Source organism: Pseudalkalibacillus sp. JSM 102089 (assembly GCF_041366475.1).
GTDB classification, from domain to species: Bacteria; Bacillota; Bacilli; order Bacillales; family Guptibacillaceae; genus Guptibacillus; species Guptibacillus hwajinpoensis_B.
This window is the reverse complement of sequence record NZ_JBEWYW010000004.1, coordinates 115,343-173,013: the sequence shown is the minus strand read 5'-3', so window position 1 is coordinate 173,013 and position 57,671 is coordinate 115,343. Positions and strand designations below refer to the sequence as shown.

Below are 57,671 nucleotides of genomic sequence, written 5' to 3'. Positions count from 1 at the left end.
TGTCTTGAAGGTAATTTAGATTATCGCTCATGTCCCCAAACCCTTTCACCTTGATAGCGCCATCTCCTGTTTTATTTATTCATACGCAAAAAAAAGAGACCTTATTCAGGTCTCTTTCTCATCTTACTTCCACCAGCTATCGAATATTGTTGCGGCCATGTTTCGCTTATGCTTTGTTTTAATGAAATGATTCTCAATTGTCTTAGAAGCCTCTTCAGGAACTTCTTTTCCTTCAAGGTAATCATCGATATGCTTATAACTTACTCCTAGCGCTTCTTCATCAGGAAGTGCTGGGCGATCATCTTCTAAATCAGCTGTCGGCACTTTCTCCACAAGATGGTCTGGCATACCGATTTCTTCAAGAATCGCTCTACCTTGACGTTTATTCAAACCAAAAAGAGGCGTGATATCGCATGCCCCATCGCCATGCTTCGTATAGAAGCCCGTCACAGCTTCTGCTGCGTGATCTGTTCCAATAACAAGCTTCTTCTCATCGCCTGCAATGTTATACTGAGCAATCATTCGCTCTCTAGCTTTGTTATTGCCTTTTGTAAAATCAGTAAGGCTATTTCCTGTGGCTTCAAGATATGTTGAGACTGAAGCATCAACGGCAGGTTTAATATTAATCGTAACCGTTTGATCAGGCTTAATGAACTTGAGTGCGGCCTGAGCGTCATCTTCATCACTTTGCTCTCCGTATGGTAATCGCACAGCAATAAAACTTGCATCAGTTCCTTCTTCACGAAGTTCCTCAACTGCAATTTGTGCAAGACGCCCTGCAAGTGAAGAATCCTGTCCACCTGATATTCCAAGAACAAATCCAGTTGTTCCACTTTTCTTGAGATAATCTTGTAAAAATCCAACGCGCTTTTTGACTTCTTCTTTTACATCAATTGAAGGTTGTACACCAAGCTCTTCAATAATTTCTTTTTGCATTTCTCTCATTATTGTCACTCCTTTTAAATACCACATCTCTTATTTTTATATAATTTTCTCTACTAATCAATACCCCTTTGCCTACTTTTAAAAACAGATTCAGCTATATGTACACTACTATTTTGACTCGCATCTTACCTTTTCATACAAAATAGCGATGCATTCAAGAAAATAGTCATAAGGCAGGGAGCGCCTGCCTTATGACTTATTGATGGATATAGAAACTTTGTTTGTATTGGTTTGAATCAATCAGTTCTTGCCTTCTCTTATGGTCTAATTCCTGATCAAGCGTATGCCGATTACGTTTGATCGAAAAAGTGATTGTAACAAACAATAAATGTAAAGTCATTCCACTTCACTCCTTTCCAGATAGATTACTTCAGGTTAACCCTTTCTCTACTGCGATCCATTTTTGAATGGCTAATTTCTTCTGATCGATAATCATCATTCTCTTCCTTTCCGTTTTGGTATTAATGCATCCAGATTGGTTTTTCACTTCTTACATTCATTTGTCTTTTCACTCGCAAATAATGTTGTTCCTCAGCTAAAGTTCGTTCATGAACGCGAAGACGAATTGTGACAAAAACTAAATGTATCGTTAACATGATCATTTCTCCTTACTGTCTTTTAAATTAGGATAACCACATCGAAGCTCGGTTTCGTTTCATTTCGGCTTCTGACATGCGTTGATGAATGGAGCGCTGATGTAGTTCCGTAGATAAACTACGATGAAAAGCACCCTTCACTTTTGTTATGATCATTAAATGGAATGGCAACATGTTAACGACCTCCTTTCTATTCAATTACTTCTGGGGACCCATTTTTTCCTTTTTAGTTGCTTTACGTTCAACACTTTTCCATTTACCATTTACATTCCTCCTCTCCATTTTTGGACACAAAAAACCGCAGGATATTAGCCTGCGGCAAAAAAAGCATAGAAAAGCCACAGGCATCGACCTGCGGCTTTTCAATCCGATATTAAAAAGGATTCCTCTTATCGAGGCACTGGTCGAACAGATTGTGCATATTCAGTTACAGTCGTTGCATCTGCTTTCATCATTTTCATCATTCTGTTCGACCTCCTTTTTTCATATTTGTTTACAAAGGTAAGTATATCCAAATCCACCATTTAAGTAAACCTTTTTTACTAAATTTCCTAAATATTTTATTTATATGAATATTTTCGACAATCTTCAACATTGACCTAAATCCCCTTATATTATAAGAAACCAAGAAAGTTCTGCTAAAGAGGACATACATATATACAAAGTGGAGGTGAACATATGCTGAACGTGACAACAATCGTCCTCTTTATCATTGGATTTCTTGCTGTGTTCGGGGTAACAGCTACGATTCAGATTAGTTTACAAATGAAAAAATGGCTCCGAGATATTGAGAATGCTGAGATACAAAATGATTCAACGACTCATACTGCACCATGGATTCAAAATGTTATGAAAGAATACAAGTCATACCATTTAGCAGGCGTATCTCAAGTCAATACACAAGCTCTTATTGAGAAACATTTCTATAAAGAATCCGTTCCTCTATTTGGCTTTGCTCGTGTTCCAGCAGGTGGAATGATGCGATTCATGCAGCAGCTACCCCCTACCTCCATTATCATAGGAATACTAGGAACTTTTATCGGACTTACACTCGCCATTTCATCGATGCAAGAAACGCTTATGTTTCTTTCACAGAAACCAGAAGATGCAAACCTCAATCTTGCTTCCGTGATTGAAGCGATCTCAAGTCCTTTTCAAGGAATGAGCGTTGCATTCATCACAAGCATAGCCGGGATTGGTAATGCTCTATTTTTAACACTTATCCAAAATGGTGTATTAACAAATGGGCGAACAACTGCTTATTATTTGGAGAAAATCATTTCGGATTGTGAGTCCCTTCTTGATCATAATCTAAATGCAAGCTTAACGCAGGAAAAACCTCACGATGAAATGGAACGCATTTTAGATCGCCTTGCAGGTAGGATTCAAGATAGTTTTCATGAAACACTTGGAGACTTTTCGACCAATATGGTCCACTTTACAGCTGGTCTTGAACAGGCGATGAAAGACGTTCAAGCTACATTAACAGCTCAACGTGAATATACCGAACAATTCTCAAGTAGTACCGAGACGTTGGAATCATTCGGCATAAAACTTAAAGACTCATTTACCCAACTTGACGGTGTTCAAGAAAAAGCAACGAACGGAATTATCGATCTTGGGAATCGATTAAAATCACTCGAAAGTCAACTTCAATCTTTATCTAAACACCATGAATCTGGTCAGCGTAAATTCGAGCAGCTTGTTCAACGATCGGATCAATTAATCAAGGAAACTCAAAAGAAAGCAGAAGAAACAGGTCAACATTACTTAAGAGGCTTAGATGAACAAATGCAGCGGTTCCAAGGCTCGCAGGAGGAGCTTGAGAGGCGCGTTCACCAAATGCAGGATGAATGGTATTACCGCTATCAAGATAAGCAAAATCAATATGGAAGAGCTTCTCAAGAATTCGCTGAATCAGTTTTACAGCTTGAAAAAGCCTGGTATAGCTCTCTCGATAAAATTAAGCGTGAAGCACTTGAGCCAATTATTCATCGAATGGAACGGGACCAGCGTGATCAACCTCTTCAGCATGAAATGAGAGCTCTATCAAACAGTCTTGATTCTCTTTACCAAGGTCTAGCTCGAGAGCTAAAAGATATTCAACACCAGCTCTCAGAATCACATCAACTACAGCTACGCTTGTACGAGGAGCAAATGCGTCGTCAATCTATGGCACAGCAGCATGTCCAATCAAGGATGATTGGTGACAATCGATGAAAAATCGAAAAAGGCGATTTCAAATACAGAGTGATGAAGAACATTATTGGCCTAGTTTTGCTGATATGATGGCGATGATCGTTCTTGTCATGCTCTTTATCGCGATCATCGCGTTCGTTCAAATGATCTATGATGCATATGACCAAACGGTTATGAAACAAGAGCTTGCCAAAGTAGCAGATGTCAAAAAGCATATTAGTGATTTAATTGAGGAACAGCTTGAAGAAAACGTTGGCAAAGATAAGATCGTTCGCGGACCAAATAATACGATTTCAGTCGAAGGAGATATTTTATTTGATACAGGAAGCGCCGAAATTAGCCCTCAGGGGAAAAAAGTTTTAAACGACCTGGCGGATGTTTTTGCTAATTTAATCGATGAAGAAGATATTAGTCAGTACCTCTATATCATCTTAATCGAAGGACATACTGATAAAGTTCCCTATGATAACTGGAAACTTTCAGCTGATCGCTCTGTCGCAGTTGTAAAGGAATTGATGAAAGCAAACCCTAAACTAGATACTCCAGAATATGCAAAATATTTAGCGGCAACGGGATATTCAGAATATAAACCAGTTATTGAAGAAGATACAAGTGATGCGTACGAGAAAAACAGAAGAATCTCTTTTCAAATTATTCTTGATGACGAGAAATGGCAGGGACGCCTTAAAGAAATCATGACTTATTAGGAAATACAAAAGCCGCTTCCAAAAAAGAAGCGGCTTTCATTAAAACATATGGATCATTCATCATATATCGTTTAATAGTTTATATCTTGCTCGTTTATTTTTTTTTGAATAGCGATAGCGCGAGAATAGAAGAAAATCGCAATCCCAACGAGTACAAACCCACCACCCGTTAAAATAAGGGCTGCACCATCCGTCTTCCCTTCAACTGGAAGAAAAGAACCAATATATAAGAAAACACTAAGACTAAGCAATACAAACGCAAAACGTTTATAATCTGTCATTTTGTCTTGAAGTTGCTTCATAGCGCTCACCTCTCCCGTCTCTTATTCTACCATAAGAAACGGGTCTACTAGAGATGTAACTCTTTCCAATCATTAAAGAGCCCTTATCCAAATATATCAGATAAGGGTTCTACTATTATCCTAATGCGTTTGAAAGGTCTTCAATTAAATCATCTGCATCCTCAAGTCCAACAGAAATACGTACAAGACCCTCTGTGATGCCGAGCTCATCTCGTCGATCTTTCGGAATAGAAGCGTGAGTCATGCGAGCAGGAACTGAAATTAAACTTTCCACCGCTCCTAAACTTTCAGCAAGAGTAAAATATTTCACTTTGCTTAACAGCTCATCTGCTTTATCAGCACTTCCGATATCAAAAGAGATCATACCACCAAAGCCACGAGACTGATTAACAGCGATATCATTACCTGGATGTGTACTTAGCCCAGGATAATATATTTTCTCGACTGATGGGTGATTACTAAGGAATTGGACAATTTTCGCTGTGTTTTTCTCATGCTCTTCCATCCGAACCCCAAGTGTTTTCAATCCTCTAATAAGCAGCCATGAATCCTGCGGTCCAAGAATGGCACCTGCCGAATTTTGAACAAAATGCACTTCTTCCGCCAGCTCTTTTGAATTAACAACAACAAGTCCAGCAACGACATCACTATGCCCGCCTAAATACTTTGTTGCTGAGTGAAGAACGATATCAGCACCATGGTCAATTGGATTTTGCCAATAAGGCGTATTAAACGTATTATCAACGATTGTTAGAAGATTGTGGTCTTTTGCCAATTTGGAGATGGCATTAATATCGGTCACCTTCAACAACGGATTCGTTGGTGTTTCAACGTAAATCGCTTTCGTATTATCCTGAATCGCAGCTTTAACAACAGCTAAATCAGTCGTATCGACAAAAGTTGATTCAATACCAAGACGGTTTAAAACCTTTGTCATTACACGGTAAGTTCCACCGTAAACGTCATCCGTCATAACAACATGATCTCCAGAATTAAACATCATCATAACAGAGGAAATGGCTGCCATTCCGGATCCAAATGCAAATCCTGCGACGCCATTTTCAAGGTCTTTAATCAGCTCTTCTAGTGCATGACGTGTTGGATTCCCTGTTCTGGAATATTCATAGCCGTTGAACTTTCCTACAGCTTCTTGTTTGTAAGTACTTACTTGATAGATCGGTACCGATACAGCTCCAGTTTGTGGATCACCGGTAATCCCACCATGAATAAGTTTTGTTTTTGGCTTCATTGGTTAAATGCCTCCTTGATAAATCTTCTTACTTAAGTATCGTTCACTACTATCTGGAAAAATCGTAGCGATATTTGTTCCGGGACGAGCGTGCTGTGCTTCGATAAGAGCCGCCTCGAGCGCTGCTCCAGAGGAACTTCCAACTAAAAGGCCCTCTTTTTCAGCGAGCTCTTTTACACGTTTGAAGGCTACTTCATCTGTTACGGTATGAATACTATCAAAGTAGGCTTCGTCCATATAATCAGGTAGAAACTCCATACCAATCCCCTCTGTTTTATGAGGACCAGATTCTCCACCATTTAAAATGGATCCCTCGGGTTCTACAATAACGGTTTTCACATTCGCCTTCTGCTCCCTCAAATAGCGAGCTGTACCCATAAATGTTCCACCAGTTCCAGCCCCAGCTACAAAAACATCAAGCTCACCGTCAAGCTGCTTCCACAACTCTGGACCAAGTGTTTTGTAGTAGGTTAGTGGGTTAGCAGGATTACCAAACTGACGAGGCATGTATGAATTAGGGATTTCCTCAATTAACTCTTCAGCTCGAGCTATTGCCCCTTTCATTCCAAGCTCAGTAGGGGTATTGACAATTTTCGCACCAAGCGCCCTCATTAAATCCTGTTTTTCCATACTGAATTTTTCTGGAACCACAAACATCACGGTGTACCCTCGATTAACCGCTGCAAGAGCAAGACCAATGCCTGTATTTCCAGCTGTAGGCTCAATAAATGTTCCGCCCGGGGCTATTCGATTATGATCAATCGCTTCCTGAAGTAGTTCCTGACCAAGACGATCTTTAATACTTCCCCCAGGATTATAAAACTCTAACTTTGCAAAAAGGCGAACGCCTCCTGGTAGATCAAAATGATGGAGCTCGATGACCGGAGTTCGGCCTACGAGCTCATGAATATTATGAAAGATTTCCATAGCGTGAAATCCTTTCTATTTGGCGAAGATAATGTGCCACTCATCACGATGTGTCAGCATTTCGTCTGCGATTTCTTTTGCTCCTTCTAAACTATGGTTAGCAGCCCAGCCGCATTGTACTTCGTTGCACGCTGGTACTTCTTGTGCATTTAGAACATCCTGCAATGTTTTCTCGAGTACTTCTAGAATCTCGTCGTAGTTTGAATGATTTAGAACCGCAAGATAAAACCCAGTCTGGCATCCCATCGGACCAATATCAACAACGTTCTCCATATGATTACGAATATTTTCTGCCATCAAGTGTTCGATTGAGTGTAGACCAGCCATTTCCATGTGCTCTTTATTTGGTTGTTTGAAACGAATATCATACTTATAAATCTCATCACCATTTGGTCCTTTTGTTACGCCTACTAGACGAACATATGGTGCTGCTACCTTTGTATGATCAAGATTAAAACTTTCTACATTCATTTTTTTAGCCATTCTTACTCAACTCCTCCACTAGATTTAAAATTAAGTTTGCTGAATTAATTGAAGCTGTCTCAAGAAATTGATCGAAAGAAATATTTGATTCTTTTCCTGCAATATCAGAAAGTGAGCGGATAATCACAAAAGGTGTACCGAACTGATAACAAACTTGTGCAATCGCTCCTGCTTCCATTTCTGCAGCGTCTAGGTTCGCAAGTTTTGACCTGACATAGTCAACTCTCTCCGCATCATCCATAAAGGAATCGCCAGTCGCGATCATTCCTTTTACTACCTGATGTTCCGTTACTTTCTCAGCACTTCGCTCAGCAGCTTCAACAAGCATGCTGTTCGGTTCATAAAGAGCCGGCATTTGAGGAACCTGGCCGTATTCGTAACCAAAAATGGTTGCATCTACATCATGGTAACGAACTTCTGAAGAAATCACGATGTCGCCTACTTTTAATTCAGGATTAAATCCACCCGCAGAGCCTGTATTGAGAATGTAGTCTGGTTTAAATAGTTGATTCATTAATGTTGTTCCGATGGCCGCATTCACTTTACCAATGCCTGATTTTAAGAGAACTACCTCCTGGCCATCTATGCTTCCTGTAGTGAACTCAGATCCTGCAATCACCTGTTCTTCTCTGTGATCGAGACGGTCACGTAAAATTCTAACTTCTTCTTCCATTGCTCCAATAATACCGATCTTCATGACGAACTCCTTTACTTGTTCAATTTTTGATGGCTTCCATCAACCAAACAAAATCGTTTAGTTGAGTAAAAGTTACGTCGAATCCATGCTTTCGAAATAATGTCTCCAACACTGAAATCGTCGTATAATATTCCGACTGTAAATCTTGTAGCAAATTGTAATATCCCTTTGCTTTCACTTTCTCATGCATCTTTACTCTAGCATTGTCATCCTTAAATGCTGTATCCGCAAATACAATTTTATCATTTTGAGCCAGTAGTTGGCTATATTTGTGAATGGCGATACTTTTTTCTTCGTCAGTGAGATGGTGAAATGCATAGGTACTCACGATTGTTTGTACAGGGTTAGTCGGAGTTGGAAAATCCATAAAATCACCATCATGAAGCGTGACATGAGGTAATCTTTCACTCGCCTTTTCTCTCATCGCTTTTGATGGCTCTATACCGGTTACCGACAAGCCTTTCTTAAGTAGAATAGAAGTTAAGTTCCCTGTTCCAACGCCAAATTCTAACACGTGGCCTGAGGAAGCTTGAGCAACTGCAGATAGAATGCCGTCGTATCCCTTAAAGACATCACGATACTCTTCATCTTGACCAGACACCGTTGTGTCATACGAGTCAGCCCAGCGCTCAAATAAATCAATAAACTCTCTTCCCATTGCTGTCACATCGCTTTCCTGTTTTTAATTCATAGTATTAAGGTATGAATAATATGCATTATGGTTCTAACTTATCATATTCTTTTTTGAATATCAATTTGTATGATTTAACAAAAATGTGTACACTGTTATGTGGATAGTATTTTAAGGAGGAGCAATAAATGAGTTTTTCCCTTGAACGGATAGATGATAAAGTAGAATTTTTCGAAGGATTTTCGCTTGAAGAAATCGAGAATAAAATTCAGACTCAGATCGATAACAACCGTGCACTGCTGCTTCAAGTTCATTCTGTTCAGCATCACGCTCTTACACATGAAAAAACAGGCAGACCTTATTACTCTGCTGTTGTTCATTTTAAAGCTAAATAAAAAAAGCAGGAGCATTTGCTCCTGCTTTTTGTTATTCTGGCTTAACACTAACCGGCTTCCAACCTTCTCCATCAACCCACTCAAGTTCGATGTAATAGACTTGATTTCCAGATCCTGCTTTACTAACACGTGCAAAGGACTTTTGTGGCCCACCATTACCACCTATTCTCCAGATCGTCATTTGATCTTCTGATAGACCCATAACAGATTCTGCAGCTTTTATTTTTTCATTCCAGTCATCAGTACCTTTGGTATAACTGGATTTATGTGGACCTGATTGCACTGTACCCACCGGCTCCCACGGCCCTTCTAGATTTGGTTCACCTGGCTCTTGATCAGCTTCTTCTTTGTCCTGATCTTCTTTATCTTCTTTCTCTTTATCGTTCTCTTCTTTTTCTTTCTCTTCGTCAGTACTTTCATCTTTTGAACTATCTTGATCAGCGTTACTGCCAGAATCTGAATCATTGGACTCTGAATCCTTCGAGTTGGCTTCATCAGAAGTAACGGCATCATCACTGCTCTCATTCGATTTTTCATCTGTACTGGTTTGTGCTGTTGGTTGTTCTTCACTTGCTGTTTGTTGAGAGTCGTTACCCGTAAACACAATGTTGGCAACAAGTACAAGTATCACTGCGAGAACAATTCCAATTAAACTATTTAATACGATATTTTGTTTTCTCTTTGAATGTCGGTCCCCATATCGTGATCTCAAACCCATCCACTCCTCTATTTAGCTGTTGCTCTTATTTTATCATCTCTAAATGATTCGTAGAAGGCTTGACTTTTGTTTCGTTATTCTCTCTCAAATTGTTGCAACAGCTTAACGATTGCAGCAAAAGCTTCATAAGTTTTATATTCTTTCTCCTTTCGTTCGAAATCAACAACAACCAAAGCATACTTTGGAGAATCATAAGGAAAGTAACCAGCGAACCACTGATGATCAAATGACAAATCTTCACCAAGTTCAGCAGTACCTGACTTACCAGCTACTTTTACTGGTAAATCAGCTAAATATGTGCGACCGGTTCCGCTTACGACTACTTCTCGAAGCGATTCTTGTAGTGACTTTACTACCTTATTCGAAAGTTTTCCGTTCAAGTTTCTTTCACTAAAACTAAGGAAAGTTGTGCCATTTTTATAAAGTATGTCACTAACGGCCCTCACCTGTTTTGCTTCTCCCTCTCTTCCAATTGTCGCCATCATATTGGCGATAGCCAGTGGACTTAACTTAACATTTAATTGCCCAATCGCTGTTTGGTCAATCGCCTTAATCACAACTTTATCTTTATCATCTTTAAAAAAGACCGGTTCCGACTCGTCGGGAAACTGTTTAAAATCTTCGTAATGATAGAGCATACCTTCCCAACCAACAGTTTTGCCAATCCCTAGTTTTTTTGCAGTATTTTCAATCACATCCGGATCAATTTTGATGAGCTCTTCAGCAAGTTCTGTGAAAGCGGCATTGCAGCTAGCTGCAAAGCTACTCTTTAGGTTCATGATTCCTAGGTCACGATTCCCAGGTCCATCTCGATATAAATTTAGATCACAGTTGAATGTGCGGGTATCTTTTATACCGTGCTCATAGGCAGCTGCTAGAATAATCGTTTTAAATACCGAACCTGGAAAATACCCTTTTACCATTTGATTAACTGCGCCTTCTCCAAGTGGATCATCCGATTCAAAGAGAGGACGACTCACCATTCCAATAAGATTGTTCGATTCGATATCAAGTAAAACGGCTCCACCATTTATAATACCTGCTTCATCTACCGCTTCCTCAAGACTGTGCTGAATCTCCATATCCAACGTTGTCTTCACTTGAAGGGGATAGAAAGAGTCTGTTGTTGAAAAAAGCTTCACATCAAGTCCGAGAAGAGGGTTTCCCTGACGATCTGCATGATAAAGGAGTGTGGTGTCTCCTTCAGATATTAAAAAGGGATCAAAAGCAGCCTGGAGTCCTGAAATACCTAATTTAGTGTGTTCATTAATTGTTCCTTCTGTCCATTTCTCAGGATATTTCGATTTGATTAGATCTGGATTTGGTCTTACGCTTCCAATAACATGAGCAGCTAACGGATTTTCGTTCAATGGTTTATTTACAGCGTAAACACCCGGAATACTTAATTCGTTTATTTGCCTCATCTGTTCAGATGTTAGTTTTTTTTCATAATTAAATGGTTGCTTTCGCTTATCAAAAGAGCGGTCGAGTTCATCAGGAGACGTCTTTATAATCTTTGCTACCTCTTCTTTCGGCCAGTCCCGATCTTTTAAAAACGGAAATAGAACCAAAGCTGGAGTGGTCTCACTCATCGGTAAACCATTTCGATCTAGCATCGTTCCCCTTCCTTCATCTAGTACATAAGATTGGGTACGCTGATCGATGCTAGCTTCAATTAAATTCACTCCATCCTTTGAATAAGATTCCGTTTCAACTAATTGTAGCTGAATCAAACGCCCAACTAGCAAGAACATTAAGCACATAAAGAGGAAACCAACTCCGGTCACCCTTCTCCTACTCATACCACTCACCTCTATATGAGTGTCGACCGATGTCCCCTATTTCAAACATAAGTAACCTGGGACTTGCTGTTGACTTATAACTTTAATTCAATTGATATTCCATAGAAAAAGACAGCCGGATTGGCTGTCTTTTTAAACATTGCATTTATTAGCTAACTTCTAGAATTTCAACGCGAATTTCCCCGCCTGGAGTTTGCACGTTAACCTTTTCTCCAATTTGACGGCCGAGAAGACTTCTTGCCATAGGTGAATCATTTGAAATTTTCCCTTCAAACGGATCAGCTTCAGCACTACCAACGATAATATATTCTTCTTCATCTCCATCTGGAATCTCAACAAATTTAACCCGCTTACCTATTGATACAACATTCGATGAGCTATTGTCTTCTTCAATAATTTCAGCATTACGAATCATATTTTCAACTGTTTGAATACGCGCCTCGACAAATGCCTGCTCATCTTTTGCAGCGTCATACTCAGAGTTCTCAGATAGATCTCCAAAACTACGAGCAATTTTAATTCGTTCTACTACTTCTTTTCTTTTCTCTGTTTTAAGGGAATCAAGTTCCTTTTCAAGCTTTTCTTTACCTTCTTGTGTCATGTAATACTTTTTATCCTCTGCCATTTCTTTCACTCCTTCATCAATTAAGGGCATCAATCGTAATAAACTGTATGAAAAAAAGAGGTAAATATACCTCGTTTAATCGTTATAACATGGCTTTATCTTCGAGTATCGTATGAATCTTCGTTACCATTAGGTCGATGGCTACTCTATTCTGCCCGCCTTCTGGAACAATAATATCTGCATAACGCTTTGTAGGTTCTATAAACTGAAGGTGCATGGGGCGAACAACTGAAGTATATTGCTCTACAACAGAATCAAGCGTTCTCCCTCTGTCGCGGATATCCCGAACCATTCTTCTTAAAATACGAAGATCAGCATCTGTGTCTACAAATAGCTTAATATCCATTAAATCACGGAGACGTTCATCTTCAAGAATTAGGATACCTTCCAAAATAATGACATCTTTTGGTTCGACAGGGATAATTTTATCAGATCTTGTGTGAACTGTATAGTCATAGACAGGTTTTTGAATAGGGTTATATAACATTAGTTCTTTCACATGGTCAATTAACAGGTCATTATCGAACGCTAGTGGATGGTCATAGTTTGTACCTAGTCTTTCAGGCATTGACTTTTCACTCTGATCTTTATAATAAGAATCCTGTTCAATGACTAACACTGATTGATCAGCAAACTGTTTAAATATCTCTCTTGTTACAGTGGTTTTACCTGAGCCTGAACCTCCGGCAACACCAATTACTACGGGTCTATTAACCATAATTCTTCCCCTTCTATTATAGAAAAACCGCTCGTACATATGTACGCCGGCTTTTCTTCATCATGAGTTTTTACGCTGACTAACAGCTAATCCATCCCCAATAGGATATATCGTAGTATCTAGTTCGGGATGGGATATTAAAAATTCATTATAAAGACGGAGCTTTTTTACCATTGATCTAAAGCGCTTCTCTTCGATCCTCTCTTCTGCTACCATACCTCTAAAGAGAATATTATCCGAAAACACTACTCCGCCCTTTTCTAATTGATCATAAAATTCATCAAAAAAACGCTGGTACTGACCTTTGGCCGCGTCAATGAAGAGCGCTTGATATGAACCATAGCTCTTAAGCTCATCAGCCAGCTCAAATGCATCCCCAAATAAAACGGTTATTCTATCAGAGTATCCTGCTTTTTCAATATTAGCGATCGCTTCATTATAACGAGTTTCATCTCGTTCAACAGTAAGTATAGCAGTATCTGGCAAACGCTCAGCCATACGGATTGCTGAGTAGCCAATGGCTGCACCAATTTCCAATATTCGGCCCGGTTTCAAAAAGGTCAGGAGTTGAAGCATCACATCAAGACTCGTTTGTTCCATAATTGGAACATGTTTTTCCCGTGCATATTCTTCTATCTCTTTAATTAAGTCTTCTCGATTCGGGCGTAAAGATTCCAGATATTGTTCCACATGATCGGATATCATGATCGGTCCTCCTTCATGTAACCCGAATAATTTTATCATAATCGAAAGGGGAATGGTAGTCTTACTCGCCATTCCCCATAAATTTCTTATTCTTCTTTTTCTTTCTCTTCTTTCTCTTTCTTCTTATAATACTCTGTCCACTCTTCCTTATACTTAGCAACTTTCTTATTGTGCTCTTCATTAGTCTCTGAGAACAGCGTTTCGCCACTCGGTCGAGCATAGAAATAAAGTGCTTCTGTATCGGCTGGTTCTATTGCCGCTATGATTGACGACTCACCAGGGTTGGCAATAGGGCCAATTGGCAGACCTTTTTGCTTATAAGTATTATAAGGCGACTTTGCATCAAGATCATCCTGGGTGATTTCTCCTGATTGCTCTCCTCTCGCATAAACAACCGTAGGATCTGTTTGTAAGATCATATCCTTATCAAGACGATTATAAAACACCTTCGAAATTTTTGTTCGATCAGCTTTTGCTGACGCTTCTTCTTCAATGATCGAAGCAAGTGTCATCATTTCATGGATGGAATAATCACGATCTTCAAGTTCAGAGCGATATTTTTTTAAGACGCTATCGGTTTTGTCTAACATATCTTTCACAACGACTTCCACTGAAGGTTCTTCTTCAAAATCATAAGTAGCAGGGAAGAGATAACCTTCTAACGGATGACGAATGTCTTCGTTTAAAATATCTTCTGTTAAAAACCAATATTCATTCACTAAAGCTTTCATGTATTTCTCATCATCTAATTTCTTAATAACATCTTCTTGCTTTAAGTCAAGTTCCTTCGCAATACGAGCAGCTATGTCTTCTAACCAGATTCCTTCTGGTACAGATATAGTGGCAACAGCTTCTTTCATTACTTTCCCACTCTTCATAATGGCAATAATTTCATCCATCGTCATAGAAGGTGAAAGTTCATAGTCACCTGCTTGAAAGCCGCTTTCATTCTTATATTTCACGTAATAACGGAAAGCTGTGCCATCTTTAATGATGCCTTCTTCTTCCAGTTTAGCTCCAATCGAAGATGTTGAAGATCCAATTGGAATAGTCACAGCTGCTTTTTCTTTGCTATCAGAATCAACTGGTTCGAGTATGTTTTTTATGTAGAAGTAACCACCTGTTATAACGGCAGCCACCGTTATGGTTAAAAGCAGTAAAATGATAAACACTATTTTTCTTACCGTTTGATTCTCGGTCTGGCGCTTCATAAGCTTCTCTTTATACAAGTCCTTAAAATCAGACAACGCCGTGGCCCCCTTTCATTCTTCATCTATTATACTATATGTCGACATATTGTCGGCAAGGATGCCAACGTTCGCCAAAAATTATCCATTATGTATTATACAAGGTTATTTGAAAGGTTTGTAGTCATTTCCAAAAAACAGTAAGAAGATTCTTTGCCCTAAGGTATCCAAACACATAAGAAATCTTACTCAAACCGATCGTGACACAGTAATTCTAAACGTATAATCAAGAAAAAAAGCTGCCGATTTTCACCGGCAGCTTTTGATTGAAATTTACTCGCTATCTTCTTCTTCTTCAGAGAAAGTGTTGAGCATTTCCTCGACCATTTCCCATTCCTTATCTGATTCAATAGGGAAAAGCTTATAGTCTCGCTCTTCATTGTCCTCTTCTTCATAGCGGAAAGCATAAACTTCCACTTCCTCTTCACTATCAGCTTGATCAGCAGGAACTACAGTCATATAAGATTGACCGTTCTCAGCTACATCAAATGTAAAGAGAACTTCAAATAGATGCTCGTCTCCATTTTCATCTGGAATGATAATACGTTCTTTTTCCTCCATGTTTTCACCTCATTAATTTTGCTTGCTGTCTAAGTATCCTTGCAGAATCATAACAGCAGCCATTTTGTCGATCACTTTCTTACGCTTCTTACGACTCACATCAGCACTAATCAGCATGCGTTCTGCAGCGACGGTTGTTAGTCTTTCATCCCACATGTCAACTGGAATATTAGTCGTTGTCTGAATAAGTTCTCCAAATGCCTGGCAGGCTTCGCCACTCGGACCAATTGAGCCATTCATGTTTTTAGGAAGTCCAACGACAATCTTGCTGACATCATTCCCATTAATGATTTCCATTAAACGATCAGGAATCACATCCTGCGCTTCTGGGTTACGTTTCACGGTTTCTAATCCCTGTGCCGTCCATCCCATCGCATCGCTTAGCGCTACGCCGATTGTTTTTGTACCGACATCCAATCCAAGTGTTTTCATGCTGTCTCCTTATCCCTGATGATGAGTAAGATACGATTTCACAAGCTCTTCAATTAATTCGTCTCTTTCAAGCTTACGAATTAAGCTTCTCGCATCATTGTGTCTCGGAATGTAAGCCGGATCCCCAGAAAGGAGGTAACCCACGATCTGGTTAATCGGATTATAGCCCTTTTCTTGAAGAGCACTATAGACGGTGAGTAACACTTCCTGGACATCATGATTATATGCGTCGTCTGGAAAATTAAATTTCATTGTTTTGTCCATCGAACTCATTCCTTACACCTCTTTCTCCGATCCCCATCTAGAATCGTAACTAGTCAACTAATTCTTATTGTACACTACTAAAACCAAATTAGGAAATGGATTTCACCCAATCTGTTGTGTAAGCAAGAGCATCATCCAGTTTCTCTGGATTTTTGCCACCTGCCTGCGCCATATCCGGTCGGCCACCGCCACCGCCACCACAGCGAGTAGCAAGCTCTTTAATCAATTTCCCTGCATGATACCCCTCTTTTACGAGGTCATCTGTAATTCCAGCAGCTAACTGAACCTTCCCGTCTGCCCCGCTACCAAGTACAACAATGACACTGCCAATCTGCGCCTTCAGATCATCGACAATACTACGAAGGTTATTCATATCTGTATCGATGCGTTTAGCAACTACTTTCACACCGTCTACTTCTTGAACATCTCCTGCCATCTGTTTTGCCTCAACATTTGCAAGTTTTGACGTCAATGAGTCATTTTGGCGTTGTAATTCACGAATCTGACCAAGTAGTGCTTCTGTTCTTGATGGAACATCCTTCACATTTGATTTTAACAAGTCAGCCGTATTTTTCAAAATTGATACTTGTTGATTTAGAACCTGGTAAGCTCCTTCGCTTGTCACAGCTTCAATACGACGCGTTCCTGCACCAATGCCTGATTCAGAAAGAATTTTAAACAATCCAATTTCTGCTGTATTTTGAACGTGTGTACCTCCACATAGTTCAAGACTATAATCACCAACACGTACAACGCGAACAGAATCTCCATACTTTTCACCAAACAATGCCATAGCTCCCATTGCTTTAGCTTCGTCAATAGGCTTTACCATCGTATTCACTGGAATATTAGCCCAAATTTGATCATTCACTTGTTTTTCAATCTCTTCAAGCTCTTCAGATGTAATCTGTCCAAAGTGAGAGAAGTCAAAGCGAAGTCGCTCTGAACCAACGAGTGAACCAGCCTGGTTTACATGCTCACCAAGAACATCTTTTAAAGCCTGATGAAGCAAGTGAGTTGCCGTATGATTCTTTACAATTGCAGAACGGTTCGAACGATTGATTTCAGCTGTTATTTTTGCTCCAGTTTTTATCGTTCCAGATTCTACAACCGCCGTATGGACGTGTTGGCCATTTGGCGCTTTTTGTACATCTGTTACGCGAAGTTGAACATCTTCACCACGAATGATACCAGGATCTGCAACTTGCCCGCCGCTTTCAGCATAGAAAGGCGTGCTTTGGAGAATAACCTGGATTTCGTCGCCTTCTGACGCTACCTCAGTTAGCTCTTTATCTTTTATGATTGCGACTACTTCTGTATCAACAGACCGCTCTTCATAACCGACAAAATCGCTTTCGACTGAAATGTCGCCAAGCGCGCCACCTTGAACCTGCATGGAACCTACATCCTGACGAGCATCTCTAGCACGTTTACGCTGCATTCCCATTTCCTGTTCGAAACCTGTACGATCAATTTCCATGCCTTCTTCTTCAGCATATTCCTCCGTTAATTCCACAGGGAAACCGTACGTATCGTAAAGTCGAAACACATCGCTACCAGAGATGACATGATTACCAGCTTCTTTTTCTTTCTTCATAATGTCTGAAAGAATTGAGAGTCCTTCATTTAATGTTTCATAGAAGCGGTCTTCTTCATTCTTAATTACTTTTTGGATGAATTCCTTCTTCGCATTAACTTCAGGATAGAATTCAACCATGATGTCCCCAACGACTGGTACAAGTTCATACATGAATGGACGGTTAATACCAATTTGCTTAGCGAACCGAACTGCTCTTCTAAGTAATCTTCTTAGTACATATCCGCGACCTTCGTTCGATGGAAGGGCACCGTCACCAATGGCAAATGTAACTGTTCGAATATGATCAGCGACTACCTTAAATGCTGTATCTCCCTCTCTGGAATCTCCATAGTTCACTTCTGCCATTCGCTCTGTTTCACGAATGGTTGGCATAAAGAGGTCTGTATCATAGTTTGTTTTTGCATCCTGAATAACCGATACCATTCGTTCAAGTCCCATGCCCGTATCAATATTCTTCTTAGGTAATGGTGTATAAGTACCATCAGGGTTATGATTAAATTGGGAGAAAACAAGGTTCCAGATTTCAAGATAACGCTCATTCTCTCCACCAGGATAAAGTTCTTCTTTAGGGTCTTCGAAACCATACTCTTCTCCACGATCATAGAAAACTTCCGTATTAGGTCCACTTGGCCCTTCTCCGATATCCCAGAAGTTACCCTCTAGACGGATGATACGCTCTTCTGGAAGTCCAATTTTCTCTTTCCAAATGGTAAATGCTTCATCATCTTCCGGATGAATTGTGACAGATAATTTATCAGCATCAAAGCCAATCCAATTCTGACTAGTTAGGAATTCCCATCCCCACTCAATAGCTTCTTCTTTAAAATAATCTCCGATAGAGAAGTTCCCAAGCATTTCAAAGAACGTATGATGGCGTGCTGTTTTGCCTACATTCTCAATATCGTTTGTACGAATTGATTTTTGAGCATTTACAATTCTTGGGTTATCAGGTGTTACGCGACCGTCAAAATATTTTTTAAGCGTAGCTACACCACTATTGATCCATAGTAAAGTTGGATCTTCATGTGGAACGAGAGATGCACTTGGTTCCACCGAATGACTTTTTTCTTTAAAGAAATCGATAAACATTTGTCTTACATCTGCTGATGATAAGTTCTTCATACTAATTATCCTCCTTTAGTTACTCAGTAATGGATTTTGGTGGTGGTGTTTTTTGAACGCAAAAAAACTCTCACCCCTGAATAAATCAGGGACGAGAGTTTTGTTTAAATGCTCACGCGGTACCACCCTGGTTATAGACAAAACTGTCTATCACCTCAAGCGACCGTAACGAGGTCGAGACGGCGGGGATTAACCCGCACTCAGGATTAGCTTTCTGCTGATCTTATTCTTAAAGCTCTTACAGCCAGGGAGCTTCTCTCTAACGAATACAGGTCGTATTCAAGAATAGGGGTCAACATACTCGTTCCGTCAATGTGTTTAATTCTTAATCTCTGGGATTATTATAGTCAGAGCAGCATTCGTTTGTCAATCGCTTCATTCATCTTCGTTTCGATAGAGAAAAAGTGCTTTCAGAACCGCAAGAGCAGGTACTGCAAGAATTAGTCCGATTACGCCAGCAATCTCTCCCCCTGCAAGAAGTCCAAAAATTATGATGACCGGGTGAATGTGCAGACTTTTCCCAACAATATAGGGCGATAAAATATTACTTTCAATAAACTGTAGAACCACAATAACGATAATCGTAATGATCGTCATTTTAACTGAAACGGTCGATGCAATTAATAGTGCTGGAGCCGCGCCAAGAAAAGGTCCAAAGTATGGGATAATATCCGTTATACCAACAATAATCCCCAGTAGAATCGCATATGGAAGCTTAATCAACCAGAATCCCAGTGCCGCAAGAACACCTAACACCGAAATCACAAAAAATTGACCTCGAATATAATTACCAAGCGATTCATCTATTCGGATGAGTAGGTTCTTTCCGCGTGCTCTCCACTTAGGTGGCGTTATTCTCCATGCTGTTTTTTTAAACGTCTCAAAATCCTTCAATAAATAGAACACGATGAAAGGAATAATCATAATGACAAAAAAAGAACTAAGTAACTTCTTTGCTAATTCAACCGCCAATGTCAATGTATTGTTAACAGCATCTTCAACATCCTGAAAAGTTTGATCAACCTTTCCTTGTAAAGCAGGAGGTAAATTTGAAGTGAAGTCATATGTATGATGCACAGCATCCCGATACATATCAATGAACATTGGAACGTTCTCCATTAACTCCTGTGACTGTTTCACAATATGAGGAAGCCCCTTAAAAATCGCATAGCCAGTACCTCCAAAAAACAGAACATAGATTAAAAGTACAGCTATCCCTCTTGGCAAACCTTCTTTATGAATTTTCTCTACAATGGGATGAAGCAAATAAGTTATAAGAGAAGCAATTAAAAATGGAACAATTAAAACAGTTAACACATCGATGATCGGATCCCAAATGGGAGAAAGCTTCAGCAATAAATAAATGCATAAAAAAACTAGCAGAAGGGTCGTTAAATAAATGATCCAGTTCAGGTTCCATTCACGCTTCACTGTCAATCCCTCCTGCTAGCAAATACCATCTACAACTCAACTCGCATATCATAGTCTTCAAATAAGTCATCCAGGGATGTTAGCGATCCGTCCTCTTCCACCTGGTGTAAGGAAAGAACTCCTTTAATAATCGACATTTCCACAAAACAGTTCCAACAATAGAATTGATTCGCCCCGATTTTCCCTATATTTTTACTTTTACAATTTGGACATTCCATCTCCATATGCCTCCTAATCCAGCTATTTAAGAAGATATACACCATCCTGTCCAGATTGAAGTCATTCTATACGGCATTTGTAAAGTAATCGTTTCTTTTCAACAGAGGCTCATGTTCATAAGGCGTGAATTACCTAGTAAAGCTGAATAGAAAGAAGCCAGAGATTTTCTCTGGCTTCTACATCGACTCTTCAATTGTCGTTTGTTCCCCGATCATTTCTTGCAATTTCTCCGTTAATTGCGTGTTTCGGACCTGATCATCTTCTGTTTGGATAGCTAGTTTAATGGCCTCTTCTTCTCCACATAAAATCAAATAATCCTTACTTCTTGTAACGGCTGTATAAAGAAGATTTTTTCGTAGCATCCGATAATACCCTCTTACAATAGGAAGAACAACAATTGGAAACTCACTACCCTGGGATTTATGAATGGAGCAGCAGTAGGCATGTGTTAATTGATTAAAGTCAGGCCTGTCATAAACTACTTCTTGTCCATCAAATGAAACAACAAGCTGATCCTGCTTTTCAATATTTTCTTTCGCAAAAAATACAGAAACAACTTCGCCCATATCACCATTGTAGACATTGTCTTCAGGATTGTTTACAAGTTGAAGAACTTTATCACCGACTCGATAAACGAGATCTCCATGTAAAAGCTCTCTTCGCTGCTCCGTTGCAGGATTAAACAGCTTTTGAAGCTCCTGATTTAGCAGATCCACTCCTGCCGACCCTCGATACATTGGAGCTAGAACTTGAATATCCCGAGGAGAGTATCCTTTCTTTAATGCATTGCCACACACTTGCGAGACAACCTCAATAATCTGTGCTTGGGAACAAGGAAAGAACCTCCGATCAGGCGTCGGTTTCCGAAACTCTTCTGGAAGCTCTCCTTCTTTAATAGAGTGCGCGAGATCAATAATCGAAGAGCCTTCAGCTTGTCGATAAATGGCCGTCAGTTTACTAACGGGAACTGCATTTGAATCGATCATATCCTTGAGCACCTGTCCTGGTCCTACTGAAGGAAGTTGGTCTTCATCACCAACAACAATCACTTGAATTTGAGTTGGTAAGGATTTAAATAATTGATTGGCAAGCCACACGTCAACCATGGATACTTCGTCGACAATTAACAACCTGCCTTCAATCGGATTATTCTCATCATGCTCAAATCCCGCCTCACCTTTCCACCCAAGTAATCTATGTATCGTAAAAGCCGGTAGTCCTGTTGCTTCACTCATCCGTTTCGCTGCTCTTCCTGTTGGTGCTACAAGTAGCACTGGAAACGGTTTATCCTTTGAGTAATCTTTCGGTTCAAGTGAAAGTCCATTTAACTCAGCATAGAGCTCTACAATCCCTTTAATAACCGTCGTTTTCCCCGTACCTGGTCCGCCAGTTAAAATCATAAACGGAGAAGCAATTGCTTTTTGTACCGCTTCACGCTGTGACGGAGCGTATTGAATACCAAGTCGTTCTTCAAGGTCTCCTAGAGCGCGATAGAATTCAGATTCCGGAAATGAGTCAGCATACTCCGTTTGTGACATCACATTATTTAATCCAGTCACAAGACCTTTTTCAGCATAGTAAAGTGAATGTAAATAGATTCTCTCTCGATCAAGAATCAATTTATCACTCTCGTAAAGAGAGATCAGTTCCCTTGAAATATCTGCTTCATCAAGCTTATCACCTAGTAACTCATTCACAGATTGAATCAATGCATCGTACTCAAGATACACATGTCCCTCCTGTAACGTTTGTTCATTTAACGTATGAAGACATGCTGCCCGAATGCGATCAGGATGCTTTCCTTCAATACCAATCGATCTCCCTAAATCATCCGCACGTCGAAAACCAATACCTTCCACATCTTGAATAAGCTGATATGGATTTTTCTCAACAATCTCGAGCGTTTCTTGCTTATAGGCTTTAAAAATTTTCATCGATAGTCTCGGTCCAAATCCTAACTCAGTTAATCGAATCATAATTTGGTCAAGCCCCTGATGCTCCATTAGAGAATCATATAGTCCCTTTGCTTTTTCTTCAGATAGCTTTGGAACCTTACTTAATATTGATGGATCACGCATAATTTTAGCTATGGCGCGCTCACCTAACACATCAACAATCGATTCAGCTGTCTTTTCACCAATTCCATGGAATAAATCACTAGATAAGTATTGGATAAGCCCTGGCTTTGATTCAGGCATCTGTCTCTCAAATGATTCAACAGCATACTGTTTCCCATAACGGGGATGATCCGTAAAGCGTCCGTAAAATACATACGTCTCATCTTCAAGAAGTCGAGGAATCATTCCATTCACGACGACTTCTTTCTCATCATAAGGTTCGTTCGTTTCAGAAATCCGAAGTCTTGCCACTCCATACAAACTATCTTCATTAAAAAAAATCATTTGAATGGGTCTTCCTTTGATATACCCTTTTTGTGGCTGATCCATAAGATCTTCTCTCCAATAACTTAAAATTTAATTGTTATTGTTCATCGCTTGTTCCATTTGTTTCTTCCCGTTTCCTGCTAAGAGATGATCTGGTTGGATAGCGAGTGCACGATCAAAACAGCTTATTGCTTTCGTCAAATTTTCTTGATAAGCATAGCTCACACCTAAATTAAACCACGCATCGGCATGATCCGGATCCTCTTCAACGACTCTCTCAAACTGAGGAAGCGCTACATCGATTGCCCCATCTTGCGCGAGACAAAGTGCATACTGAAAACGCGCTTCCGTATCTTCCTCATTGAGCTCAACAGCTCTCTGGAAGAAAGGTAATGCTAATCGAAGTGCATCCTGCATCATAAAGCACTGACCAATCATAAAGTGAACATCACTTTGGTCAAGCCCCTGCTGGATTGCTTTCTGGTACATGTCTGCAGCGTCTTTATACTGCTCTAGTTCAAAGAATGCGTTTCCTGCGCCATAATAAGCAGTCCCCTGCGTTTCATCCAAATCAATCGCTTTTTCAAAATATGCGACAGCCTGCTTAATTTCTCCTGCCTGTGCGAGGAGATTTCCAATATTCGTATAAGCAACTGGATCTTTAGGATTCTCTTCTATTGCTTCATAAAGTAGCGTTACAGCTTTTTCTAATTGTCCATTATTCATTGCTTCAATCGCTTGTTCATTTTTATTACTCATTTTAAAAAACTCCTTATTTCTTTAACTTAATCTCTAGTTTAGCATAAGTTAGCGGCGGTTTCTCCACCTCAAAAAACAGCCTCATTTCATTTCGAAATGAGGCTAATTGTTAAACGTATGTTAGTTCGCTTGCATTCTTAAATACTTGATCAATCGTTGCTCCGCCGAGACACTCATCACCGTTATAGAAGACAACGGCTTGTCCAGGTGTAATAGCGCGTACTGGTTCATCAAATGTTACTTTCAAGCGATCATCATCCAGCTTTTCCACCGTAACGCCTGAATCTTTTTGACGATAGCGGAATTTCGCTGTGCAAGAGATATGCTCTTCTATCGGAAGATTCGAAACCCAGCTTGAATTCACTGCAATAAGGGAATCAGAGTATAAGAGGTCATTATGGAAACCCTGGTCAACATAAAGAACATTATCGTCAAGATTCTTACCTACCACGAACCACGGTTCACCGTCGCCACCAATTCCAAGGCCATGACGCTGACCAATTGTATAATACATCAATCCATCATGTTGTCCTTTTTCTTCTCCACCAAGCGTCATCATTTTGCCTGGTTGAGCAGGAAGATATTGTCCAAGAAATTCTTTGAAATTACGCTCGCCGATAAAGCAAATTCCTGTGCTATCCTTTTTCTTCGCTGTAGCAAGACCCGCTTCTTCCGCAATCTCTCGAACTTTTTTCTTCTCGATGCCTCCAAGTGGGAACATTACTTTAGAAAGTTGCTCTTGCGTGAGCTGATTCAAAAAGTAAGTTTGATCTTTATTGTCGTCTACACCACGAAGCATTTTGACTTCTCCGTCGCGTTCGACCACTTGCGCATAGTGCCCTGTCGCAAGGTAATCTGCTCCAAGCGTTAGTGCATGTTCAAGAAATGCTTTGAATTTAATTTCTTTGTTGCACATAACGTCAGGATTTGGTGTACGTCCACCTTTATATTCATCTAGGAAATAAGTAAACACTTTATCCCAGTATTGCTTCTCGAAGTTGACTGCGTAGTACGGAATGCCGATCTGGTTGCATACACGAATAACATCATCGTAATCTTCTGTTGCTGTGCATACCCCGTTTTCGTCGGTGTCGTCCCAGTTTTTCATGAAAATGCCGATCACGTCATAGCCTTGTTCTTTCAACATTAATGCAGCTACTGATGAATCAACACCTCCGGACATTCCAACCACGACTCGTATATCTTCATTCTTACGTGCTGCCATGGTTGCACCTCCTCTTCTTTAACACAAATTGTGTCCTGACTATTTTATAACTTCTTCAAACGATTGACAATCTTAACGACTTCACTCGCAGCTTTTGTGGCATCTTCAATTGCATTTCCATATCCAAAGCTAAAACGAATGGCCGTTTGTGTTCTCTCATTATCACCAAACATCGCTGTCAACACATGTGAAGGTTCATGCGATCCAGCCGTACAGGCCGAACCACTCGATACTGCAATACCTGCAAGATCTAGATTCATTAACATCGGTTCCACTTTTGCATCTAAAAAACTAACATTTAATACATGTGGAAGGATATGATCCTGATCACCGTTGATACGATAAGGAATGGATGCTTCTTCAAAAATTCCTAGCATCACTTGCTTCATATTCTGATAAAGCTCCACTTTCGCTTCTCGATCAATCCGCATTAATTCAGCTGCCTTCTCCATTCCTACAATGCCAGCAACGTTCTCTGTGCCTGCTCGTCGTTTTCTCTCCTGTTCACCGCCAAATGAATGAGGCAACAGCTTTGTCCCATCCTTAACATAAAGAAAGCCAACGCCCTTTGGCCCGTTGATTTTATGTGCTGAAACAGAAAGAAGATCTACGCCAAGTTGCTTTACATCAAGATCGATTAAGCCATACGCTTGGACGGCATCGGTATGAAACAGAATATCAGAATTGTTTGCCAACTTGGCGATCTCTGCAATTGGCTGTACTGTCCCAACCTCGTTATTACCATACATAACTGTTATTAAGATTGTCTCTGGCCGAATCGCCTTTTCTAGATCATCTATAGAAATTCTACCATTCTCATCCACAGGTAAGTACGTTACGTCAAATCCTTCTTTTTCAAGTACTTTACAAGCATTCAGTGCAGCATGATGCTCAATTACTGTTGTGATAATATGGTTTCCTTTAGCAAGGTTTCCTTTAGCAGCTCCTACAATTGCAAGATTATCTGCTTCTGTACCCCCACTTGTGAAAATAATTTCATTAGCTCTAGCATGAATACTGCTCGCAAGATTATTTCTCGCTTCATCAAGTGCATGACGTGACTTACGGCCAAACTGATGAATACTTGAAGGATTACCAAAATCACTTTTTAGTGATGAAACCATCGCATCAATAACATCGGGATGGACCGGAGAGGTCGCAGCATGATCCATATAAATTGCACTCATTATTAGTCACCTCTTACTACCAGCAGTGAGCCGGCTACTAAATATAAAACATATAACTATCTTGTTCTCCTTCACCTTCATAGGTAGCAAGATCTTCTAGCGTTGTAGAATCGAGAACATTTTTCACAGCGTCTCGTATTTTTAACCACAGATCTCGTTTAGCAGGTTCTTCATCGTCCATAACTTCAACAGGACTAATGGGTCCTTCTAGAACACGTATGATATCTCCCGCTGTAATTGAACTTGCTTCTTGCGCTAGAATATAACCACCATATGCCCCTCTAACACTCTTAACAAGACCAGCATTTCTTAATGGAGCAACTAGCTGTTCAAGGTAATGCTCTGATAAATCTTTGCTTCTAGCAATGGATTTTAAAGAGATCGGACCATCACCGTGCTTTTTTGCTAACTCCATCATAATTGTTAATCCGTATCTTCCTTTTGTTGATATCTTCAAATCTGCCACCTCTTTCTATCAATCGAGCCACAAGTTTTTTGCACTGTGGCAATGAATAACCCACAATTGGCCCTATGGTAATACAAAACAAAAGTGTTCCCACATGAATAGGACCATTCAAAAGCCATCCAAGAGAAAGGACAACTATTTCCATAGTAAGTCGGATATGTTGTACCTTCCACCCCGTTCGTTCTGTTAATACAAGCATTAAACTATCTCTTGGACCTGCTCCACGATCTGCTGCAATATAAAGACCGATGCCGTACCCCATGATCAGAATACCACTAACAAGCATAACCAATTTACCTATCAAATGATCCGGAGTTTTTAAAAAAGGAACCCATAAATAAATATCGATAAACACACCTACAAGCAGCATGTTTAGAAAAGCACCTAATTTTGGCCAGGTTCGATCTAATAATGAAGTCGAGCCAATAATCAGAAAACCAATTAGAATTGACCATGTGCCAATTGTTAATCCAAACTGCTGATACAGTCCGATATGGAAGACATCCCATGGCGCGCTACCGAATTCAGCTTTAATCATCAGAGAAATGCCAAAAGCCATAACCAAAAGACCTAATATAAATATTCCCCAGCTCATCCAGAACCATGGTATGCCTTTGTTATCTGGTTTCATCTCATCCCTCTTAACTCAATCTTCTCTCATCTATTTAGCCATTGATTCTGTTAGTAAACCTTCGCTATTATAGCACGAACCGGTTTTTCTTGCATTTCCAAAACCCGTATAGTATGTTTCAACTAACTATGAAAGGACGGGTGTTCTATGGATTTATTTGATTACCCAAAAGAAAACAACAATACTTCTTCTGGACCTCTCGCTAGCAGAATGCGACCTAGATCCATTGAAGAATTTATCGGCCAAGACCATATTATTGGTGATGGCAAATTATTGAGAAGAGCCATCCAAGCTGATCAACTTACTCCAATGATTTTTTTCGGTCCACCAGGAACCGGTAAAACAACACTTGCACGTATTATAGCCAACACTACATCTGCTCATTTCGAACAGTTAAATGCTGTTACTTCAGGAGTAGCTGACATTAGAAGACTGACGGCTGAAGCAAAAGATCGCTTAAAGCTTGATGATCAAAAAACGGTGCTCTTTATAGATGAAATCCATCGCTTTAATAAATCACAGCAGGATGCACTTCTTCCTTTTGTTGAAGATGGAACGATCGTGTTAATCGGAGCAACAACAGAAAGCCCAATGTTTGAAATTAATGCGGCTCTTCTTTCTCGTTCAAGATTATTTCGATTTGAACATCTTAATGAAACAACTATTAAAAACATTCTTTATCAGGCGATTAACGACAAGGATCGCGGCTTTGGAAAGTACGATGTTGAAATCGAGGATGAAGCCATTGAGCATCTCATAGACGTTTCTAATGGAGACGCTAGAACAGCTCTAAACGCGTTAGAACTCGCCATCCTTACAACGACTCCAAATAAAGATGGAAAACTTGTAATTAGTCTTGCAATTGCAGAAGAATCCATCCAGCAACGCGTGCTTCAATACGACAAGGATAGCGATAATCACTACGATACCGTTTCGGCCTTTATTAAAAGTATACGAGGATCTGATCCAGACGCTACGCTTTACTGGTTAGCAAAAATGATCTATGCAGGTGAAGATCCTAGATTTATCGCGAGACGCCTTTATGTCCATGCAGCTGAGGACGTTGGATTAGCCGACCCAAACGCACTTCTAATTGCCCATGCGGCCAGCTATGCGGTCGAATTTATTGGTATGCCGGAAGCTAGAATTCCACTAGCCGAAGCAGCGTTATATCTTGCTACCGCTCCAAAAAGCAATGGGGTGATTTCAGGTATAGATGCTGCACTTGCAGCAGTAAAAAAAGAAAAAAACGGAACAGTTCCTATTCATTTACGTGACTCACACTACAAAGGGGCTTCAGAACTAGGGCATGGGATTGACTACAAATTCCCGCATGACTATCCAGGAGGATATGTCCCTCAACAGTACCTTCCTGATCACATGGTCAGAAAAACGTTCTATAAACCTACTGAGCGCGGGCACGAAAGAACGATTCAAAAGAGACTTGATTATTTCGCTGAACGCATCAAATCTGATAGCAAGAAATCTTAACAGCAGGGCTTATGCTCTGCTGTTTTTTCTATTCACTCTTGCAATCTACCTCAAATTTACAAGACTTCTGTATAAATTCTTCCATACTGGCAAAGCTATGATTACTTTCAAAACGCAAAAATGTTAATCACATAAAGGAGCTGGATGAAAATGAAAGTAAGACAAGATGCCTGGTCTCATGAAGATGATTTATTGCTTGCCGAAACAGTGCTGCGGCATGTAAGAGAAGGCAGTACGCAATTAAAGGCCTTTGATGAAGTTGGTGATCGACTAAGTCGTACATCAGCAGCTGTCGGATTCCGCTGGAATGCCATTGTCCGCGAAAGATACGAGCAGGCCTTAAAGCTAGCGAAAAAACAGCGAAAAGAAATGAAACGAGCCGAACGAAGGCAGCCTGAATACACAAATAAAGAAACACATACGACTGTTTCCACCCAAGAACAACCAATCTCACAACCATTAATTGAAACTTCAACACCATACACCGAACCGGTACAAATGAAAAAAGAAATGACTATGAGAGAAGTAATCTCATTCTTATCAAACTTAGAACAATCCGCTTCCTCAACAAACAGGCTTAGAACAAATGTCGAGAAACTAGAATCAGAGAATCAACACCTAAAAGAAGAAAACACCCTTCTTCAACAAAAAATCAAAACACTCGAGAACGAACAACAAATCATGAAAGAAGATTACCAATCCCTCATCCAAATCATGGACCGAGCCAGAAGAATGGTCGTCCTAAACGACAACGAAGAACACAACGTCCCAACATTCAAAATGGATAAGAATGGGAACCTAGAAAAAGTCGCAAGGTGAAAACGAAAAGCGGAAGCGCCCGTTTAGCCTCGACAAGCGCTGGAACCCTCTAAAAAGAACACGCTCTTTGTGTTCATTTTAGAGGGTGAAGCGATCGAGAGGCTGGGCGCTGCAGCTAGACACCAAAAGCGGAAGGGGGCGTTTGGACACGACAGGCACTGGAGCCTTTTCATTTGAACACGGTCTTTGTGTTCGGATGAAAAGGTGAAGTGACCGAGAGTCTGCCCACTGCAGCTGGACAAAAAAAGCGGAGACGAGCGTTTAGAAACAAAGATATTGGCACTCTTGAACTAGAACACTTAAAAAACAATTCAAACAAAAAAAAGCATCCGTTCGAAATGAACGGATGCTTTATTAATTGTCATAAAAATAGAAGAGCCCCAACTGTGCCGTCCTTTCCATAATCGTTGAACCTGCATTGGCAGGTGGGTGCCTTATCCCATTCTCCGTAAGTCCTCAGCTACCGAGGCATGTACTTTGAATGGAAAGAGTCAGGCTCCCGTTGTAAAAGTGTTGGCTCAAATTATTATGGAAGTAAACGAACACTTCAGGACTCTTCGTTAACTTGTAATTGAATTATAGCAGACCTTCAAACCGATTTCAATCATCAGGTATTAGGTCCTTTTTATTATTTTTTTACTCTTTCTCAGCACCAACTGGCTTCTTAGCTAGCTCAAGATTCAACTCCTTTAGTTGATCCTCACTAACTGGAGAAGGAGCTTCTGTTAACAGGCAGCTTGCGCTAGCTGTTTTAGGGAAAGCAATTGTGTCGCGAAGGTTCGTTCTTCCTGCAAGCAACATCACGAGACGATCAAGACCAAATGCAATTCCACCATGTGGTGGGGTACCATATTCGAACGCTTCAAGAAGGAAACCAAATTCTTCCTCTGCTTCTTCTTTTGTAAATCCTAACGCTTTAAACATTTTTTCCTGAATATCACGCTGGAAAATACGTTGGGAACCTCCGCCTAACTCATAACCATTTAAGACAAGGTCATATGCATCTGCACGAACTTTTCCTGGCTCTTCTTCAAGAAGATGAAGGTCTTCTTTCAACGGCATTGTAAACGGATGATGTTCCGCAAAATAACGATCAGCTTCTTCATCGTAACTCATCAGTGGGAAGTCCATGATCCAAAGGAAATTAAACTTGGAATAGTCAATAAGGTCGAGGTCTTTTCCAAGCTTTGAACGAAGAGAACCGAGACTGTCTGCTACAACAGATTTACTGTCAGCTACGAACAGAAGAAGGTCACCCGCTTCTGCATCGAATGCTTCTTTTAGTTGAGATGCAAGAGCCTCGTCAAAGAATTTAGAAATAGGGCCTTTCAAACCATCTTCCTCTACTTTTAACCATGCCAGTCCTTTTGCTTTGTACGTTTTCACATACTCTGTTAACGCATCGATATCTTTACGTGAGTACTTACTTGCTGCACCTTTTGCATTAATACCTTTAACAGCTCCACCAGAAGAAACTGCACTAGAGAATACTTTAAAGTCAGAGTCTTTTACAAGATTAGACACATCCACAAATTCCATTTCAAAACGCGTATCAGGTTTGTCTGATCCGTAGCGATTCATCGCTTCAGCATGAGTCATGCGTTGGAATGGCTTTTCAATTTCTAATCCCTTCGTTTCCTTCAATACCGCACTCATCATTTCTTCCATCATCGCAATTAAATCTTCTTTTGGAAGGAAGGATGTTTCAATGTCGACTTGAGTAAATTCAGGTTGACGGTCCGCTCTAAGGTCCTCATCTCGGAAGCAGCGAACGACCTGGTAATAGCGTTCAAATCCTGAAACCATTAACAGTTGTTTAAAGAGCTGTGGAGATTGCGGAAGAGCGTAGAACTCCCCTTCGTGCACACGGCTTGGTACTAAGTAATCACGAGCGCCCTCAGGTGTACTTTTTGTTAACATTGGAGTTTCAATTTCAAGAAATTCATTATGATCCAGGAAATCACGAATGACTTTAGTTGTTCGATGACGGAGCTTGAATGTCTCTTGCATCACCGGCCGTCTCAAGTCCAGGTAGCGATATTTCAAGCGAATATCTTCTCCAACTTCTACATCGTTTGCAATGCTAATGGGAGGATTCTTCGCAGCATTGAGGATTTCAAGTGATTCAGCATGCACCTCAATCGACCCTGTTGGAAGATTCGGATTAACCGTTCCCTCCGCACGAGATACTACTTTACCAGTAATGCCTAGTACGTACTCACTTCTAACTTTCTCAGCAAGTTCAAGCGCTTCTTTTGAAAGGTCTGGATTGAATACAACCTGTACAATACCTGAACGGTCTCTAAAATCAATGAAGATTAATCCACCAAGATCACGACGCTTTTGAACCCAACCTTTTAATTCTACTGTTTGCCCGATCTCGCTTTCACGAATTTTCCCGCATGAATGGCTTCTTCCGATCATTCTCCAACTTCCTCCTTTAATTTCCCTTTCAGATAAGAATCAACGTGTGTTAAATCTATTGATTCTTGCTCACCTGAGTTCATATCTTTAATGTTAATTTCATTCTTTTCAATTTCTTCATCACCTAGAATTGCTACGTACTTTGATTTGAGTCGATTAGCCGCTTTAAACTGACCTTTCATCTTCTTATCAAGGTAGTCACGCTCTGTGGAAATCCCAGCATTTCTAAGCTTCTGAACAAGGCCATTAGAAACCTTTTGTGCTTCTTCCCCCATTGTCACAACATAACAATCAATTGTCTTTTCAATCGGGAGCTCAACACTTTCTGCTTCCAATGCCATTAAAAGACGCTCAATGCTCATTGCAAAACCGATTCCAGGTGTTGATGGGCCACCCATTTCTTCAACGAGTCCATTATAGCGACCACCACCGCTCAACGTCGTAATAGCTCCAAAGCCGTCAGCGTCGCTCATGATTTCAAATGCTGTGTGATTATAATAATCTAGTCCGCGTACAAGGCGGTCATCAAGAACATAATCAATTCCCATTTGATCTAAGGCTTCTTTTACTTTTGTAAAGTAAACAGTCGATTCCTGATTTAAATAATCGATGATGGAAGGCGCAGTTCCCATTAATTCATGGTCACGATCCTTTTTACAATCAAGAATACGAAGAGGATTTTTCTCCAGGCGGTTTTGACAATCGCTACAAAACTCTCCGATTCTTGGCTCAAAATGATTAATTAATGCCTGACGGTGTGCCTCACGACTTTCTTTATCACCGAGACTATTCAAATATAGTTTAAGCTTTTTAAGTCCCAATTCTTGATACAAACTCATCGCAAGCGCAATAACCTCTGCATCAATCGAAGGGTCATTACTTCCTAGCGCTTCAATTCCGAACTGAACAAATTGTCTCATCCGCCCAGATTGAGGGCGTTCATAGCGGAACATAGGGCCGATGTAATACAGTTTAACTGGCTGCTCGGGTAAACCGTACATCTTGTTATTTACATAAGCTCGAACCGCCGAAGCTGTTCCTTCAGGTCGGAGTGTTAAACTACGATTACCGCGGTCTTCAAATGTATACATTTCTTTTTGAACAATATCTGTTGTATCGCCTACTCCGCGTTGAAATAACTCGGTATACTCAAATATTGGCGTTCGAAGTTCATGATAATTGTATCTGCGGCAAATATCTCTTGCCTTATCTTCAATGTATTGCCATAACTCCGATGTACCAGGAACAATATCCTGAGTACCTCTTGGAATTTGAAAACTCATGTTTATATCCTCCTTTAATCACTAGCAAGAAGCTCTACTAACGGCTAATTCTAATGGGCTAAATCCTTTTTTTGGATACAAAAAAACTCCCATCCCTGAATCGAAATTCAGGGACGAGAGTTACCCGCGGTGCCACCCTAATGGAAAGATAAATCTTTCCTCTTAAAACAGTTAACGCCTGTCTACGTCGTCCCCTACTGAGTTATCTGTTCGGAGACGATCCTTGGAAGTGTCTTTCAAAAAAGCGGTATCGAGAAATGCTCTCAGCCTAGCGGCATTTCCTCTCTTATCAACCCGGTATTTTTTTACTTTTCTTCCTCATCGGAGCTTCGTATCGATTTACTGAATTGTTTTCTATCATACGAGTCAGTGATTTTTTTGTCAAGTATATTAGGGTTGGTTTTATAAAACATTATCGCTTCATTTTTTGTTTCATGATTTTCACGCTTTTTAATGAAAGTCCAAATTCTTCTGCGAGTTCCATATTTGACAAACACTGTTCTTTTTGTAGAAAATCATGAAAGTCGATACCAAATTCCGGCTGTGACATATGATAGCTCATCATTTCTTTATTAGTTGATCTCACAAGACCCCACCTTTTATTAGTTCAATTATTTCTTAGTTTCACCAAAAAGAATGCATTTTACTACTTAACGGAGGAATCTTTTTATCCGATAAAGAAATTATCTTATGAAAGCAGCAGGCATCATTGAAAGGAGTCATCACTTGAAAAAAATGATTTTTGCATTTTTATTTTTTGTCATAGCCATTATTTTCTCTACTTCTGCTTCGGCTGAGAAAAATGCTTATTTTGAGGAAACTGTAAATGTCCGCTTCGAACCCTCTCTTACTTCATCTGTTATCACACAGGTTCATAAGGGGGATTCAGCCATCGTTCTCGAAAGAATGACAGATTGGACAAACGTTCAACTCCATACTGGGGAAGAAGGTTGGGTTTCAAGTAGACTAGTAAGCATTTCTTCTGATTCCAAAGAGAGGAAATCAATACAATCAACCGTGGCTGATCTTCAAGTCCGTTCTGGCCCTGGTAAAGAATACAAAGTTATTGGAAATATCACTCAAGATTCTGAGTGGAATGTGATTGAGACTTCTGGCGATTGGACCTCCATTCAATTTAAAGGACAAACCGGATGGGTAGCGTCCTGGTTAGTAAGTTCTACAACAGCTAGCCCAGATCAAAAATCAAGTGAGATAAAAGAAGTAAAGGCACGTATCTTAAACGTTCGTGACTTCCCGGGAACGGAGAATCGGATCATATCTCAACTCCCTTCAGGAACAATTGTAGAAGAAGTTCGTCAAGAAAAAAACTGGAGCTTCATTCGCTATCAGAATGGACAGACTGGTTGGGTAGACAGTACCTATTTGCAAGAAACAAACAAACAAGAGGAGTCAGAATTCCTTACGATTCTATACCATGCAACAAACTTAAGAAGTGGGCCCGGGTTGAATTATGAAGTTATTAAACAAGCGCCTGCAAAAGCGCGCTACAAAATAGCTGCAAAAGAAGGCAAATGGTTTCGTATCCTTCTTGACGATGGTCGTTCAGCATACGTTGCGGACTGGGTCGTCTCTACTGCATCTAAACTATCCACTTCGCCTGTCTTGAAATCTGGAAAAACAGTTGTTCTTGATGCTGGTCACGGTGGCTACGACAGTGGTGCCCTAGGCATTACGACACTTGAAAAAATCCTTACATTGAAGACAACAACAACTATCGCGGAAAAATTAAAGAATGCAGGGGTTCAAGTTATTTTAACGAGAGATGATGATACATTTGTCTCTCTTTCTGAACGAACTCTTTTATCAGATCGTTATCAAGCTGATGCATTTGTAAGTATTCATTTCGATAGCACAGTTGATCCAACTGCAAATGGAACAACAACGTATTATTATGGTGAGAATGATATGTCCCTAGCTTCAGCGATACACGCCAAAATCGGAGATGATACAACTTTGAGAGATCGCGGTATTCGTTATGGAAATTATTATGTTCTAAGGAACAATAAGCAGCCTTCTGTCCTTCTTGAGCTTGGCTTTCTCTCAAATCCATGGGAAGAGCAATTAGTGAATAGGTTGGATTACCAATCAAAAGTGACTACTGAAATTTCAAATGGCATCCTTACTTTTTTACAGTATTAACGCTTAAGATGAAGAACCGTTTGACTTGCTTTTCTATCTATATGGATGAACAAAAAAACCGCAGTTCCAATTAGGAATTGCGGTTTTTTGTCATTCTTTGCTCTCAATGATAAGAGTTACAGGTCCATCATTCGTAAGCTGAACGTCCATCATCTCACCAAAAACACCTGTTTGCACCTCGAGACTCTCTTCTCTAAGTAAAGCGTTAAACTTATCATAAAGTACGCTGGCTTCAGGAGGTTTTGCCGCCTTCATAAAGTTTGGACGTCGCCCTTTACGGCAATCACCGTATAACGTGAATTGTGATATAGATAAAATAGCTCCACCTTTGTCTTTCACTGACAGGTTCATTCGATCATTTTCGTCCTCAAATATACGAAGGTTTGCAATTTTAGTAGCAAGATAGCCTGCATCCTCTTCTGTATCCTCGTGCGTAACCCCTAGGAGCACCACAAGGCCATGATCGATCTCACCTGTAGTTTCTCCATTCACGGTGACTGAGGCTTGCTTTGAACGTTGTATAACGGCTTTCATGGAGAACTTCCTTTCTTAACTACTGCATAATTCTACGAACAGCATAAATATCTGGAATTCGTTTAACACGCTCGACCACTTTTTGAAGATGAGCTGTGTTCCGAATGGAGACAGTCATACTAATTGTTGCCATCTTGTTATTATCTGATCGACCAGAAACAGACGTCATGTCGGTTTTGGTTTCTGCTACAGCCTGAAGAACCTCATTCAGAAGACCTCTCCGATCAAAACCACTGATTTCGATATCAACATTATAGTTTTTTGGGGAGTCGCTTTCCCATTCAACCTCTAAGAGGCGTTCCTGACCATTCTCTTCATTCACATTAGGACAGTCTTTCCTGTGAATCGAGACACCTCTCCCTTTCGTGATATAGCCCACAATATCATCACCTGGAACAGGGTTACAGCATCGTGAAAGGCGGATTAACAGGTTGTCTATCCCTTTCACTCGCACACCCGACTCTGCTCTCTTTGGCGGCCGAGAAGGTGAATGGGTCTTACCTTCAATAATTGATTTTGCTAGCTCTTCTTCCTGCTCTTTCGTCCGTTCTTTACGAGCCTTATCTGTCAGCCTTGTTGCAATTTGTGCAGCTGTAATTCCACCATATCCAACAGCTGCGTACATATCTTCTTCACTTGTAAAGTTAAATTTCTTAGATACATTTGCAATGTTATCTGAAGTCAAAACAGCCTTTAATTCAAAGCCATGGTTTTTAATTTCTTTCTCAACAAGCTCTCGACCTTTTTCAACGTTTTCTTCACGCTTTTCTTTCTTAAACCATTGCTTAATCTTATTCTTAGCGTGGGAGCTTTGACTGATTTTTAACCAGTCTTTACTTGGACCATAAGAGTGCTTAGAAGTTAGAACTTCAACGATATCCCCTGTTTTCAACCGATGATCTAGTGGTACCATTTTGCCGTTCACTTTTGCGCCAATGCAATGATTCCCAATTTCAGTATGAATGCGGTAGGCGAAATCAAGAGGTACCGAGCCAGTAGGCAATTCAAATACGTCTCCTTTAGGCGTGAAGACAAAAACCATATCACTGAATAGATCAATCTTAAGAGACTCCATAAATTCTTCAGCATTCGAAACATCATTTTGCCATTCAAGAATTTGCCTAAACCATGATAGCTTTTTCTCAAATGAGCTATTCACCTGATTCTCATCGCCTTCTTTGTACGCCCAATGAGCGGCAATCCCGTATTCAGCAACTTTGTGCATATCAGACGTTCGAATTTGCACCTCGAGAGGGTCACCTTTAGGTCCAATGACTGTCGTATGAAGCGATTGGTACATATTCGCTTTTGGCATAGCAATATAATCTTTGAAACGACCAGGCATAGGCTTCCAGCATGTATGAATAATGCCAAGAACGGCATAGCAATCCTTGATGCTATTCACAACGATACGTACCGCGAGCAAATCATAAATTTCGTTAAATTGCTTATGTTGCTTAGCCATTTTCCGATAGATACTATAGATATGTTTCGGACGACCTGAAATTTCAGCTTCAATGGAAACTTCTTTCACACGCTCTTGAATTTCGTCCACAACTTCATGGACAAATCCTTCACGTTCAGCCCGTTTCTTTTGCATTAAATTCACGATGCGATAATACTGCTGTGGATTTAAATAACGAAGCGCCGTATCCTCAAGCTCCCATTTAATAGTGGAAATTCCTAGACGATGGGCTAGAGGCGCAAATATTTCTAGCGTTTCATTCGCTTTTTGCATTTGTTTTTCTTTTGGCATGTGCTTAAGCGTACGCATGTTATGAAGTCTATCAGCCAATTTAATCAGAATGCACCTAATATCTTGAGCCATAGCGATCATCATCTTCCGGTGATTCTCAGCTTGCTGCTCCCGCTTGGACTTATACTTGATTTTCTTCAGCTTCGTAACGCCATCAACGAGCATGGCAAGTTCCGGGCTGAATTCATCAGAAATTTGTTCAAGCGTCACGTCGGTGTCTTCAACGACATCATGAAGAAAGCCCCCAGCCACTGTCACAGGGTCTACTTCAAGGTTCACAAGAATGCCAGCAACCTCAATAGGATGAATAATATAGGGTTCACCCGATTTGCGGTACTGGCCTTCATGTGCGTTTCGCGCGTATTCAAATGCTCTATTAAGATAAGAGAGATCGTCCTCAGACAGATACTTCTCCGCTCTTTCCATCACTTCTTCTATCGTCATCAAATCACCTTGATTACTGTTGGTATATTGCTTCTATTATCGTTAAAAAAAGTCAGCATGTAAAGAGATTAAGAGAAAAATGTCGTTTTCCCTAATTATTAAACGCTCAATCTTTATGTCTAAGGTGCATAAAGAGAAAGAGCGTCCGGCTATTCGGACACTCCATTCTTTAGTATGTCATTAGAGTAAAGATATCATGACGGTCAAGGTTTTTACGCCCTTCAAGATAGGAAAGCTCAATCATGAAAGCAAGTCCTACAACAACTCCACCAAGCATTTCAACTAGCTCGATCGTTGCATTGATCGTACCGCCAGTCGCAAGCAAGTCATCCGTAATCAATACTCGTTGACCTGGCTTAATAGCATCCTTATGAATCGTAAGGACGTCTTTACCATATTCAAGACCATAGTCTACTTTAGCTACTTCGCGTGGTAATTTACCTTCTTTTCGAACAGGTACAAAACCGATACCAAGAATATATGAAACCGGGCACCCTACGATAAATCCTCTTGCTTCAGGTCCTACAATAACATCAACATCTTTATCTTTCGCAAAATCCGCAATATCATTAACGACTCCTCGGTAAGCTTCGCCGTTTTGCATTAACGGAGTGATGTCTTTAAAACGAATACCCTCTTTCGGATAATCTTCAACCACTGCGATATAATCTTTATAATTCATTTACTTAATGGCCTCCTCAGTGCTATTGAAACAATTAACTGATTGATCGAACCAACTTTTCAAAGCATGATAGGAGGAATAGCAAAAATCATTTTCGAGCTTTGCTTTTTCAAGCTTACTCCTATACGTTTTAGAAGAAGTTAATTCACTTTTTACAGATTGTGGATTTAGAGAAATCAGTCCATTATCCATTGTAACAAAATCTAGCTCAAAAAACACCTCTGACATAAAGGGAACTGTTTCTTTTGACCAACCTTTATGCTTTGCGAGCTTTTCGGCATCGCGTAAGTTAAAGCTACCTCTCTTCATTAAGAAAGCATAGAACCATTTAAAATCCTCACGTGACGGAAGCGTTGAGAAAAAGTGATCCTCCTCATGCTCAAATACTGCATACGTTCGATCTGGTAACCCACCATTTCGAAACAGATTGATAAGATCTTCTTCTAAATCCGGAAGATCGAGTAGCATAACATATTTATTCTCAATTGCTAGTTTCTCTTGTTCTGTTGGATCAACAATAATGTAATCTTTCCAATCCTCAAGTCCAAGCTTTGTCATGGTGTTTTTTTGGAAAGCTACCATAACAAGCTTATCGAGCGGCAGCATTTCAAGTCGTTTTTTCAAACCTCGAATGCCTCGATAATCAAAGAGTTGCCATTCATTCACAGCGATATCTTTCACAAAGATTTGTGGCTTTCGAAGTCCATTCCACTCGTTGACGGAAAGTTGGCCAATTACGCTTACAGCAGCTCTTGATGCTATTTCTTCAAATGCATAACCGAAATGAAACCCTACGCCATCTAGCGTAGCGCCGTTTTCCTCAAGGCCTACCTTGAGGTGATTGTCCTGACTCCCAATCCTTCTAATTTGAGAGAGATGAACGTCTTTTAGCATAACAACTGGTTTCGGATTACTTACTCCAAAAGGAGCCAAAAGGTTCATTTCTTCAATTGTCTCAAGAGTAACATCCTCTACACGACAATGAAGATCTACTTTTGTAAGTGGTGTCAAATCTTCTTCTGTTAACTTATCTAAAGCCTGTTTGTTTAATCTTGAACGCAAATCTTCTAGGTAGCTTAAATCAATGGTCATACCAGCGGCCATTGGATGACCACCGAAGTGAGGGAGAATGTCTCTGCATTCAGAAAGGTTTGCAAACATATCAAAGGCCTCAATGCTTCGTGCAGATCCTTTTGCGACACCTTTCTCACGATCAATACTCATCACGATGGTTGGGCGATAATACTTTTCAACAAGTCGTGAAGCCACGATTCCAATGACCCCCGCATTCCATCCTTCCTTAGCAATGATGAGTACGCGATTGCTTTCATCACTCAAGTACTTTGACTCAACCTCTTCAATCGCTTCTTTCGTCATTGTATTAACTAGTTCCTGACGATTCTTATTAAGAGCATCAATATCAGATGCCAGCTGCTCAGCAAGAATCGGATCATCTGTTGTCAGCAGTTCAACTGCAGGGTCTGCACTATCAAGACGGCCCGCAGCATTTAGTCTCGGTCCTATTCCAAAACCAAGATGCTCTTCGTTAAGCTCCTGACCTTTTAAACCACATACATCTAGCAAAGCTTTTATTCCTGGCTTATTTGAATTCTGAAGGGCGCGAATACCTTCGCTTGCTAAAAGACGGTTCTCATCCTGAAGTGGTACAAGATCAGCGATGGTACCCATTGCGACGATCTCTAATAAATCTCCTGGAATTCTTCCAAGCAAAGCCTGCGCAAGTTTAAATGCAACCCCTACTCCTGCTAAACCTTTGAATGGATAACCACACCCTGGCTTTTTAGGGTTTATTGTCGCGTAGGAATCGGGCAGAACCGGAGGAGGCTCATGATGGTCAGTAATAATGAGATCAATACCGATTTCTTTAGCAACTTCAGCCTCATGTACACCGGATATTCCTGTATCTACAGTCACTATTAGTTGATACCCATCTTCTTGTGCCTGTCTAAAAGCAGCTTCGTTAGGTCCGTATCCCTCTGTAAATCGATTAGGAATATAGTAATCAAATATAGCGCCAAGCTCGCGTAACGTATAGACAAGTACAGTCGTGCTGCTAACGCCATCGGCATCATAGTCACCAAAAATAAGGATTCGCTCACCAGAAGCAATCGCCTGTTGAATTCTTTCGACCGATTCCTTCATACCATCCATTAAATATGGGTCGTGATAAGTTAAATTCTCTTTATATAGAAATCTTTTCGCTTCTTCTTCTCCCTCAATACCTCGATTAACTAAAAGCGAAGCAGCAAGTCGAGAAATTCCAAGTTCACTCTGGAGCCGATCAATGTTTGTTTCATCTGTTTCAGCCAGTTTCCAGCGTGTTTTAGACCTTAACATCGAATCACCTCTTAACTTGTTCATTATATATAGTTTCAGGAGCTTTGACCATAGTTCAAGAAGAGGAATCTTTTACAATCCCTCGTCAATCCACTATAAAAAGCCTTGAACTTAATCAAGGCTTTCTTGTCATTATTCCCCTTCAGTACCGGTGCCCTCATCTGTTGCCTCACCATCAAGTGGAGTATGGACAGCTTTTGATTCATTTGATGCTGGTGCTGTTTTTAACTTTTCCTTTTCTTTTTGTAACTTTCTTAGCTCTCTTTTCACTCTGTAATACTTAACCATTCCAAAACCAAGCACAAGAATCGCACCCATTAATACAGATCCCAGTATGACAAGCACAAGCGGCCAATCCGAAGTTCCAAATACATAGTTAACCTGTACAGGATCTACATTCACGACCGAAAACACCGCTATAATTAAGGCGAAAATAAGTGCTACAACTAATCCCCATTGTCCCTTCATCCTTATCTACCTCCTCTTCTACTACAATACTTATTCCATTACTCTCTCATTTTTTCCTTCGGTTCATAAGGATTAATGTGGACTAACACATCATGCACCTCATCTTCTTCAAGAAGGCGCTTTTTTACATCCTTACCGATGTCATGTCCTTCTTTAACAGAAATATCCGGGTCTACACCAAGCTTGATATCAATAATAACATAGTGTCCGTGCTCTCTAGCATAGAACTCATCAAGGTTCACAACCCCCGGCATCCCGGTAATCACTTTTTTATACTCCGTCGTATCCTCCTCATGCAGCACATGATCCAGTGTTGTGTGAATGGAGTCGAAACCAAGCTTCACAGCCATTTTAGCAATCAGAACAGAAACGAAAATTCCTGCAATCGGGTCGGCATAAATGAGCCATGGCAAGCTAAATTCGCTACCTAAAATAGCACCTGCAATCCCTATTAGAACAGCAATGGAAGAATAGACATCTGAGCGATGTTCATACGCATTCACGATCAGTGCATCACTTTTTATCTTTTTACCCAACCGATACTTATATCGAAACATCGCTTCTTTGACCACAATCGAGATGAGAGCTGCAAAGAGAGCAAGAGTCCCGGGTGCCTCAATAGGTTTGAATAGCGCCTTTCCTGAACTTATTCCAATTTCAACTCCAACTAATAACAACAACACAGCTACAATAATAGCTGCAATTGACTCTGCTTTTCCGTGACCGTAGGGATGATCTTTATCGGGTGGTAGCTTAGCGGCTCGCAAACCAACAAAAACGGCAAATGAGCCAGCTACATCTGATGCCGAGTGTGCGGCGTCGGCAATGAGAGCTCGACTATTGGAGATCGATCCAATAACACCTTTAAGTACTGCGAGGATAATATTTCCTAGTATACCAATGATCGCTGCAATCTCTGCTTTTCGAAACCGCTCTTCTTTATTCATTTTTTCACCTCTTACGTAACAAGTCATTATAGCTTTTCCCTTATTTCAAAATCTCACACCGCTCCATTTGGACACGTAAAAGCCATGGCTAAGCCATGGCTTTACTTCATCCGGGCACCCTCAAAGGAATACTCTTATGCTTCACCTTCAACAGGAGCGAACTTTTTCTTCTTCAATTGTTTCCCCTTCCATACTGCCCAAAGCTGCGAGGCAATGAAGAGAGATGAATACGTACCTGCGACTAGTCCAATCAATAAGGCAATCGCAAATGGTCTAATTGCTTCGCCGCCAAAGGCCGTAAGAGCAGCAGCAGCAAAGACAACCGTTAGCACCGTATTAATGGAACGAGCAAGCGTTTGAACAAGACTTTTATTCACAACACGTGCGACGTCCTCAAATGTTTTGACCTTTTTTTCGAACTTCATATTCTCACGTATGCGATCAAAAGTAACGATCGTATCATTTATGGAATAACCTACAATCGTTAGTACTGCTGCTATAAACGTAATGTTCACTTCAATTTGCAGAATACTGAATACCGCAATTATGAAGAACGCATCATGGAATAACGCAACGACAGCGGCAAGCCCTTGTAACCATTCAAACCTTAGTGCAACGTATACGATAATTCCTATCGAAGCAATAGCAACTGCGATAAACGCATTCTTAGCAAGATCTACTGCTACATCAGGTGAGACCGTACTAATACTCGGCTCAGCACCATAAAGCTCTATGAAATGATTTTTAATTTCAGCAACTTCATCTTTGCTAAGCTCATCCTTAAATGCAGCAACGGCAATATCCCCACCGCCAGCAAGAGTTACTGATTCGGGATTATATCCAAGACCATCGAATTCATCGCTTACTTCTTCTATTGTTAGTTTACTATCAGATTGAAGATCCACACGAGATCCACTAGAGAAATCAATTCCTAAGTTTAGTCCAAATATGGCAATTGCTAACCCACCGAGAACGATTAAAGCTAGTGAAATCGCAAAAAACTTATTACGATGTTTAACAAAATCAAACTTAATATCTCTTACTTTAGAGCTCATCGATTTCACTCTCCTTTACGCCAAAAAGTCGGGGCTTTTTATTCAGTGCCCTGCTCTTGACCCATAGGCCGAGAAGAATTCGCGAACCCCAAACAGCAGTCAAAAAGCTAACAACAATACTAGTAATTAGCATAACAGCAAATCCTTTAACAGTGCTAGTGCCATAAGCAAATAGAACTCCTGCTGCGATTAACGTCGTGATGTTCGCATCAAAAATAGTTGTAAATGAACGTCTTCCCCCAGCCTTGAAGGCCGACATGACGGATTTACCTGAACGAAGCTCTTCCTTAATTCGTTCATACGTAATAATATTTGCATCAACCGCCATCCCTACGCCGAGGATGAGTGCAGCAATACCAGGAAGAGTTAATACTGCGTTCATCCAATTAAAGACAACAAGAATCAAATAGATGTACGTAGTTAACGTAATCACCGCAATTGCTCCCGGCAAACGGTAATAGAACAGCATGAATAAGAAAATCAAACCGACTCCAATAAATCCTGCTATAACCGTTTTATCAAGAGACTGTTCACCGAACTGTGCACCAACTGAAGTTGAATAAATTTCATCTAGCTGAACCGGTAAAGAACCTGCGTTTAAAAGCTCTTTTAGATTTTCAGCTTCTTCAAGCTGAAATGGTGGTCCTGAAATGACTACAGTATTTTGAGAAAGCACTTGATTAACAGCCGGATCCGAAATAAATTTCTGTTCATCAGCTGGCTTTGTAACTTCTTCTTTATAAGAATCGCCTTCTTCATAATCAAGCCAGATCACTAGTCGATTATCCGGCTGAGGCAATTGACTGAGGTCTCGAGTTATATTTGCAAATTTTTCGGGATCCTTAAGCGTTACCTGAACAACGGGTTGGTTGTTATCAAATACAACCTTGGCGGCGCCTTCTTTAAGATCGGCTCCGCTCATTTTCTCTTCATCGTCCGTGGTTCGGAAGGTGAGCTCAGCCTGAGTGGAAAGAAGTTCACGCGCCTGGTTTTGATCTTTCACTCCAGCAAGCTGAACGCGAATGCGATCTTCCCCTTCAATCGTTATACGAGGTTCTGAAACCCCTAATACGTTAATACGCTTGTACAAAGCGCTTACTGTGCTGTTTAACAGGTCCTGACTAAGTTCTTGGCCTTCTTGAGCCGGTTCTACTTCATATAGAACTTCAAATCCACCCTGCAGATCAAGGCCTAATTTAATATCTTTTGTTACACCCATGACGGTTGTTCCAATTAATCCGCCAAGTAAAAGGACGATCAAAAAGAACGCAACGATCCGGCCTTTTTTTACCATGGAATAAAACTCCTCTCTAAACCCCCAACATTAATGCATATGTAAAACGGATAGCACACAATATTAGCTATTATATCGAAATATGAATTTTTCTGTCAATTTTAGTCTTTTCTAAGTCTGACTTTCAAACGTTTTCGTGCCTTTATATGCATGAATGGTTAACCAATTCATATATTCATTCACCGATAAACGCATAATTTCATTCACAAGTCTGTGCAACTTTACTTCTTCTAATTCATTGTTTCTTTCAAGGCGTGCAAGGAGACATTCCCAGATTTCGTCCATGGTCGCTCCACTATACCCTAACAGCAAAAACTCATCTCTCTTGCTTTCAAGCGCTGGGGATATTTCCTTCTTCCACTCTTTCATCTCGCCGTCTCCTTTCTCAAATAAGCTAGCGTTCAACATAGCATTAAATTAAGAGGCGCTATAACCTTTCAAACATTTTAAACCCTGGATTAAAAAATGGAATAAATCGCTGCGCCAACCCCAAGGCCTGCAATAATGACTCCTGTGAGGATGGAAAGAAAAGCATATTTAAAACGAATCGCAAATAAAGCAGCAGCGACACATGCGCTATATGCCCCAGTCGTCGGAAGCGGGACAGCAGTAAAAAGAATAAGCCCGATTGCACCGTACTTATCAACATTTTTACTTTTGCTTATCGTTCTATGATAAAGCCAGTCATAAAATCGTTTATACCAGCCAAATCTCATTAGCCAATTGCTTAACGGCTGAAATAGAAGAAGCAATGGAATAATCGGTAACACATTTCCTAAAAGACTAAGTGAGAACGCCTTTAAAAATGAAAAATCAAAGGTATACGCGAGAGGTAATCCACCCCTCAACTCTAATATTGGAAGCGCTGAAACAATAACTACAATCACTTCATGAGGTAGAAAACCAAGGTTCTCTACGACAAATTGTTTAATTTCTTCTTTCATTGAAACACTCCTATATGCCTGTCATGCTTTGTCCCCTAATAAGCATATACATAGTGATAAAAAATATCTAGACTTTTCTACAATTTCGCAGGTGTATACTGGATAGAAAGTAGGGTGAATATGTCAAAGCAAACCTTTCTTAGAGGGACTCTTTTTCTCATTCTCGCCGGGTTAATTACAAAGGTGCTAGGCTTTATTAACCGTATAGTGATGGTTCGTGTGATGGGCGAAGAAGGTGTCGGTCTTTATATGATGGCTGTCCCTACGCTAATTCTAACCATTACATTAACACGTATGGGACTCCCCGTTGCAATCTCAAAGATGGTCGCGGAAGCGGATGCCGAAGGAGATCGACAAAAGATTAAACGAATTTTAATTGTATCGCTCTCCATTACCACTATCCTTAGTGTCATTTTTACGACAATTATGGTACTAGCTGCACCTTTCTTATCAAAAGAAGTTTTCACAGACGACCGTACCTTTTATCCTCTTATTGCTATCGCTCCAGTTGTATCGATTGTAGCTCTTTCCTCTGTGCTAAGAGGCTATTTTCAAGGTTTACAAAATATGCGACCTTCTGCATATTCCCAGGTAATCGAGCAAATTGTCCGCATTTGCCTTGTAGCGGTTCTAACAGGGGCTTTCCTCCCATACGGTGTGGAGTTTGCAGCTGCGGGCGCAATGATTTCCGTTGTTCTCGGAGAACTTGCTTCCTTACTATTTATGTTCTCAATGTTCAAAATGAAGAAGCGCATTAAAATTCGAAGCGGTTTTTTCAATTATTTAAAAGGCGGGAGGGAAACATTTAACAGCTTAATGAAAATTTCACTTCCTACAACAGGAAGCCAGTTAATTGGTTCGTTATCTTATTTCTTTGAGCCAATCATGGTTGCCCGTAGTCTGGCGATGGCTGGTGTCGCGACAACGCTTGCCACCACACAATACGGGCATTTATCAGGCCTTGCCATCCCACTCCTTTTTCTGCCTACTTTTATTACGTATTCCTTACAAGTCTCACTCGTCCCCGCGATCAGTGAGGCTCACGCTCAGAAGCAATACAAACAGATTCAGCATCGTCTCAGCCAGGCGATTCGACTATCCATGGTTGCAGGTGGCCTTTCAGTTGTTGTTACGTATATTTTTGCCGTTCCTTTAATGGATATCATGTATCAAGCACCTCATGTAGCTATCTATGTGCAAGTAATGGCTCCTTTCTTTTTCTTCTATTATTTTCAAGGACCACTTGCGGCCGCACTTCAAGCATTAGATTTAGCTAAAGCAGCGATGATCAATAGCTTCATCGGAGCAGGCGTAAAGCTCACCGCAATTTTCTTCCTAGCTTCAAGACCTGAACTTGGCATTATGGGGGCTGCTCTAGCGATTGTTATTGGAATATTACTTGTAACGCTTCTCCATTTTGCAACACTCGTAAAAGCGATTGGTTTCTCCATCGTAGTGAGTGATTTATTGAAAGGGGTTGCGTCCATTATTGGTGCCGGAGTTGCTGGTCATTTTCTGTATGAGAACCTCGCTTCTTCATCATCAGATATACTCGGTACGTTTGTTGCTATTTGTGTAACATCAATTATTTATTGTATCCTTCTTCTATTACTTGGGTTAATTAACCGAAATGATCTTAGAAGAATTCCTCTTATCGGAAAATATGTGCATTAAATGAAGAGGAAAAAAAGAAGGTAACCGCTCTGGTTACCTTTTTTCATTCTTTAAATCAATAAAAAAGCTTCCATTCTTATGAAGAGAACAGAATGAGATACGTTTAATATCCTTATGACCCACTTTTCTTAATTCCTGACGAAGCCATAAAGCTGTTTTTCCAATTCGTTCAAGATGTTCCTCTTGTACTTTCCCGTCGAGAATGAGAGGGAGTGGCATCAATGTCTCTGGGTGTTCCTTCTTATTATCTTCCTCTTTTCTAATGACAGATAGCTTTCCAGAAGGCTCAAGGATGGCGAATTCCACGTCCGAAACAGAAGCAACATTATTTTCTCTCAGTTGAATAAGCAAATCATCAAAGTTATACCGTTGTTTTTTCATTTCGACCTCATCAATTCGACCACGATCAATTAAAACAGATGGCTTTCCATCTACAATTTCTCGAACCTTCTCACTTTTTAATGAAATATAAGCCATAATCATTTGAATAAGTACTAGAATGACCATTGGAACAATTGTATTTATCATTGGCGTTTGAGGGTCTTCAATTGACATAACGGCAAGCTCAGCAATCATAATGGAGACAACAAAATCAAGAATGCTTAACTGACCAATTTCTCGTTTTCCCATGACTCGAAAAACAAAAATGATAACAAAATACAAAACAAGTGTCCTCATTATGACTGTCATAAATTCCATCCCTGAATCCCTCCTTCCAGTCTTGTTTTGATTAGTGTAACCATGTTTCAGCTCAGCATGAGGAAATGTATTGAAAAAACGGATTTTTACATTTCATTAAAATAACGTGTGAACCATAGACAGGATGATCTTAGTCCAAATAAAAAAAGCTTCCCTCAATAATAGGGAAGCAAGTAGCGGAAATACATGTAGATTGTACTAATGGCAAGTGACACACAAACAACAGGTATTCCGATTTTCAAAAATTCAATAAAGCGAACTTCTTGTTTATCTTTCAGCGCTAGACCTGCTACTACTACGTTTGCTGAAGCACCGATTAACGTTCCGTTCCCCCCAAGACAAGAGCCTAAGGCAAGCGACCACCACAATGGATCAAGGTTTGTCATTCCATAACCCGAAAATTCCGTAATGACAGGAATCATCGCTGCTACAAATGGAATATTATCTAAAAAGGCTGAGAGAAAACCAGATCCCCATAAAATCACAAGCGATGTTTTAGGCAAATCGCCGTCCGTGTATAAGAGAATACTTCTCGCCACTTCATCAATAATCCCTACTTCCTCTAATCCACCGATTAAAATGAACAATCCAATAAAGAAGAACAAGGTCACCCATTCAATTGACTCGAATACCTCTTCAATCTTGTGTTCATTTTGTGTGATGAGTAATAAAAGGACCGCTCCTGCCATCGCAATGTTAGTTAGCTCTGTATGTAAAATAGGATGTAGCAGAAAGCCTGAAATCGTCATTAGCAGAACGATCGACGATTTATAAAGAAGAGGTCCTCTCTTTAAATAATCATCTGCATTAATTCGAAGCAACGTCTGTCGATGGTCGTCGTCTACAGTCAATCCCTTTCGATATAAAAATAAAAGACCTGTCATGATCACAGCATAAATGACAACAACCACTGGTGCCAGGTTATATAGAAAATCATTAAAGTCTAAATGATCAACAGCCTGCCCGATCATGATGTTCGGCGGATCACCAATCAATGTTGCTGTACCACCTATATTAGAAGATAAAATAACAGTTACTAAAAAGGGCATGCTCGTAATTTTAAGTATCCTTGTCAAGGTAAGTGTAATTGGTACGAGAAGAAGAACAGTCGTCACATTATCTAACAAAGCTGATCCAATTGCAGTCAATGTCCCTATTACAGCAAGTAGCGGCAGCGGTTTTCCTTGTACCTTTTGCGCAAGTTTGATGGCAATATATTCAAACAATCCATTCTGACTTGTAATGGAGACAAGAATCATCATTGAAAACAATAATGCAATCGTATTCCAATCAACGTGGTTCATGAAAGCAGAATCGGTGGTTGTAATTCCTGAAAGTAGCATGAGAAGACCACCGCCACAGGCAACGATCGCACGATTAATTTTCTCAGTTAATATGCCGACGTAAGCAAGAACAAATATGATGAGCGCGATGATCATTTCCAATCCATGCTGCCCCTTCCCTGTCCCGTTTCTAACATCGTATGACGAGCTGTTCGATTTCATGAATAGACTTCTATTTCCTTCTCAAACGAATAGAATGTACAAACTATCTCGTTTAAGGAGGAAGACCATGAGATCGAAACATGCAGTCTCAAGTATGGGCGCAGGGCTATTAGCAATAATCGTGATTGTGCTTGCAACTAGCGTGCTTTTTTCTTTAATTCTTCGTTTCACATCTGTATCAGAAAACGGACTGAGCCCATTCATTATTGTTGCTACAGTTATTGCATTTTTTATAGGTGGATTTATTTCAGGTGGGAAAGGAGGAGAACGCGGTTGGCTACTAGGAGGAGGAACAGCCATTATGTACGTCATTCTCCTCTTTCTTATTCAGTATCTGGGTTACAGAATAAACATGAATCTTGAACAATTGCTTTATCATGCTGGTTATGGTCTGATTTGCATTCTAGGAGGAATCATGGGGGTAAATGTTAGAGGCGGAAATCATCGAGAGGCTTAGACGAACAAAGAGCGCCCTCTGATGAGGACGCTCTTTATTATGTTACTTGCTGTTTTCAGTGATTGATTCGCGGATAGCCGCGCGGTCAAACACCATTTTTGTACCGTCTGTAGTACGGATTGTAATTGTACCTTCATCCATTGCATCAATGATGCCGTGCATACCACCGATCGTTACAACTTTATTTCCTTTTTCTAAGCTGGCTTGCATTTCTTTCGTTTTCTTTTGACGCTTCTGTTGCGGGCGAATCAAAAGGAAATAGAAAATCGCAAACATTAGTAGAAGCGGGACTATATTCATTAACGTAGAACCCATATTCATTTCACCCCTTTCCAGCAATCATACAATCTATGGATTAAAAGTTTTTCGCATTTGGTTTATTAAACCCATATTGTTCAAAAAACTCATCCTTAAAGTCCAGGAGACGATCATCCATAATCGCCTGCCTAACTTGCTTCATCAAGTTTAACAGAAAATAGAGATTATGGTAAGTCGTTAATCTAAAGCCAAATGTTTCATTGGATTTTACAAGATGACGAATATACGCCCTTGAATAATTGCGGCAAACATGACAATCGCAATTCTCGTCAAGCGGACGGAAATCACGTGCATATTTTGCATTTCGAACGACTAGACGACCATTGCTAGTCATTAGTGTTCCATTTCGCGCGATACGAGTAGGAAGAACACAATCAAACATATCCACGCCTCGAATAGCTCCGTCAATTAGAGAATCTGGTGAACCAACCCCCATTAAATAACGAGGTTTCTGAGTTGGAAGGTGAGGCGTCGTAAACTCGAGCACGCGATTCATCACGTCTTTCGGTTCACCTACTGAAAGGCCTCCAATAGCATAGCCCGGGAAATCAAGTGAAACAAGATCCTCAGCACTTTGTTTTCTTAACTCTTCATACTCTCCACCTTGAACAATTCCAAACAACCCCTGGATATCTTTTCGTTCATGAGCTGTCAGGCATCGTTCAGCCCAGCGACTCGTACGCTCAACAGAACTTTTCATGTAATCAAATTCTGCTGGGTATGGAGGACACTCATCGAATGCCATCATAATATCAGAACCGAGTGCATTTTGGATTTCCATTGCGCCTTCTGGAGATAAGAATAACTTCTCACCGCTCATGTGATTCCGAAAATGAACGCCTTTTTCCTCAATTTGTCTAAGGTCACTTAAGCTAAAGACCTGAAATCCTCCAGAATCCGTAAGAATCGGCTGATCCCAGTTCATAAATTTATGAAGGCCACCAGCTTCTTTGACAATATCATGACCAGGACGAAGCCAAAGATGATACGTGTTACTAAGGATAACGCCAGCGCCCATTTCTTTTAGTTCTTCTGGACTCATCGTTTTCACTGTCGCAAGTGTTCCAACAGGCATAAACATCGGTGTATCAAACGTACCATGTGGCGTGTGCAGCTTTCCAAGACGCGCCCCACTTTGTTTACACGTTTTTATTAATTCATAGCGAATTGGTTCTGTCATTCTTTCGTACTCCCTTCCAAAATCAACATTGCATCACCAAAACTGAAGAAGCGATACTCTTCCTCAACAGCCGTGCGATAAGCAGAAAGCACAAAATCTCTTCCCGCAAGGGCACTCACTAGCATGATCAATGTTGACTGAGGCAGGTGAAAGTTTGTAATCAGCCCATCGATTGCTTTAAAAGTATAACCCGGATAAATAAAAATGTCGGTCCAACCCGAAGCTTCTTCAAATTGTCCATCATGTGCTGATGCCACGGTTTCAAGTGTTCTCGTTGAAGTAGTACCGACAGAAATGATTCGGCCTCCCGATTCCCTTACACTGTTCAACAGTTCAGCCGTGCCCTTTGTCAGTTGATAAAATTCCCCATGCATTTCATGTTCAAGAATATTATCGACGGAAACTGGTCGGAAAGTGCCAAGACCCACATGAAGTGTAATAAATGCGACATGAACGCCTTTATCTTCAAGACGCTGAAGCATTTCTTCTGTGAAGTGAAGGCCAGCAGTTGGTGCTGCTGCTGATCCTCTATGCTTAGCAAAAACAGTTTGATATCGTTCTTGATCATCGAGCGTTTCAGTAATATATGGTGGAAGAGGCATTTCGCCAAGCTGATCAAGAATTTCATAGAAAACGCCTTCGTATTGAAACTCTAATACACGTCCGCCATGTTCAAGTGACTCTTTGCATACGGCTGTTAGACGTCCATCGCCAAATGAAATCACAGTGCCTGGCTTCACTCGCTTAGCCGGTTTAACAAGAGTCTCCCATTGATCCTCTTCCATTTGCTTAAGAAGCAGCACTTCAATTTTAGCTCCTGTTTCTTCTTTTGATCCATACAACCTAGCTGGCATGACTCGTGTATCATTCAACACAAGACAATCACCGGGATTTATGTAATCCTCTAAATTGGAGAATTCGCGATGCTGAAGCTTTTGTTTTAATGGATCTAATACCATCAATCTGGACTTTGTCCGTTCCTTTAACGGCGTTTGAGCAATTAACCGTTCTGGAAGTTCGAAATCAAAATCATTTACGTTCATTTTATTCACCACTGTTTCTAGAAAGAGTTCAACTTTATTGATTTTACCACAGCTTTACCTATTGGCGCACCCTTAAGGGGCAGTTCCCCTTCCACCATGTTGAAAATGGCGTTTGGAAAGCTGCCCCTTATCTGAACTTACCTATAATAAAAAAGAGTAAAGACAAGGCAATACTAACGACTATTGAGGTTACAATCGGAAAAAAAAACGTAGTGTTTCCTTTTTTGATTACGATGTCACCAGGTAATTTTCCAATAAAGGACCACAACACACCAATGGCCAAGAAGGCGATCCCTAAGATAATAAACAACTTTGAAATTCCCATCGCTATTGAGGAATCTCCATACCAAAGTGATCGTATACCTGATGAGTAACCATACGTCCACGAGGTGTACGCTGAAGAAATCCAATTTGAAGAAGATAAGGTTCATACACGTCTTCAATGGTATGACTTTCTTCACCAATCGTTGCTGCAATTGTATCTACTCCTACAGGACCTCCACGGAATTTCTCTATGATGGCTAATAGAAGCTTGTGATCGATATGATCAAGTCCAAGAGGATCGACTTGCATCATCTCAAGAGCCTGAGAAGCAAGTGAATGCGAAATGACTCCATCCCCTTTCACCTGTGCAAAATCCCTTACACGTTTTAGCAAGCGATTGGCAATTCTAGGTGTCCCTCGCGATCTTCGAGCAAGTTCAACGGCAGCAGCGTGGTCCATTTCAACATCGAAAATGTCAGCTGTTCTCATTAAAATAGTTTGAAGTTCGTCTTCAAGATAATACTCTAATCTACTCAGTACGCCGAAACGATCTCGTAAAGGCGCCGTTAATAGTCCAGCCCTTGTCGTAGCGCCTACTAAGGTGAATGGTGGCAGATCCAAACGAACAGATCTTGCCGTTTCGCCTTTTCCTATTACAATATCTAGACAGTAGTCTTCCATCGCAGGATAAAGAACTTCTTCAACACTTCGAGGTAGTCGATGTATTTCATCGATAAATAAAACATCCCCAGGTTCAAGGGCGGTTAATATAGCTGCAAGATCACCAGGTCTTTCAATCGCAGGACCTGATGTTGTACGCAAATTTACTTCCATCTCGTTTGCAATAATGGCTGAGAGAGTCGTTTTACCTAGACCAGGAGGGCCGTACAACAGCACATGATCTAAGGGCTCTTCTCGCATTTTAGCCGCTTCAATAAACACTTCAAGATTTCGCTTTACCTTTTCTTGTCCAATATATTGACTTAATCGCTGAGGACGGAGGCTATATTCTACGGATGAGTCGTCACCGACCTGCTCACCTGATAGAATTCGATCTTCCACTTTACTCCCTCCTTATTGCTTCAGCATAAGCTGAAGGGCTTTTTTAATATACTGATCTGTCGTTAGCGTTTCTTCAACTAGCTTTGGTTTAATCTTCTTAATTTCTCGCTCAGCATACCCAAGAGCTTTCAATGCTTCTAGCGCTTCTTCTAGCTCATGAGCACCCTCTTCTTGAACTTCATCCACTGCAAACAATCCCTCAGTTGGAGCGCCAAAGCCTTTAAGCTTACCTTTTAGATCTAGAATGATTTGTCTGGCAGTTTTCTTACCAACGCCAGGAAACTTTGTTAGAAATTTCTCATCTTCCATTTCAATGGCACTCACAACTTTATCAGGTTCACCAGTCGCTAAAATCGCCACAGCTCCCTTAGGACCGATACCGGAAACATTTAGAAGCTTCTCAAACAAAAGGCGCTCTTCCCGTGTTGGAAATCCATAAAGGGCAATGAGATCTTCTCTAACGTAATGATGCGTAAAAATTTGAATCGATTGATTACGGTACTTCTGAAATTCAAAAGGATTTCCACAGTAAATTTTATATCCTATCGCATTCGACTCTACAACAATGTATTCTGTATCAATATATTCAACCGTGCCTTTAATATATTCTATCAAAGCTACTCTCTCCCCTGTACATACGAACATGTATTTCTATCTCTCCATTCTACCATAAAAAGATGAAAAGCGGAGACGAGCGTTTAGAAATGGAGATAAGCGTCTAAATCAAAAGAAGAACCTGCCCTTACTGGACAGGTTCTTCTTTTTTAATTTTAGAAAAAGACTGGATGACGTCTTCAAACTGATACCACGACTCTACTGGAATTCCTTCCATAAGCTGCTCTCTTCTTTGACTTTCTAGCTTTCCTACATCAATTTGAAAAAATGTTTGAATGACTTTCTCTTCTGCCGGAATTCCATCAAATATCGTAAGAACCCCCTCCTCTGTTAATCCAAAATGGCCATTTTGTTTACTCGCAGGCGAAATATCTTCTAAATTCCGTTCAAATATCATTCGTCCTTCTTCCTGATCTACAAGTTGCCAATCAGCGTATTGACTCCAAAAATCTTCCATTGCCCATATAGTTTCATATACAGATTGGTTCGTTGAAACACCGTCCGCATAATTTGTTCTCAATATAACTTCAACGACTAGTGGTCCTTTTTCTTGAGTTTTGGTTCCTGTAACCGGTGATATGCCATCTCCTTCATAAGCCACGGCCGATGTTCCTCCAAGAACAAGAAGTACACCTAATAGAAGGAGTGGATAAAGGCTTTTCATATGTTTCCAACACCTTTCTTCCATTTTCAAGAAGTTCATGCCGTTAGCGTTTCCATTTTATTGAGGAATATGCATAAAAAAAAAGCTACAGAAAAACTGTAGCTCACAATTGATCATAAACATCATCATTTATTTCAGCATTATGATAAACATCTTGCACATCATCGTTATCTTCAAGCATATCAATTAGCTTTAACATACGAAGCCCATCTTCATTTTCTAATGGGGCGTATGTTTCTGGAATCATCGTGACTTCAGTGGAAGAAAAACTTAATCCGCTCTCTTGTAATTGGTGCTTTACATCTTGAAATTCCTGGGGATCAGTATAAATCTCATAAGCATCCTCATTTGTTTCCATTTCTTCAGCCCCGGCTTCAATAACCTGAAGCATCAATTCATCTCCATCGAGATCATTTTCGGAACGATCGATCACAAGGAGACCTTTTCGGTTAAATAAGAATGAAACACATCCGTTTTCACCCATATTTCCTTTATTTTTACTAAAAGCATGACGCACATCTGCTGCAGCTCGATTTTTATTATCGGTAAGTAGTTGAACCATAATGGCGGCACCACCTGGGCCATACCCTTCGTACGTCACGTTTTCATATTGAACACCATCTAAGTCCCCTGTAGCTTTCTTAATTGCGCGATCAATGTTTTCGTTAGGCATATTTGATGATTTTGCCTTGTCCACAGCAAGCCTTAATGAGGGATTCGTTTCTGGATCGCCCCCTCCTTGCTTGGCAGCTACAAAAATTTCCTTAGCTAGCTTCATAAATACTTTTCCACGTTTAGCATCTTGAGCGTTTTTTCTACGCTGTATATTTTTCCATTTGGAATGTCCTGCCATCTAAGAGAACTCCTTTCAAATGAACTGATTTCCCAACTATATCATAGGGCTCAAGTCTCCGAAAAGAGTTTTGCATATGTAGTCGAGCAGGCTACTGCCCGCTCGTTATTTTTGTTATTTATTGTTTTCAAATGGACGTTTTGCAGCATTTCCGATGTCATCTAATATGCCATTTACATCTGCCTGTACCTCTTCAAAACCATCTCCATCTTCGAGGCGGTTATTAACATCGCCCATTCGACCAAACACATTTTCATCTGTTGAAATTGACACATTCTTTTGCTTTGTTACTTTTGCTACCTCGCTGCGAACCTTGTCTTTAACATCTGCATCGTTTTTGTCGTTTGTATCAACGGCAATCATAATTTGATCACCATATACGATAACTCGAGCATCATCCACGTTCTTAAGCTTATTGATTCGTTTAGCTAGTCGTGTAGAAAGCTCATTATCATAACCTGAATAATTGTTATCTGTACGCATATATCCAGGGCCATTCATGCCATTTCGCTTATCGATTTGCTTTTTGTCAGGGGACTTAACTCCGTTCGAATAGTCACGATCAATCATATCCGTTACTGCACCTTCACGGTAATCACCGTTATTATCTTCACTCGTGTAGTAACCAATTGGACGTGCGGAATCGTTATAACGCGTATCCATCGCCTCATTATCAGCTGTACAGCCGATCAAACCACCTGCGAGCATCATCGTTGAAAGCGTCAAGACTGTTTTCTTCATATTTAAAACCTCCTTTCACCTTTAGAATGTGAGGAGGCTTCTCATTTTAATCTGTTAGTTCTAGGTAACAGAGGGACCTACTTCAGAATTGAGTTGATAAACCGTGATCTAAGATCGTTTTGTTGTGCCACTTTAACTAATAGGGCACTTCTTCCATTTGGGTTCATCAACCATTCTCGGTAGAAATCGGCAGGATAGGCTAGAAGCCTACACAACAAAGGGTTCTCTAAGCAATGTCGAACAGTCGGGATATGAGATCTTGACCATTCATCCAGTGACCAGTTACAGTGAGACAGCATTCGATTCATTAACTGTAAAAAGTCATATTCATGAGGGGCATAGTTCGCAAGGTCACCATCAATCAATAATAATGTATCCGTACGAAAGATAAAATTATGATGTGCGGGGTCGCCGTGAACAATGCATTTATCACGGAGAGCATTTCGTTCCAATTCTTCGATCGCTGTCATACCCGAAATGACTTCTTCCCCTACAGAAATATAATATTGAATCAATTGTTTTTCATTTGCAGATATTAGAGAAGATCCTACTTCCTTCTTGAAGCGAATTAAACGGTTCGTCCACTTACGAGTAAGTGATACGGGAAAAATATCTTTACTGACTAATCCTATACTTTCTTGATGAAAGTGTGCTACTTTCTCAATCGCTAGAAGCCGGTCTTCTTTCAATGAGTAATTGAGCATTCGTCC

Annotated in this window: 60 protein-coding genes, 1 other RNA gene, 1 pseudogene and 1 other annotated feature (2 of these 63 running past the window's edge); of the genes and pseudogenes, 8 read left to right on the top strand and 54 right to left on the bottom strand. The window is 40.4% G+C overall.

Translation table 11 applies throughout. The annotated features are described in order from the left end of the window. From ABVF21_RS11485 to ABVF21_RS11465, 5 genes are all read right to left on the bottom strand, one after another. Nucleotides 1–31: the 5' end (the start) of a hypothetical protein gene (locus ABVF21_RS11485; RefSeq protein ID WP_303531802.1), read on the bottom strand. 401 nt of this gene lie to the left of the window's left edge; the window shows 31 of its 432 coding nt (coding positions 1–31); it begins with the start codon at nucleotides 29–31; the stop codon falls past the left edge of the window. A 92-nt stretch (nucleotides 32–123) separates the two neighbouring features. Further along, nucleotides 124–945, bottom strand: a complete 822-nt coding sequence (nadE, locus tag ABVF21_RS11480) for an ammonia-dependent NAD(+) synthetase (protein ID WP_194219463.1) — start codon at nucleotides 943–945, stop codon at nucleotides 124–126. Nucleotides 946–1,141: 196 nt separating this feature from the next. Continuing rightward, a complete protein-coding gene (locus ABVF21_RS11475; protein ID WP_194219462.1) occupies nucleotides 1,142–1,285 on the bottom strand; it encodes a YrzI family small protein in 144 nt (47 codons plus the stop codon). Between the two features lie 121 nt (nucleotides 1,286–1,406). After that, entirely contained in the window at nucleotides 1,407–1,541 is a 135-nt protein-coding gene (locus ABVF21_RS11470) for a hypothetical protein (RefSeq protein WP_276511805.1), read from the bottom strand. A gap of 27 nt (nucleotides 1,542–1,568) precedes the next feature. Next, nucleotides 1,569–1,715 carry a hypothetical protein gene (locus ABVF21_RS11465; protein WP_194219461.1) on the bottom strand — a complete coding sequence of 49 codons (147 nt, stop codon included), beginning with the start codon at nucleotides 1,713–1,715 and terminating at the stop codon, nucleotides 1,569–1,571. A gap of 504 nt (nucleotides 1,716–2,219) precedes the next feature. Between ABVF21_RS11465 and ABVF21_RS11460 the strand changes: the two genes are divergently transcribed. Further along, nucleotides 2,220–3,761 (top strand): hypothetical protein, encoded by a 1,542-nt coding sequence (locus ABVF21_RS11460; RefSeq protein ID WP_303531809.1) that lies wholly within the window; start codon nucleotides 2,220–2,222, stop codon nucleotides 3,759–3,761. Then, the gene (locus ABVF21_RS11455) at nucleotides 3,758–4,447 is read left to right on the top strand and encodes an OmpA/MotB family protein (protein WP_194219459.1); all 690 of its coding nucleotides are present in this window, start codon (nucleotides 3,758–3,760) and stop codon (nucleotides 4,445–4,447) included. Before ABVF21_RS11460 ends, ABVF21_RS11455 begins: the two co-directional genes overlap by 4 nt. A 71-nt stretch (nucleotides 4,448–4,518) precedes the next feature. Here ABVF21_RS11455 and ABVF21_RS11450 read toward each other — a convergent pair whose 3' ends face one another. The 6 genes from ABVF21_RS11450 to ABVF21_RS11425 form a co-directional block, all read right to left on the bottom strand. Beyond that, nucleotides 4,519–4,749, bottom strand: a complete 231-nt coding sequence (locus ABVF21_RS11450; protein ID WP_303531811.1) for a YrhC family protein — start codon at nucleotides 4,747–4,749, stop codon at nucleotides 4,519–4,521. A gap of 115 nt (nucleotides 4,750–4,864) precedes the next feature. Then, nucleotides 4,865–5,998: a bifunctional cystathionine gamma-lyase/homocysteine desulfhydrase gene (locus ABVF21_RS11445; RefSeq protein ID WP_194219457.1), complete on the bottom strand. Its 1,134-nt coding sequence runs from the start codon at nucleotides 5,996–5,998 to the stop codon at nucleotides 4,865–4,867. A gap of 3 nt (nucleotides 5,999–6,001) precedes the next feature. Further along, a complete protein-coding gene (locus tag ABVF21_RS11440; protein WP_194219456.1) occupies nucleotides 6,002–6,925 on the bottom strand; it encodes a PLP-dependent cysteine synthase family protein in 924 nt (307 codons plus the stop codon). Nucleotides 6,926–6,940: 15 nt separating this feature from the next. Next, entirely contained in the window at nucleotides 6,941–7,408 is a 468-nt protein-coding gene (locus ABVF21_RS11435; RefSeq protein ID WP_194219455.1) for an S-ribosylhomocysteine lyase, read from the bottom strand. Then, entirely contained in the window at nucleotides 7,401–8,105 is a 705-nt protein-coding gene (gene mtnN, locus ABVF21_RS11430; RefSeq protein WP_194219454.1) for a 5'-methylthioadenosine/S-adenosylhomocysteine nucleosidase, read from the bottom strand. Before mtnN ends, ABVF21_RS11435 begins: the two co-directional genes overlap by 8 nt. Before the next feature lie 19 nt (nucleotides 8,106–8,124). Then, nucleotides 8,125–8,763: a class I SAM-dependent DNA methyltransferase gene (locus tag ABVF21_RS11425; RefSeq protein WP_194219453.1), complete on the bottom strand. Its 639-nt coding sequence runs from the start codon at nucleotides 8,761–8,763 to the stop codon at nucleotides 8,125–8,127. Between the two features lie 161 nt (nucleotides 8,764–8,924). On the opposite strand from ABVF21_RS11425, the gene ABVF21_RS11420 reads away from it, so the two are divergent. Beyond that, a complete protein-coding gene (locus ABVF21_RS11420) occupies nucleotides 8,925–9,131 on the top strand; it encodes a YrzA family protein (RefSeq protein ID WP_194219452.1) in 207 nt (68 codons plus the stop codon). A 31-nt stretch (nucleotides 9,132–9,162) separates the two neighbouring features. Here ABVF21_RS11420 and ABVF21_RS11415 read toward each other — a convergent pair whose 3' ends face one another. From ABVF21_RS11415 to ABVF21_RS11330, 18 genes are all read right to left on the bottom strand, one after another. Then, nucleotides 9,163–9,843: a DUF1510 family protein gene (locus tag ABVF21_RS11415; protein ID WP_303531822.1), complete on the bottom strand. Its 681-nt coding sequence runs from the start codon at nucleotides 9,841–9,843 to the stop codon at nucleotides 9,163–9,165. Between the two features lie 80 nt (nucleotides 9,844–9,923). After that, nucleotides 9,924–11,651, bottom strand: a complete 1,728-nt coding sequence (locus ABVF21_RS11410) for a peptidoglycan D,D-transpeptidase FtsI family protein (RefSeq protein WP_371018227.1) — start codon at nucleotides 11,649–11,651, stop codon at nucleotides 9,924–9,926. 148 nt (nucleotides 11,652–11,799) lie between these two features. Next, entirely contained in the window at nucleotides 11,800–12,276 is a 477-nt protein-coding gene (gene greA / locus ABVF21_RS11405) for a transcription elongation factor GreA (protein ID WP_303531827.1), read from the bottom strand. An 82-nt stretch (nucleotides 12,277–12,358) separates the two neighbouring features. Further along, nucleotides 12,359–12,994 carry a uridine kinase gene (gene udk, locus ABVF21_RS11400; protein WP_194219448.1) on the bottom strand — a complete coding sequence of 212 codons (636 nt, stop codon included), beginning with the start codon at nucleotides 12,992–12,994 and terminating at the stop codon, nucleotides 12,359–12,361. Between the two features lie 60 nt (nucleotides 12,995–13,054). Further along, nucleotides 13,055–13,699, bottom strand: coding sequence for an O-methyltransferase (locus ABVF21_RS11395; protein WP_371018226.1), 645 nt, complete (start codon nucleotides 13,697–13,699; stop codon nucleotides 13,055–13,057). A gap of 86 nt (nucleotides 13,700–13,785) precedes the next feature. After that, entirely contained in the window at nucleotides 13,786–14,946 is a 1,161-nt protein-coding gene (gene mltG / locus ABVF21_RS11390) for an endolytic transglycosylase MltG (RefSeq protein ID WP_303531832.1), read from the bottom strand. A 273-nt stretch (nucleotides 14,947–15,219) separates the two neighbouring features. Next, entirely contained in the window at nucleotides 15,220–15,507 is a 288-nt protein-coding gene (locus ABVF21_RS11385; RefSeq protein WP_194219446.1) for a DUF1292 domain-containing protein, read from the bottom strand. A 12-nt stretch (nucleotides 15,508–15,519) separates the two neighbouring features. Beyond that, the gene (gene ruvX, locus ABVF21_RS11380) at nucleotides 15,520–15,939 is read right to left on the bottom strand and encodes a Holliday junction resolvase RuvX (protein WP_303531834.1); all 420 of its coding nucleotides are present in this window, start codon (nucleotides 15,937–15,939) and stop codon (nucleotides 15,520–15,522) included. 9 nt (nucleotides 15,940–15,948) lie between these two features. Then, nucleotides 15,949–16,212 carry an IreB family regulatory phosphoprotein gene (locus ABVF21_RS11375; protein ID WP_048312684.1) on the bottom strand — a complete coding sequence of 88 codons (264 nt, stop codon included), beginning with the start codon at nucleotides 16,210–16,212 and terminating at the stop codon, nucleotides 15,949–15,951. 79 nt (nucleotides 16,213–16,291) lie between these two features. Continuing rightward, entirely contained in the window at nucleotides 16,292–18,925 is a 2,634-nt protein-coding gene (gene alaS, locus ABVF21_RS11370) for an alanine--tRNA ligase (RefSeq protein WP_303531839.1), read from the bottom strand. A 375-nt stretch (nucleotides 18,926–19,300) separates the two neighbouring features. Further along, nucleotides 19,301–20,356 carry an AI-2E family transporter gene (locus ABVF21_RS11365; protein ID WP_303531842.1) on the bottom strand — a complete coding sequence of 352 codons (1,056 nt, stop codon included), beginning with the start codon at nucleotides 20,354–20,356 and terminating at the stop codon, nucleotides 19,301–19,303. 29 nt (nucleotides 20,357–20,385) lie between these two features. Continuing rightward, nucleotides 20,386–20,574, bottom strand: a complete 189-nt coding sequence (locus tag ABVF21_RS11360) for a hypothetical protein (protein ID WP_194219443.1) — start codon at nucleotides 20,572–20,574, stop codon at nucleotides 20,386–20,388. A gap of 177 nt (nucleotides 20,575–20,751) precedes the next feature. Further along, nucleotides 20,752–23,022 carry an SF1B family DNA helicase RecD2 gene (gene recD2, locus ABVF21_RS11355; protein WP_371018225.1) on the bottom strand — a complete coding sequence of 757 codons (2,271 nt, stop codon included), beginning with the start codon at nucleotides 23,020–23,022 and terminating at the stop codon, nucleotides 20,752–20,754. A 27-nt stretch (nucleotides 23,023–23,049) separates the two neighbouring features. Then, entirely contained in the window at nucleotides 23,050–23,718 is a 669-nt protein-coding gene (locus ABVF21_RS11350) for a tetratricopeptide repeat protein (RefSeq protein WP_194219441.1), read from the bottom strand. A gap of 109 nt (nucleotides 23,719–23,827) precedes the next feature. After that, a complete protein-coding gene (mnmA, locus tag ABVF21_RS11345) occupies nucleotides 23,828–24,943 on the bottom strand; it encodes a tRNA 2-thiouridine(34) synthase MnmA (RefSeq protein WP_194219440.1) in 1,116 nt (371 codons plus the stop codon). A 44-nt stretch (nucleotides 24,944–24,987) separates the two neighbouring features. Continuing rightward, complete coding sequence (locus ABVF21_RS11340) at nucleotides 24,988–26,130, bottom strand: cysteine desulfurase family protein (protein ID WP_303531849.1); 1,143 nt, start codon at nucleotides 26,128–26,130, stop codon at nucleotides 24,988–24,990. 37 nt (nucleotides 26,131–26,167) lie between these two features. Beyond that, nucleotides 26,168–26,587: a cysteine metabolism transcriptional regulator CymR gene (gene cymR, locus ABVF21_RS11335; protein ID WP_303531852.1), complete on the bottom strand. Its 420-nt coding sequence runs from the start codon at nucleotides 26,585–26,587 to the stop codon at nucleotides 26,168–26,170. Continuing rightward, complete coding sequence (locus ABVF21_RS11330) at nucleotides 26,520–27,227, bottom strand: YczE/YyaS/YitT family protein (RefSeq protein ID WP_303531855.1); 708 nt, start codon at nucleotides 27,225–27,227, stop codon at nucleotides 26,520–26,522. The genes cymR and ABVF21_RS11330 overlap by 68 nt, the downstream gene beginning before the upstream one ends. A gap of 147 nt (nucleotides 27,228–27,374) precedes the next feature. On the opposite strand from ABVF21_RS11330, the gene ABVF21_RS11325 reads away from it, so the two are divergent. Further along, complete coding sequence (locus ABVF21_RS11325) at nucleotides 27,375–28,718, top strand: AAA family ATPase (RefSeq protein WP_303531857.1); 1,344 nt, start codon at nucleotides 27,375–27,377, stop codon at nucleotides 28,716–28,718. Nucleotides 28,719–28,868: 150 nt separating this feature from the next. Further along, nucleotides 28,869–29,537 carry an RsfA family transcriptional regulator gene (locus tag ABVF21_RS11320; protein ID WP_371018224.1) on the top strand — a complete coding sequence of 223 codons (669 nt, stop codon included), beginning with the start codon at nucleotides 28,869–28,871 and terminating at the stop codon, nucleotides 29,535–29,537. Between the two features lie 373 nt (nucleotides 29,538–29,910). On the opposite strand, the gene ssrS is transcribed toward ABVF21_RS11320, so the two are convergent. From ssrS to ABVF21_RS11300, 4 genes are all read right to left on the bottom strand, one after another. Then, nucleotides 29,911–30,094: non-coding RNA, 6S RNA (gene ssrS / locus ABVF21_RS11315), on the bottom strand. A gap of 79 nt (nucleotides 30,095–30,173) precedes the next feature. Continuing rightward, nucleotides 30,174–31,961, bottom strand: coding sequence for an aspartate--tRNA ligase (gene aspS, locus ABVF21_RS11310; protein ID WP_371018223.1), 1,788 nt, complete (start codon nucleotides 31,959–31,961; stop codon nucleotides 30,174–30,176). Then, the gene (gene hisS / locus ABVF21_RS11305) at nucleotides 31,958–33,244 is read right to left on the bottom strand and encodes a histidine--tRNA ligase (RefSeq protein WP_371018222.1); all 1,287 of its coding nucleotides are present in this window, start codon (nucleotides 33,242–33,244) and stop codon (nucleotides 31,958–31,960) included. The genes aspS and hisS overlap by 4 nt, the downstream gene beginning before the upstream one ends. A 106-nt stretch (nucleotides 33,245–33,350) precedes the next feature. Next, nucleotides 33,351–33,575: a binding site (T-box leader), on the bottom strand. Nucleotides 33,576–33,656: 81 nt separating this feature from the next. Then, a complete protein-coding gene (locus ABVF21_RS11300) occupies nucleotides 33,657–33,830 on the bottom strand; it encodes an RNA polymerase subunit sigma-70 (RefSeq protein ID WP_194219659.1) in 174 nt (57 codons plus the stop codon). Nucleotides 33,831–33,979: 149 nt separating this feature from the next. Here ABVF21_RS11300 and ABVF21_RS11295 point away from each other — a divergent pair, with 149 nt between their 5' ends. Further along, nucleotides 33,980–35,404, top strand: a complete 1,425-nt coding sequence (locus ABVF21_RS11295) for an N-acetylmuramoyl-L-alanine amidase (RefSeq protein WP_303532319.1) — start codon at nucleotides 33,980–33,982, stop codon at nucleotides 35,402–35,404. 90 nt (nucleotides 35,405–35,494) lie between these two features. Here ABVF21_RS11295 and dtd read toward each other — a convergent pair whose 3' ends face one another. From dtd to ABVF21_RS11250, 9 genes and pseudogenes are all read right to left on the bottom strand, one after another. Further along, nucleotides 35,495–35,938, bottom strand: coding sequence for a D-aminoacyl-tRNA deacylase (gene dtd, locus ABVF21_RS11290; protein ID WP_303531866.1), 444 nt, complete (start codon nucleotides 35,936–35,938; stop codon nucleotides 35,495–35,497). 19 nt (nucleotides 35,939–35,957) lie between these two features. Next, complete coding sequence (locus ABVF21_RS11285) at nucleotides 35,958–38,120, bottom strand: RelA/SpoT family protein (protein WP_371018278.1); 2,163 nt, start codon at nucleotides 38,118–38,120, stop codon at nucleotides 35,958–35,960. Nucleotides 38,121–38,307: 187 nt separating this feature from the next. Then, nucleotides 38,308–38,820, bottom strand: coding sequence for an adenine phosphoribosyltransferase (locus ABVF21_RS11280; RefSeq protein ID WP_194219429.1), 513 nt, complete (start codon nucleotides 38,818–38,820; stop codon nucleotides 38,308–38,310). Beyond that, nucleotides 38,821–41,178 (bottom strand): single-stranded-DNA-specific exonuclease RecJ, encoded by a 2,358-nt coding sequence (recJ, locus tag ABVF21_RS11275; protein WP_303531868.1) that lies wholly within the window; start codon nucleotides 41,176–41,178, stop codon nucleotides 38,821–38,823. 132 nt (nucleotides 41,179–41,310) lie between these two features. Next, on the bottom strand, nucleotides 41,311–41,646 hold the full coding sequence (locus ABVF21_RS11270; protein ID WP_303531870.1) for a LapA family protein: 336 nt from the start codon (nucleotides 41,644–41,646) through the stop codon (nucleotides 41,311–41,313). A 38-nt stretch (nucleotides 41,647–41,684) separates the two neighbouring features. Next, on the bottom strand, nucleotides 41,685–42,593 hold the full coding sequence (locus tag ABVF21_RS11265; RefSeq protein WP_303531872.1) for a cation diffusion facilitator family transporter: 909 nt from the start codon (nucleotides 42,591–42,593) through the stop codon (nucleotides 41,685–41,687). A 134-nt stretch (nucleotides 42,594–42,727) separates the two neighbouring features. After that, nucleotides 42,728–44,942, bottom strand: a pseudogene (gene secDF, locus ABVF21_RS11260) (protein translocase subunit SecDF). Nucleotides 44,943–45,053: 111 nt separating this feature from the next. Next, nucleotides 45,054–45,311: a post-transcriptional regulator gene (locus ABVF21_RS11255; protein WP_226614507.1), complete on the bottom strand. Its 258-nt coding sequence runs from the start codon at nucleotides 45,309–45,311 to the stop codon at nucleotides 45,054–45,056. A gap of 89 nt (nucleotides 45,312–45,400) precedes the next feature. After that, a complete protein-coding gene (locus ABVF21_RS11250) occupies nucleotides 45,401–45,886 on the bottom strand; it encodes a COG2426 family protein (protein ID WP_194219422.1) in 486 nt (161 codons plus the stop codon). Nucleotides 45,887–46,006: 120 nt separating this feature from the next. Between ABVF21_RS11250 and spoVB the strand changes: the two genes are divergently transcribed. Further along, nucleotides 46,007–47,560: a stage V sporulation protein B gene (gene spoVB / locus ABVF21_RS11245; RefSeq protein ID WP_303531880.1), complete on the top strand. Its 1,554-nt coding sequence runs from the start codon at nucleotides 46,007–46,009 to the stop codon at nucleotides 47,558–47,560. A gap of 33 nt (nucleotides 47,561–47,593) precedes the next feature. On the opposite strand, the gene ABVF21_RS11240 is transcribed toward spoVB, so the two are convergent. Both ABVF21_RS11240 and ABVF21_RS11235 read right to left on the bottom strand, forming a co-directional pair. After that, nucleotides 47,594–48,259 carry a YetF domain-containing protein gene (locus tag ABVF21_RS11240; RefSeq protein ID WP_303531882.1) on the bottom strand — a complete coding sequence of 222 codons (666 nt, stop codon included), beginning with the start codon at nucleotides 48,257–48,259 and terminating at the stop codon, nucleotides 47,594–47,596. Nucleotides 48,260–48,414: 155 nt separating this feature from the next. Beyond that, nucleotides 48,415–49,764 carry an ArsB/NhaD family transporter gene (locus ABVF21_RS11235; protein WP_306558413.1) on the bottom strand — a complete coding sequence of 450 codons (1,350 nt, stop codon included), beginning with the start codon at nucleotides 49,762–49,764 and terminating at the stop codon, nucleotides 48,415–48,417. 67 nt (nucleotides 49,765–49,831) lie between these two features. Between ABVF21_RS11235 and ABVF21_RS11230 the strand changes: the two genes are divergently transcribed. Next, nucleotides 49,832–50,221 (top strand): TIGR04086 family membrane protein, encoded by a 390-nt coding sequence (locus ABVF21_RS11230; RefSeq protein WP_303531883.1) that lies wholly within the window; start codon nucleotides 49,832–49,834, stop codon nucleotides 50,219–50,221. A gap of 42 nt (nucleotides 50,222–50,263) precedes the next feature. Here ABVF21_RS11230 and yajC read toward each other — a convergent pair whose 3' ends face one another. The 10 genes from yajC to ABVF21_RS11180 all read right to left on the bottom strand — a co-directional run. Then, nucleotides 50,264–50,536: a preprotein translocase subunit YajC gene (gene yajC / locus ABVF21_RS11225; RefSeq protein ID WP_194219645.1), complete on the bottom strand. Its 273-nt coding sequence runs from the start codon at nucleotides 50,534–50,536 to the stop codon at nucleotides 50,264–50,266. Between the two features lie 40 nt (nucleotides 50,537–50,576). Beyond that, entirely contained in the window at nucleotides 50,577–51,719 is a 1,143-nt protein-coding gene (tgt, locus tag ABVF21_RS11220) for a tRNA guanosine(34) transglycosylase Tgt (protein ID WP_194219418.1), read from the bottom strand. Further along, nucleotides 51,716–52,762, bottom strand: coding sequence for a tRNA preQ1(34) S-adenosylmethionine ribosyltransferase-isomerase QueA (queA, locus tag ABVF21_RS11215; RefSeq protein ID WP_194219417.1), 1,047 nt, complete (start codon nucleotides 52,760–52,762; stop codon nucleotides 51,716–51,718). Before queA ends, tgt begins: the two co-directional genes overlap by 4 nt. Nucleotides 52,763–52,889: 127 nt before the next feature. Then, nucleotides 52,890–53,087, bottom strand: coding sequence for a DUF2905 domain-containing protein (locus ABVF21_RS11210; RefSeq protein ID WP_194219416.1), 198 nt, complete (start codon nucleotides 53,085–53,087; stop codon nucleotides 52,890–52,892). A 2-nt stretch (nucleotides 53,088–53,089) separates the two neighbouring features. Next, nucleotides 53,090–54,088 (bottom strand): Holliday junction branch migration DNA helicase RuvB, encoded by a 999-nt coding sequence (gene ruvB / locus ABVF21_RS11205; RefSeq protein WP_194219415.1) that lies wholly within the window; start codon nucleotides 54,086–54,088, stop codon nucleotides 53,090–53,092. 12 nt (nucleotides 54,089–54,100) lie between these two features. Next, nucleotides 54,101–54,703 carry a Holliday junction branch migration protein RuvA gene (gene ruvA / locus ABVF21_RS11200; RefSeq protein ID WP_283153937.1) on the bottom strand — a complete coding sequence of 201 codons (603 nt, stop codon included), beginning with the start codon at nucleotides 54,701–54,703 and terminating at the stop codon, nucleotides 54,101–54,103. A gap of 127 nt (nucleotides 54,704–54,830) precedes the next feature. Continuing rightward, the gene (locus ABVF21_RS11195; RefSeq protein WP_303531887.1) at nucleotides 54,831–55,367 is read right to left on the bottom strand and encodes a BofC C-terminal domain-containing protein; all 537 of its coding nucleotides are present in this window, start codon (nucleotides 55,365–55,367) and stop codon (nucleotides 54,831–54,833) included. A gap of 103 nt (nucleotides 55,368–55,470) precedes the next feature. Continuing rightward, nucleotides 55,471–56,220: a YebC/PmpR family DNA-binding transcriptional regulator gene (locus ABVF21_RS11190; RefSeq protein ID WP_303531889.1), complete on the bottom strand. Its 750-nt coding sequence runs from the start codon at nucleotides 56,218–56,220 to the stop codon at nucleotides 55,471–55,473. Nucleotides 56,221–56,334: 114 nt separating this feature from the next. After that, entirely contained in the window at nucleotides 56,335–56,961 is a 627-nt protein-coding gene (locus tag ABVF21_RS11185) for a YhcN/YlaJ family sporulation lipoprotein (RefSeq protein ID WP_303531890.1), read from the bottom strand. 77 nt (nucleotides 56,962–57,038) lie between these two features. Further along, nucleotides 57,039–57,671, bottom strand: partial view of a phosphotransferase gene (locus ABVF21_RS11180; RefSeq protein ID WP_371018221.1) — the 3' portion only. Its footprint extends 279 nt past the window's final position; the window shows 633 of its 912 coding nt (coding positions 280–912); its start codon lies beyond the right edge, outside the window; it ends in the stop codon at nucleotides 57,039–57,041.

Coding starts and splice junctions, on each gene's coding strand:
- ABVF21_RS11340 (WP_303531849.1), bottom strand. CDS start 26,130: ATGAGTGCAATTTATATGGATCATGCTGCGACCTCTCCGGTCCATCCC.
- ABVF21_RS11425 (WP_194219453.1), bottom strand. CDS start 8,763: ATGGGAAGAGAGTTTATTGATTTATTTGAGCGCTGGGCTGACTCGTAT.
- ABVF21_RS11420 (WP_194219452.1), top strand. CDS start 8,925: ATGAGTTTTTCCCTTGAACGGATAGATGATAAAGTAGAATTTTTCGAA.
- ABVF21_RS11350 (WP_194219441.1), bottom strand. CDS start 23,718: ATGAGTAATAAAAATGAACAAGCGATTGAAGCAATGAATAATGGACAA.
- ABVF21_RS11470 (WP_276511805.1), bottom strand. CDS start 1,541: ATGTTAACGATACATTTAGTTTTTGTCACAATTCGTCTTCGCGTTCAT.
- mnmA (WP_194219440.1), bottom strand. CDS start 24,943: ATGGCAGCACGTAAGAATGAAGATATACGAGTCGTGGTTGGAATGTCC.
- ABVF21_RS11185 (WP_303531890.1), bottom strand. CDS start 56,961: ATGAAGAAAACAGTCTTGACGCTTTCAACGATGATGCTCGCAGGTGGT.
- ABVF21_RS11210 (WP_194219416.1), bottom strand. CDS start 53,087: ATGGGAATTTCAAAGTTGTTTATTATCTTAGGGATCGCCTTCTTGGCC.
- greA (WP_303531827.1), bottom strand. CDS start 12,276: ATGGCAGAGGATAAAAAGTATTACATGACACAAGAAGGTAAAGAAAAG.
- yajC (WP_194219645.1), bottom strand. CDS start 50,536: ATGGGTTCTACGTTAATGAATATAGTCCCGCTTCTACTAATGTTTGCG.
- ABVF21_RS11240 (WP_303531882.1), bottom strand. CDS start 48,259: ATGGAATTTATGACAGTCATAATGAGGACACTTGTTTTGTATTTTGTT.
- ABVF21_RS11445 (WP_194219457.1), bottom strand. CDS start 5,998: ATGAAGCCAAAAACAAAACTTATTCATGGTGGGATTACCGGTGATCCA.
- ABVF21_RS11265 (WP_303531872.1), bottom strand. CDS start 42,593: ATGAATAAAGAAGAGCGGTTTCGAAAAGCAGAGATTGCAGCGATCATT.
- aspS (WP_371018223.1), bottom strand. CDS start 31,961: ATGATCGGAAGAAGCCATTCATGCGGGAAAATTCGTGAAAGCGAGATC.
- ABVF21_RS11455 (WP_194219459.1), top strand. CDS start 3,758: ATGAAAAATCGAAAAAGGCGATTTCAAATACAGAGTGATGAAGAACAT.
- ABVF21_RS11250 (WP_194219422.1), bottom strand. CDS start 45,886: ATGAAAGAAGAAATTAAACAATTTGTCGTAGAGAACCTTGGTTTTCTA.
- mtnN (WP_194219454.1), bottom strand. CDS start 8,105: ATGAAGATCGGTATTATTGGAGCAATGGAAGAAGAAGTTAGAATTTTA.
- ABVF21_RS11195 (WP_303531887.1), bottom strand. CDS start 55,367: ATGAAAAGCCTTTATCCACTCCTTCTATTAGGTGTACTTCTTGTTCTT.
- ABVF21_RS11285 (WP_371018278.1), bottom strand. CDS start 38,120: ATGGAAAGAGCGGAGAAGTATCTGTCTGAGGACGATCTCTCTTATCTT.
- ruvX (WP_303531834.1), bottom strand. CDS start 15,939: ATGAAAACACTTGGATTGGATGTCGGTACAAAAACAATCGGCGTAGCG.
- alaS (WP_303531839.1), bottom strand. CDS start 18,925: ATGAAGAACTTATCATCAGCAGATGTAAGACAAATGTTTATCGATTTC.
- dtd (WP_303531866.1), bottom strand. CDS start 35,938: ATGAAAGCCGTTATACAACGTTCAAAGCAAGCCTCAGTCACCGTGAAT.
- ABVF21_RS11320 (WP_371018224.1), top strand. CDS start 28,869: ATGAAAGTAAGACAAGATGCCTGGTCTCATGAAGATGATTTATTGCTT.
- ABVF21_RS11270 (WP_303531870.1), bottom strand. CDS start 41,646: ATGAAGGGACAATGGGGATTAGTTGTAGCACTTATTTTCGCCTTAATT.
- ABVF21_RS11385 (WP_194219446.1), bottom strand. CDS start 15,507: ATGGAGGAAAAAGAACGTATTATCATTCCAGATGAAAATGGAGACGAG.
- ABVF21_RS11280 (WP_194219429.1), bottom strand. CDS start 38,820: ATGAATTATAAAGATTATATCGCAGTGGTTGAAGATTATCCGAAAGAG.
- ABVF21_RS11375 (WP_048312684.1), bottom strand. CDS start 16,212: ATGAGTTCGATGGACAAAACAATGAAATTTAATTTTCCAGACGACGCA.
- ABVF21_RS11360 (WP_194219443.1), bottom strand. CDS start 20,574: ATGGAATGTCCAAATTGTAAAAGTAAAAATATAGGGAAAATCGGGGCG.
- spoVB (WP_303531880.1), top strand. CDS start 46,007: ATGTCAAAGCAAACCTTTCTTAGAGGGACTCTTTTTCTCATTCTCGCC.
- ABVF21_RS11330 (WP_303531855.1), bottom strand. CDS start 27,227: ATGAAACCAGATAACAAAGGCATACCATGGTTCTGGATGAGCTGGGGA.
- ABVF21_RS11465 (WP_194219461.1), bottom strand. CDS start 1,715: ATGTTGCCATTCCATTTAATGATCATAACAAAAGTGAAGGGTGCTTTT.
- ABVF21_RS11395 (WP_371018226.1), bottom strand. CDS start 13,699: ATGATATCCGATCATGTGGAACAATATCTGGAATCTTTACGCCCGAAT.
- recJ (WP_303531868.1), bottom strand. CDS start 41,178: ATGTTAAGGTCTAAAACACGCTGGAAACTGGCTGAAACAGATGAAACA.
- ABVF21_RS11255 (WP_226614507.1), bottom strand. CDS start 45,311: ATGAAAGAGTGGAAGAAGGAAATATCCCCAGCGCTTGAAAGCAAGAGA.
- ABVF21_RS11450 (WP_303531811.1), bottom strand. CDS start 4,749: ATGAAGCAACTTCAAGACAAAATGACAGATTATAAACGTTTTGCGTTT.
- recD2 (WP_371018225.1), bottom strand. CDS start 23,022: ATGGATCAGCCACAAAAAGGGTATATCAAAGGAAGACCCATTCAAATG.
- ABVF21_RS11325 (WP_303531857.1), top strand. CDS start 27,375: ATGGATTTATTTGATTACCCAAAAGAAAACAACAATACTTCTTCTGGA.
- ABVF21_RS11460 (WP_303531809.1), top strand. CDS start 2,220: ATGCTGAACGTGACAACAATCGTCCTCTTTATCATTGGATTTCTTGCT.
- tgt (WP_194219418.1), bottom strand. CDS start 51,719: ATGACAGAACCAATTCGCTATGAATTAATAAAAACGTGTAAACAAAGT.
- ABVF21_RS11440 (WP_194219456.1), bottom strand. CDS start 6,925: ATGGAAATCTTTCATAATATTCATGAGCTCGTAGGCCGAACTCCGGTC.
- nadE (WP_194219463.1), bottom strand. CDS start 945: ATGAGAGAAATGCAAAAAGAAATTATTGAAGAGCTTGGTGTACAACCT.
- ABVF21_RS11235 (WP_306558413.1), bottom strand. CDS start 49,764: ATGAAATCGAACAGCTCGTCATACGATGTTAGAAACGGGACAGGGAAG.
- hisS (WP_371018222.1), bottom strand. CDS start 33,244: ATGAGTTTTCAAATTCCAAGAGGTACTCAGGATATTGTTCCTGGTACA.
- queA (WP_194219417.1), bottom strand. CDS start 52,762: ATGAACGTAAATGATTTTGATTTCGAACTTCCAGAACGGTTAATTGCT.
- ABVF21_RS11230 (WP_303531883.1), top strand. CDS start 49,832: ATGAGATCGAAACATGCAGTCTCAAGTATGGGCGCAGGGCTATTAGCA.
- udk (WP_194219448.1), bottom strand. CDS start 12,994: ATGGTTAATAGACCCGTAGTAATTGGTGTTGCCGGAGGTTCAGGCTCA.
- ABVF21_RS11295 (WP_303532319.1), top strand. CDS start 33,980: ATGATTTTTGCATTTTTATTTTTTGTCATAGCCATTATTTTCTCTACT.
- ABVF21_RS11190 (WP_303531889.1), bottom strand. CDS start 56,220: ATGGCAGGACATTCCAAATGGAAAAATATACAGCGTAGAAAAAACGCT.
- ABVF21_RS11475 (WP_194219462.1), bottom strand. CDS start 1,285: ATGACTTTACATTTATTGTTTGTTACAATCACTTTTTCGATCAAACGT.
- ABVF21_RS11435 (WP_194219455.1), bottom strand. CDS start 7,408: ATGGCTAAAAAAATGAATGTAGAAAGTTTTAATCTTGATCATACAAAG.
- ABVF21_RS11410 (WP_371018227.1), bottom strand. CDS start 11,651: ATGAGTAGGAGAAGGGTGACCGGAGTTGGTTTCCTCTTTATGTGCTTA.